At 57.2% G+C, this 57,671-nt stretch carries 50 protein-coding genes, 1 pseudogene and 1 riboswitch (2 of these 52 running past the window's edge); of the genes and pseudogenes, 21 read left to right on the top strand and 30 right to left on the bottom strand.

Annotated elements, in window-relative coordinates:
* Together fruK and fruA are read left to right on the top strand one after the other, a co-directional pair.
* Positions 1-877: the 3' portion of a 1-phosphofructokinase gene (fruK, locus tag EPE01S_RS02005; RefSeq protein ID WP_062742889.1), read on the top strand. 65 nt of this gene lie to the left of the window's left edge; 877 of the gene's 942 nt are visible here — the last part of the coding sequence; the start codon falls outside the window, past its left edge; the stop codon is at positions 875-877.
* A gap of 16 nt (positions 878-893) precedes the next feature.
* Positions 894-2,591 carry a PTS fructose transporter subunit IIBC gene (gene fruA, locus EPE01S_RS02000; RefSeq protein WP_062742888.1) on the top strand — a complete coding sequence of 566 codons (1,698 nt, stop codon included), beginning with the start codon at positions 894-896 and terminating at the stop codon, positions 2,589-2,591.
* 69 nt (positions 2,592-2,660) lie between these two features.
* Here the strand turns inward: fruA and nfo are convergent, their stop codons facing one another.
* Positions 2,661-3,509, bottom strand: a complete 849-nt coding sequence (gene nfo / locus EPE01S_RS01995; RefSeq protein ID WP_062742887.1) for a deoxyribonuclease IV — start codon at positions 3,507-3,509, stop codon at positions 2,661-2,663.
* A 65-nt stretch (positions 3,510-3,574) separates the two neighbouring features.
* Positions 3,575-4,636, bottom strand: coding sequence for a YeiH family putative sulfate export transporter (locus EPE01S_RS01990; protein WP_062742886.1), 1,062 nt, complete (start codon positions 4,634-4,636; stop codon positions 3,575-3,577).
* A 158-nt stretch (positions 4,637-4,794) separates the two neighbouring features.
* On the opposite strand from EPE01S_RS01990, the gene yieE reads away from it, so the two are divergent.
* The 4 genes from yieE to EPE01S_RS01970 all read left to right on the top strand — a co-directional run bounded on the left by yieE (position 4,795) and on the right by EPE01S_RS01970 (position 9,356).
* Positions 4,795-5,661, top strand: coding sequence for a DNA-binding transcriptional regulator YeiE (gene yieE, locus EPE01S_RS01985; protein WP_062742885.1), 867 nt, complete (start codon positions 4,795-4,797; stop codon positions 5,659-5,661).
* A gap of 224 nt (positions 5,662-5,885) precedes the next feature.
* The gene (locus EPE01S_RS01980; protein ID WP_062742884.1) at positions 5,886-7,352 is read left to right on the top strand and encodes an amino acid permease; all 1,467 of its coding nucleotides are present in this window, start codon (positions 5,886-5,888) and stop codon (positions 7,350-7,352) included.
* A 136-nt stretch (positions 7,353-7,488) separates the two neighbouring features.
* Positions 7,489-8,571 (top strand): FecCD family ABC transporter permease, encoded by a 1,083-nt coding sequence (locus tag EPE01S_RS01975; RefSeq protein WP_062742883.1) that lies wholly within the window; start codon positions 7,489-7,491, stop codon positions 8,569-8,571.
* On the top strand, positions 8,571-9,356 hold the full coding sequence (locus EPE01S_RS01970) for an ABC transporter ATP-binding protein (RefSeq protein ID WP_062742882.1): 786 nt from the start codon (positions 8,571-8,573) through the stop codon (positions 9,354-9,356). Before EPE01S_RS01975 ends, EPE01S_RS01970 begins: the two co-directional genes overlap by 1 nt.
* Before the next feature lie 78 nt (positions 9,357-9,434).
* Here the strand turns inward: EPE01S_RS01970 and fghA are convergent, their stop codons facing one another.
* The 3 genes from fghA to ptrR all read right to left on the bottom strand — a co-directional run bounded on the left by fghA (position 9,435) and on the right by ptrR (position 12,356).
* Positions 9,435-10,277, bottom strand: a complete 843-nt coding sequence (gene fghA, locus EPE01S_RS01965) for an S-formylglutathione hydrolase (protein WP_062742881.1) — start codon at positions 10,275-10,277, stop codon at positions 9,435-9,437.
* 11 nt (positions 10,278-10,288) lie between these two features.
* Entirely contained in the window at positions 10,289-11,416 is a 1,128-nt protein-coding gene (locus EPE01S_RS01960; protein ID WP_062742880.1) for an S-(hydroxymethyl)glutathione dehydrogenase/class III alcohol dehydrogenase, read from the bottom strand.
* A gap of 61 nt (positions 11,417-11,477) precedes the next feature.
* Entirely contained in the window at positions 11,478-12,356 is an 879-nt protein-coding gene (ptrR, locus tag EPE01S_RS01955) for a putrescine utilization regulator PtrR (protein WP_062742879.1), read from the bottom strand.
* A gap of 100 nt (positions 12,357-12,456) precedes the next feature.
* Here ptrR and EPE01S_RS01950 point away from each other — a divergent pair, with 100 nt between their 5' ends.
* The 7 genes from EPE01S_RS01950 to mglC all read left to right on the top strand — a co-directional run bounded on the left by EPE01S_RS01950 (position 12,457) and on the right by mglC (position 20,813).
* Complete coding sequence (locus EPE01S_RS01950) at positions 12,457-13,590, top strand: YbfB/YjiJ family MFS transporter (protein ID WP_062742878.1); 1,134 nt, start codon at positions 12,457-12,459, stop codon at positions 13,588-13,590.
* A gap of 127 nt (positions 13,591-13,717) precedes the next feature.
* Complete coding sequence (gene folE, locus EPE01S_RS01945) at positions 13,718-14,383, top strand: GTP cyclohydrolase I FolE (RefSeq protein WP_062742877.1); 666 nt, start codon at positions 13,718-13,720, stop codon at positions 14,381-14,383.
* 117 nt (positions 14,384-14,500) lie between these two features.
* Entirely contained in the window at positions 14,501-15,679 is a 1,179-nt protein-coding gene (gene yeiB, locus EPE01S_RS01940; protein ID WP_062742876.1) for a DUF418 domain-containing protein YeiB, read from the top strand.
* Positions 15,680-15,814: 135 nt separating this feature from the next.
* Positions 15,815-16,855, top strand: coding sequence for an HTH-type transcriptional regulator GalS (galS, locus tag EPE01S_RS01935; RefSeq protein WP_062743100.1), 1,041 nt, complete (start codon positions 15,815-15,817; stop codon positions 16,853-16,855).
* Between the two features lie 319 nt (positions 16,856-17,174).
* Entirely contained in the window at positions 17,175-18,170 is a 996-nt protein-coding gene (gene mglB / locus EPE01S_RS01930; protein ID WP_062742875.1) for a galactose/glucose ABC transporter substrate-binding protein MglB, read from the top strand.
* A 92-nt stretch (positions 18,171-18,262) separates the two neighbouring features.
* On the top strand, positions 18,263-19,783 hold the full coding sequence (gene mglA / locus EPE01S_RS01925; RefSeq protein ID WP_062742874.1) for a galactose/methyl galactoside ABC transporter ATP-binding protein MglA: 1,521 nt from the start codon (positions 18,263-18,265) through the stop codon (positions 19,781-19,783).
* A gap of 19 nt (positions 19,784-19,802) precedes the next feature.
* Entirely contained in the window at positions 19,803-20,813 is a 1,011-nt protein-coding gene (gene mglC, locus EPE01S_RS01920; protein WP_062742873.1) for a galactose/methyl galactoside ABC transporter permease MglC, read from the top strand.
* A 268-nt stretch (positions 20,814-21,081) separates the two neighbouring features.
* Here mglC and sanA read toward each other — a convergent pair whose 3' ends face one another.
* The 6 genes and pseudogenes from sanA to metG all read right to left on the bottom strand — a co-directional run.
* Complete coding sequence (gene sanA, locus EPE01S_RS01915) at positions 21,082-21,795, bottom strand: outer membrane permeability protein SanA (protein WP_062742872.1); 714 nt, start codon at positions 21,793-21,795, stop codon at positions 21,082-21,084.
* A 144-nt stretch (positions 21,796-21,939) separates the two neighbouring features.
* Entirely contained in the window at positions 21,940-23,637 is a 1,698-nt protein-coding gene (locus tag EPE01S_RS01910) for an NAD-dependent malic enzyme (RefSeq protein WP_062742871.1), read from the bottom strand.
* A 127-nt stretch (positions 23,638-23,764) separates the two neighbouring features.
* On the bottom strand, positions 23,765-24,655 hold the full coding sequence (gene cdd / locus EPE01S_RS01905) for a cytidine deaminase (protein ID WP_062742870.1): 891 nt from the start codon (positions 24,653-24,655) through the stop codon (positions 23,765-23,767).
* Positions 24,656-24,781: 126 nt separating this feature from the next.
* Positions 24,782-25,474, bottom strand: coding sequence for a CidB/LrgB family autolysis modulator (locus tag EPE01S_RS01900; protein ID WP_062742869.1), 693 nt, complete (start codon positions 25,472-25,474; stop codon positions 24,782-24,784).
* Positions 25,467-25,862, bottom strand: coding sequence for a CidA/LrgA family protein (locus tag EPE01S_RS01895; protein ID WP_062742868.1), 396 nt, complete (start codon positions 25,860-25,862; stop codon positions 25,467-25,469). Before EPE01S_RS01895 ends, EPE01S_RS01900 begins: the two co-directional genes overlap by 8 nt.
* 114 nt (positions 25,863-25,976) lie before the next feature.
* Positions 25,977-28,016 (bottom strand): annotated as a pseudogene (gene metG / locus EPE01S_RS01890) (methionine--tRNA ligase); the annotation flags it as partial.
* Between the two features lie 168 nt (positions 28,017-28,184).
* On the opposite strand from metG, the gene apbC reads away from it, so the two are divergent.
* Entirely contained in the window at positions 28,185-29,297 is a 1,113-nt protein-coding gene (gene apbC, locus EPE01S_RS01885) for an iron-sulfur cluster carrier protein ApbC (RefSeq protein WP_062742866.1), read from the top strand.
* A 42-nt stretch (positions 29,298-29,339) separates the two neighbouring features.
* Here the strand turns inward: apbC and EPE01S_RS01880 are convergent, their stop codons facing one another.
* The 5 genes from EPE01S_RS01880 to EPE01S_RS01860 all read right to left on the bottom strand — a co-directional run bounded on the left by EPE01S_RS01880 (position 29,340) and on the right by EPE01S_RS01860 (position 32,468).
* A complete protein-coding gene (locus tag EPE01S_RS01880) occupies positions 29,340-29,588 on the bottom strand; it encodes a hypothetical protein (protein ID WP_194716001.1) in 249 nt (82 codons plus the stop codon).
* A 32-nt stretch (positions 29,589-29,620) separates the two neighbouring features.
* Entirely contained in the window at positions 29,621-30,238 is a 618-nt protein-coding gene (locus EPE01S_RS01875) for a trimeric intracellular cation channel family protein (protein ID WP_062742865.1), read from the bottom strand.
* Positions 30,239-30,344: 106 nt separating this feature from the next.
* On the bottom strand, positions 30,345-30,767 hold the full coding sequence (locus EPE01S_RS01870) for a GNAT family N-acetyltransferase (RefSeq protein WP_062742864.1): 423 nt from the start codon (positions 30,765-30,767) through the stop codon (positions 30,345-30,347).
* Positions 30,768-30,872: 105 nt separating this feature from the next.
* Positions 30,873-31,469 carry an NAD(P)H:quinone oxidoreductase gene (wrbA, locus tag EPE01S_RS01865; protein WP_062742863.1) on the bottom strand — a complete coding sequence of 199 codons (597 nt, stop codon included), beginning with the start codon at positions 31,467-31,469 and terminating at the stop codon, positions 30,873-30,875.
* A 114-nt stretch (positions 31,470-31,583) separates the two neighbouring features.
* The gene (locus EPE01S_RS01860) at positions 31,584-32,468 is read right to left on the bottom strand and encodes a pirin family protein (protein ID WP_062742862.1); all 885 of its coding nucleotides are present in this window, start codon (positions 32,466-32,468) and stop codon (positions 31,584-31,586) included.
* Positions 32,469-32,612: 144 nt separating this feature from the next.
* Here EPE01S_RS01860 and EPE01S_RS01855 point away from each other — a divergent pair, with 144 nt between their 5' ends.
* Positions 32,613-33,539 carry a LysR family transcriptional regulator gene (locus tag EPE01S_RS01855; protein WP_062742861.1) on the top strand — a complete coding sequence of 309 codons (927 nt, stop codon included), beginning with the start codon at positions 32,613-32,615 and terminating at the stop codon, positions 33,537-33,539.
* Here EPE01S_RS01855 and EPE01S_RS01850 read toward each other — a convergent pair.
* Entirely contained in the window at positions 33,536-33,859 is a 324-nt protein-coding gene (locus EPE01S_RS01850) for an AzlD domain-containing protein (protein WP_062742860.1), read from the bottom strand. The genes EPE01S_RS01855 and EPE01S_RS01850 overlap by 4 nt on opposite strands.
* Positions 33,859-34,518, bottom strand: a complete 660-nt coding sequence (locus tag EPE01S_RS01845; protein WP_062743098.1) for an AzlC family ABC transporter permease — start codon at positions 34,516-34,518, stop codon at positions 33,859-33,861. The genes EPE01S_RS01850 and EPE01S_RS01845 overlap by 1 nt, the downstream gene beginning before the upstream one ends.
* 105 nt (positions 34,519-34,623) lie before the next feature.
* Between EPE01S_RS01845 and EPE01S_RS01840 the strand changes: the two genes are divergently transcribed.
* Positions 34,624-35,172, top strand: a complete 549-nt coding sequence (locus EPE01S_RS01840) for a helix-turn-helix domain-containing protein (protein WP_062742859.1) — start codon at positions 34,624-34,626, stop codon at positions 35,170-35,172.
* Positions 35,173-35,377: 205 nt separating this feature from the next.
* Here the strand turns inward: EPE01S_RS01840 and EPE01S_RS01835 are convergent, their stop codons facing one another.
* Complete coding sequence (locus EPE01S_RS01835) at positions 35,378-36,256, bottom strand: aldo/keto reductase family oxidoreductase (protein ID WP_062742858.1); 879 nt, start codon at positions 36,254-36,256, stop codon at positions 35,378-35,380.
* A gap of 122 nt (positions 36,257-36,378) precedes the next feature.
* Between EPE01S_RS01835 and EPE01S_RS01830 the strand changes: the two genes are divergently transcribed.
* The 5 genes from EPE01S_RS01830 to fbaB all read left to right on the top strand — a co-directional run bounded on the left by EPE01S_RS01830 (position 36,379) and on the right by fbaB (position 42,124).
* The gene (locus EPE01S_RS01830) at positions 36,379-37,311 is read left to right on the top strand and encodes an AraC family transcriptional regulator (RefSeq protein ID WP_062742857.1); all 933 of its coding nucleotides are present in this window, start codon (positions 36,379-36,381) and stop codon (positions 37,309-37,311) included.
* A gap of 92 nt (positions 37,312-37,403) precedes the next feature.
* Positions 37,404-37,500: riboswitch (TPP riboswitch) on the top strand.
* 35 nt (positions 37,501-37,535) lie between these two features.
* Positions 37,536-38,324 (top strand): hydroxyethylthiazole kinase, encoded by a 789-nt coding sequence (gene thiM / locus EPE01S_RS01825; RefSeq protein WP_062742856.1) that lies wholly within the window; start codon positions 37,536-37,538, stop codon positions 38,322-38,324.
* Positions 38,324-39,124 carry a bifunctional hydroxymethylpyrimidine kinase/phosphomethylpyrimidine kinase gene (gene thiD, locus EPE01S_RS01820; protein WP_062742855.1) on the top strand — a complete coding sequence of 267 codons (801 nt, stop codon included), beginning with the start codon at positions 38,324-38,326 and terminating at the stop codon, positions 39,122-39,124. The genes thiM and thiD overlap by 1 nt, the downstream gene beginning before the upstream one ends.
* A 326-nt stretch (positions 39,125-39,450) precedes the next feature.
* Positions 39,451-40,866 carry a hypothetical protein gene (locus EPE01S_RS01815; RefSeq protein ID WP_062742854.1) on the top strand — a complete coding sequence of 472 codons (1,416 nt, stop codon included), beginning with the start codon at positions 39,451-39,453 and terminating at the stop codon, positions 40,864-40,866.
* A gap of 205 nt (positions 40,867-41,071) precedes the next feature.
* A complete protein-coding gene (fbaB, locus tag EPE01S_RS01810) occupies positions 41,072-42,124 on the top strand; it encodes a class I fructose-bisphosphate aldolase (RefSeq protein WP_062742853.1) in 1,053 nt (350 codons plus the stop codon).
* 132 nt (positions 42,125-42,256) lie between these two features.
* Here the strand turns inward: fbaB and EPE01S_RS01805 are convergent, their stop codons facing one another.
* From EPE01S_RS01805 to mdtC, 11 genes are all read right to left on the bottom strand, one after another.
* Positions 42,257-42,943, bottom strand: coding sequence for a GntR family transcriptional regulator (locus EPE01S_RS01805; RefSeq protein ID WP_062742852.1), 687 nt, complete (start codon positions 42,941-42,943; stop codon positions 42,257-42,259).
* 92 nt (positions 42,944-43,035) lie between these two features.
* The gene (locus tag EPE01S_RS01800; RefSeq protein ID WP_062742851.1) at positions 43,036-44,499 is read right to left on the bottom strand and encodes a mannitol dehydrogenase family protein; all 1,464 of its coding nucleotides are present in this window, start codon (positions 44,497-44,499) and stop codon (positions 43,036-43,038) included.
* 48 nt (positions 44,500-44,547) lie between these two features.
* Positions 44,548-45,831, bottom strand: a complete 1,284-nt coding sequence (locus tag EPE01S_RS01795) for an MFS transporter (RefSeq protein ID WP_062742850.1) — start codon at positions 45,829-45,831, stop codon at positions 44,548-44,550.
* A gap of 92 nt (positions 45,832-45,923) precedes the next feature.
* Entirely contained in the window at positions 45,924-46,934 is a 1,011-nt protein-coding gene (locus tag EPE01S_RS01790) for a Zn-dependent oxidoreductase (protein WP_062742849.1), read from the bottom strand.
* A gap of 10 nt (positions 46,935-46,944) precedes the next feature.
* Positions 46,945-48,159 carry a D-mannonate dehydratase ManD gene (gene manD, locus EPE01S_RS01785; protein WP_062742848.1) on the bottom strand — a complete coding sequence of 405 codons (1,215 nt, stop codon included), beginning with the start codon at positions 48,157-48,159 and terminating at the stop codon, positions 46,945-46,947.
* Positions 48,160-48,335: 176 nt separating this feature from the next.
* Positions 48,336-49,235: a lipid kinase YegS gene (yegS, locus tag EPE01S_RS01780; protein WP_062742847.1), complete on the bottom strand. Its 900-nt coding sequence runs from the start codon at positions 49,233-49,235 to the stop codon at positions 48,336-48,338.
* Between the two features lie 299 nt (positions 49,236-49,534).
* Entirely contained in the window at positions 49,535-50,917 is a 1,383-nt protein-coding gene (gene trhP, locus EPE01S_RS01775; RefSeq protein WP_062742846.1) for a prephenate-dependent tRNA uridine(34) hydroxylase TrhP, read from the bottom strand.
* A 224-nt stretch (positions 50,918-51,141) separates the two neighbouring features.
* A complete protein-coding gene (gene baeR, locus EPE01S_RS01770) occupies positions 51,142-51,855 on the bottom strand; it encodes an envelope stress response regulator BaeR (protein WP_373279657.1) in 714 nt (237 codons plus the stop codon).
* Between the two features lie 15 nt (positions 51,856-51,870).
* On the bottom strand, positions 51,871-53,256 hold the full coding sequence (gene baeS / locus EPE01S_RS01765; RefSeq protein WP_062742845.1) for an envelope stress sensor histidine kinase BaeS: 1,386 nt from the start codon (positions 53,254-53,256) through the stop codon (positions 51,871-51,873).
* The gene (gene mdtD, locus EPE01S_RS01760) at positions 53,256-54,662 is read right to left on the bottom strand and encodes a multidrug transporter subunit MdtD (RefSeq protein ID WP_062742844.1); all 1,407 of its coding nucleotides are present in this window, start codon (positions 54,660-54,662) and stop codon (positions 53,256-53,258) included. Before mdtD ends, baeS begins: the two co-directional genes overlap by 1 nt.
* A gap of 4 nt (positions 54,663-54,666) precedes the next feature.
* A protein-coding gene (gene mdtC, locus EPE01S_RS01755) for a multidrug efflux RND transporter permease subunit MdtC (protein WP_062742843.1) crosses the window boundary here: on the bottom strand, positions 54,667-57,671 show its 3' portion. 70 nt of this gene lie beyond the right edge of the window; 3,005 of the gene's 3,075 nt are visible here — the last part of the coding sequence; the start codon falls outside the window, past its right edge; its stop codon occupies positions 54,667-54,669.

The following is a 57,671-nucleotide window of genomic DNA, read 5'->3' as shown; positions in this document are numbered from 1 at the left end:
AATTGAACACGGCGAAGTTAACCTGGTGAAAACCACCGGGCTGCACGCGGCGGGAAAAGGCATCAACGTTGCCAAGGTACTGAAAGACCTGGGCATTGATGTCACCGTCGGTGGCTTCCTTGGCAAAGAGAACCAGGACGGCTTCCAGCACCTGTTCAGCGAACTGGGCATTGCTAACCGCTTCCAGGTCGTTGAGGGACGTACCCGTATCAACGTTAAACTCACCGAGAAAGACGGCGATGTGACCGATCTTAACTTCTCTGGTTTTGACGTGACCGCGCAGGACTGGGACCGCTTTACCGCCGACTCGCTGACCTGGCTGGGCCAGTTTGATATGGTCTGCGTCAGCGGCAGTCTGCCGGCGGGCGTGGATCCGGATGCCTTCACCGAGTGGATGACGCAGCTGCGTACCCACTGTCCGTGCATTATTTTCGACAGCAGCCGTGAGGCGCTGGTCGCGGGCCTGAAGGCCGCGCCGTGGCTGGTGAAACCTAACCGCCGTGAGCTGGAAATCTGGGCGGGCCGCAAATTACCGACATTACAAGATGTGATTGAAGCAGCACATGCGCTGCGTGAGCAGGGTATCGCTCACGTGGTGATCTCTCTTGGTGCCGAAGGGGCGCTGTGGGTGAATGCTTCAGGCGAATGGATTGCAAAACCACCTGCCTGTGAAGTTGTAAGCACCGTGGGTGCTGGCGATTCGATGGTCGGCGGGCTGATTTACGGCCTGCTGATGCGTGAATCCAGCGAGCACACGCTGCGCCTTGCAACTGCTGTTGCGGCCATGGCCGTCAGCCAGAGCAATGTGGGTGTTACCGATCGTACCCAGTTGGCCGCAATGATGGCGCGTGTCGACCTACAACCTTTCATTAACTAACAGCAGGAGACGCATAATGAAAACGCTGCTGATAATCGATTCCTCTCTTGGGCTGGCAACGGGCTACCTGGCTAAAAATATAACCACTGCGGCTGCGGCAAGCGCAGGACTGACGCTGACCGATAATCCGGCAGAAGCGGATCAGGTTATTGTCGCGGGCAAGAACATTCCGGCTGACAGCAACCTGAACGGCAAGGCCATTTACCTGGCGGATATTGAGCAGTTACTGCGTCAGCCGGCAGAGGTGCTGGCAAAAGCGCAAACGGAGGCCCGTCCTTATCAGGCACCGGCAGCCGCCGCCCAGCCGGCAGTCGCGGCACCGGCAGCCGCAACCGGACCTAAACGCGTTGTGGCCATTACCGCCTGTCCAACCGGCGTGGCGCATACCTTTATGGCTGCTGAGGCCATCGATACCGAAGCGAAAAAACGCGGCTGGTGGGTGAAGGTGGAAACCCGGGGTTCAGTGGGTGCAGGCAATGCCATCACCCCTGAAGAAGTTGCGGCGGCCGATCTGGTGATTGTGGCCGCAGACATTGAAGTCGATCTGGCGAAATTTGCCGGCAAGCCGATGTACCGCACCTCGACCGGACTGGCGCTGAAGAAAACGGCTCAGGAACTGGATAAAGCCGTGGCAGAAGCCCGGGTTTACCAGCCTCAGGGCGGTCAGTCTTCCGCCCCGGATGAGAAAAAAGAGAAAGCAGGCGCTTATCGTCACCTGTTGACCGGCGTGTCTTACATGCTGCCGATGGTGGTGGCCGGTGGTCTGAGTATCGCACTCTCCTTCGCCTTTGGTATTACCGCGTTTAAAGAGCAGGGTACGCTGGCCGCTGCGCTGATGCAGATTGGTGGCAGCAGTGCGTTTGCACTGATGGTACCGGTGCTGGCAGGCTTTATTGCCTTCTCCATTGCCGACCGTCCAGGTCTGACCCCGGGGCTGATTGGCGGTATGCTGGCAACCAGTATCAATGCCGGTTTCCTTGGCGGTATTATCGCTGGTTTTATTGCCGGTTATGCGGCGAAATTCCTCAGTTCGAAGGTTAAACTGCCGACCAGTATGGAGGCGCTGAAGCCGATTCTGATCATTCCGCTGGTGGCGAGCCTGATTACCGGTCTGCTGATGATCTATGTGGTCGGTAAGCCGGTCGCGGGTATCATGTCGGGTCTGACGGCCTGGCTGGCAAACATGGGTACGGCTAACGCGGTGGTGCTGGGCGCGATCCTCGGTGGCATGATGTGTACCGACATGGGTGGCCCGGTGAACAAAGTGGCCTATGCGTTCGGTGTGGGGCTGCTCAGTTCGCAAACCTATGCCCCGATGGCAGCGATTATGGCGGCCGGCATGGTGCCACCGCTGGCAATGGGTCTGGCAACGCTGGTTGCCCGTCGGAAATTTAACAAAGGTCAGCAGGAAGGCGGCAAAGCGGCGCTGGTACTGGGCCTGTGCTTTATCTCCGAAGGGGCTATCCCGTTTGCGGCCCGCGATCCGATGCGTGTTCTGCCTTGCTGCATTATCGGCGGCGCAGTGACCGGTGCGATGTCGATGGCGATTGGTGCCAAACTGATGGCCCCTCACGGCGGTCTGTTTGTTCTGCTGATCCCTGGCGCAATCACCCCAGTCGTGGGTTACCTGGCGGCGATTATTATCGGTACGCTGGTGGCGGGTCTGTCTTACGCGGTGTTGAAACGCCCGGAAGCGGAAGCGCTTAAGGTCTAATCCTGGCAACGGGATAACAAAAAAGGGGCTGACCTTCTTCTCTGGTCAGCCCCTTTTTCATTTCTTCATTCAGGCAGATTGTTGCTCTGACTTCAGCCAGGCAATCTCATCTTTCCAGATATCCGGATTGACCGTCTCCAGAATCATCGGGATACCGTCAAAACGCGCATCCTTCATCAGCCAGCTGAACACGGTTTTACCGATATTGCCCTCACCCAGGCTGTGGTGACGATCGACCCGGCTGTTAAACTCGCTTTTCGCATCGTTCAGATGCATGCCGCGCAGGTACTGAAAGCCAACAATACGCTCAAATTCAGCGAAGGTCTTCACGCACTCTTCATCGGTACGCAGATCGTAACCACCGGCAAAGGCGTGGCAGGTATCAATGCAAACCCCAACGCGGGATTTATCTTCCACGCCATCGATAATGGCCGCCAGATGTTCAAAGCGGAACCCGAGGTTGCTGCCCTGGCCGGCGGTATTTTCAATTACCGCCGTCACGCCTTCGGTTTTATCCAGCACGATATTGATCGACTCAGCGATGCGCTGCAGACACGCTTCTTCACTGATCTGATGCAGATGGCTGCCAGGGTGGAAGTTAAGCAGAGTCAGCCCCAGCTGCATGCAGCGCGTCACCTCATCATGGAAAGCTTCCCGTGACTTCTCCAGCGCTTCCGAAACCGGATGACCCAGGTTAATCAGATAGCTGTCGTGAGGCAGGATCTGCTCCGGTTTGAAGTGATGTTTTTCACAGGCGGTACGAAAGGCCGAAATCACTTCATCAGTCAGCGGGGCCGCGCGCCACTGGCGCTGGTTTTTGGTAAAGAGCGCGAAGGCCGTGGCTTCCAGCTCTACAGCGCGTAGTACCGCCTGATCCACACCGCCAGCCGCGCTGACGTGGGCACCGATATATTTCATGCCGTTCTCCTGTTGATGATCTGCTCAATGGCAGGCGGATCATCATAACCGGAAACGGACGGAAATCATGCCATCAAATGCGCAACCAGCAGGTTGATCGCACCGCCACCGACAATCAGCCAGATAAACAGAATCAGTCCCAGCAGGATTGGACGCAGGCCCGCGCGCTTCAACTGGCTGAAATGGGTGGTCAGGCCAAGCGCTGCCATTGCCATCGCCAGTAGGAGGTTATCCAGTTGATTAATCATGTTGACCGCGTGCGCAGGCAGCAGATGCAGGGAATTAAACAGTGCCACGATAATGAAAAGCAGGGCAAACCATGGGAACGAAAGGGCGCTTTTCGTCTGCCCGTCTGCCAGTGGCTGGCGGCGTTTTACCCACCAGCCGAGGGTCACCAGAAACGGAGCCAGCATCATTACGCGCAGCATTTTTGCAATGACCGCTGCATTCTCAGCCTCCGGGCTGATGGCATGCCCGGCGGCCACCACCTGGGCAACTTCATGCATGGTTGAACCGGTGTAGACACCATAATTTTCCGCCGTCACCCACGGGAACCAGTGAACAGCCAGCGGGTAGAGCAGGGGATAGAGAAATATTGCCAGGGTACCAAAGATCACCACGGTGGCAATCGCCACGGCTACCTTCGAGGCTTCTGCCTTGAGTACCGGCTCGGTCGCCAGCACGGCGGCAGCACCACAGATACTGCTGCCCGCGCCAATCAGCCAGGCGGTATCACGATCCAGCCCGAATAGTTTGCGACCAAGCCAGCAGGCCAGCATAAACGTTGAGCAGAGCGTCAGGGCATCGATAATGACCCCACTCACTCCCACATCGGCAATCTGCTGAAAAGTTAAACGGAAGCCATAAAGAATAATGCCCAGCCTTAGCAGCTTCTGTTTAGCAAAGATAATGCCCTCATCGCAATACTGATAGATTCGTGGATACAGCGTATTGCCCACTATGATGCCTGCCACGATGGCCAGGGTGAGCGCCCCCAGCCCCAGTGACGCAATCTCAGGGATGCCCCCCGCCCAGATAGCCAGTGCAGCAATCCCTGCGGCCAGCGCGACCCCCGGAATGAAATGCGTGAGCGGATGATGATGTTTATTGAGCACGATGTCAGCCATATCTCTCCCTCCATAAATGACAGGGATATGATGAAAGCAGTTTGCTTAAAAGTGAAATTGATTATATTTTTATAATTAACAACTATAAGTGTTAAGGGAAGGCCGCTGCGTAGCATCATGACGGGCCACATGAAGAATGTTCAGGTTGAGGAAGGATCATGCATATAACGTTGCGACAGCTGGAAGTGTTTACAGAGGTGCTAAAGAGCGGTTCAACCACTCAGGCATCTCAGGTACTGTCGTTATCACAGTCAGCGGTCAGCGCGGCACTGGCCGATCTGGAAGGTCAGCTTGGCGTGCAGTTATTTGACCGGGTAGGCAAGCGTCTGGTGATCAATGAGCACGGGCGACTGCTGTATCCGCGGGCCGTCGGGCTGCTTGAGCAGGCGCTGGAAATTGAACAACTGTTCCGTGAGGACAACGGCGCGCTGCGCATCTCTGCCAGCAGCACCATCGGCAATTACCTGCTGCCGGGCATGATTGCCCGTTATCGCCGTGATTACCCGCAGTTGCCGCTGGAACTGAGTGTGGGTAACAGTCAGGATGTCATCACGGCGGTGGCCGACTTTCGCGTCGACATCGGCCTGATTGAAGGTCCCTGCCACAGGGCCGATCTGGTCACCGAGCCCTGGCTGGAAGATGAACTGGTGGTGTTCGCCGCCCCGGGGGCAGAGATCCTCAGCAAACCGGTGTCGTTACAGAGCCTGGCGGGCGCGCCCTGGATCCTGCGTGAGCATGGTTCGGGCACCCGTGAAATCGTCGATTATCTGCTGATCTCACATCTGCCGCAGTTCGATCTGGCGCTGGAACTCGGGAATTCAGAGGCGATTAAAAACGCGGTACGACACGGTATGGGGATCAGCTGTCTGTCCCGCCGAGTGATTGCCGAACAGCTGGAAATGGGCACGCTGGTCGAAGTGGCGATCCCTCTCCCTGCGCTGAAGCGCACACTGTACCGGATTCACCACCGCCAGAAGCACCTCTCTAAGGCGTTAAGTCGCTTCCTCAGTTACTGCACGGAATAAAGAGGCAGGATCGCCAGGCAGGGATAAATCCGGGGCCGCACGGGCGAGCCTTTTTCCGAATGTCCCGGGCGACTGGGGGGCTCCAGCTTCGTCAGCCTCACCACGCCGCGCTAATAATTCCCCGCCAGTTATGAAGCTAACTTATAACGTGGTGTTATCGCTATACGACCCCGGGCAGGTTGCTATAATCGCGCCTTATTTTTTGCAAGGCGCAGCGTTTAAACATGGATCATGACACAAAAACAACACAACCCCCTGGGTTAAGACGGGCTCTGAAAGCACGTCACCTGACGATGATCGCCATAGGCGGATCGATTGGTACCGGCTTATTTGTCGCTTCTGGTGCCACCATTTCACAGGCCGGCCCCGGCGGAGCACTGCTCTCGTACATGCTGATCGGCCTGATGGTGTACTTCCTGATGACCAGCCTCGGTGAACTGGCGGCATTTATGCCTGTTTCAGGCTCATTCTCTACCTACGGCGCGAAATACGTCGAAGAAGGCTTTGGTTTCGCCCTGGGCTGGAACTACTGGTACAACTGGGCGGTGACCATCGCCGTTGACCTGGTGGCGTCCCAGTTGGTGATGACCTGGTGGTTCCCGGATACCCCGGGCTGGATCTGGAGCGCGCTGTTCCTCTGCCTGATCTTCCTGCTCAACTACATCTCGGTAAAAGGCTTTGGTGAGGCAGAATACTGGTTCTCCCTGATCAAAGTCGCGACCGTGATCATCTTTATTATCGTCGGCGTCGCGATGATCGCCGGCATTATGCGCGGTGCAGAAAGTGCGGGCTGGCATAACTGGGAAATCGGCGATGCCCCCTTCTCCGGAGGCTTTGCGGCAATGATTGGCGTGGCGATGATCGTCGGCTTCTCGTTCCAGGGCACCGAACTGATTGGTATTGCGGCCGGTGAGTCCGAAGATCCGGCGAAAAATATTCCGCGTGCGGTGCGTCAGGTATTCTGGCGTATCCTGCTGTTCTATGTGTTTGCCATCCTGGTGATCAGTCTGATCATCCCATATACCGACCCCAGCCTGCTGCGCAACGATGTCAAAGACATCAGCGTCAGCCCGTTCACGCTGGTATTCCAGCATGCCGGTCTGCTGTCGGCGGCGGCAGTGATGAATGCCGTGATCCTGACAGCAGTGCTGTCAGCGGGGAACTCCGGTATGTACGCCTCAACCCGTATGCTTTATACCCTGGCATCGGAAGGGAAAGCGCCGCGCATCTTCGCCAGACTGTCGAAGGGCGGAGTGCCGCGTAACGCGTTGTATGCCACCACGGTAGTGGCCGGGCTGTGCTTCCTGACCTCGATGTTCGGCAATCAGACCGTGTATCTTTGGCTGCTGAATACCTCCGGGATGACCGGCTTTATCGCCTGGCTGGGCATTGCCATCAGCCATTACCGCTTCCGTAAAGGTTATATGGCACAGGGACGCGACCTGGCAGACCTGCCGTACCGTTCAGGTTTCTTCCCGCTGGGGCCGATTTTTGCCTTCGTGCTCTGCCTGATCATCACGCTGGGCCAGAACTATCAGGCATTCCTGTCGGATACCATTGACTGGGGCGGCGTGGCGGCGACCTACATCGGTATTCCGCTGTTCCTGCTCATCTGGTTTGGCTTTAAACTGACGCGTAAAACGCGCTTTGTGAAGTACAGCGAAATGGAGTTCCCGACGTTCGATAAGTAACGTTCAACGGGGTAAAAGAGAGGCGCGTATCCCGCGCCTTTTTTTATGTTACGAAAACAGACTCAAAATATTACTGATAAGTATTATCATTTGCTTTATTTTAAGCGGCATTAATGACAATGAACAGGTATTGAGTATGAGCTTAACCCAGGAACCCGTGCAGCATACGGGTAAGACAGCGCCTGAGGGCGTGATGGGCCGTTATCACCAGCTACTGCGCCATCGTCTGTTGATTATGGCCGTACTGGTGGTAGCGATTATTGCCTCGCTGGTGCTGGACTTTACCCTCGGTCCGTCAGGGCTGTCGTTACCGGTGCTGTGGCAAACCCTGCTGTCGCCGGAGTCGGTGGATGCTGGCACACGGGTTATTGTCTGGGACATCCGGCTACCCTATGCGCTGATGGCGGTGATTGTCGGCCTGGGGCTGGGGCTGGCCGGCGCTGAGATGCAGACCATCCTCAATAACCCCCTTGCCAGTCCGTTTACGCTGGGTGTTTCCTCTGCGGCCGCCTTTGGCGCGGCGCTGGCGATCGTGCTGGGTATCGGTATTCCCGGCATTCCCGACCAGTGGTTTATCTCGGCCAACGCCTTTGTTTTTGCGCTGATTGCCGCTCTGATGCTGGATGCGGTCACGCGCTGGACCCAGGTGTCCACCTCCGGGGTGGTGCTGTTTGGTATCGCGCTGGTCTTCACCTTCAATGCGCTGGTTTCCATGATGCAGTTTATTGCCAGTGAAGATACCCTGCAGGGCCTGGTGTTCTGGACGATGGGCAGCCTGGCGCGCGCCTCGTGGGAAAAACTCGGCGTGCTGTGCGTTGCCCTGCTGGTTCTGGTGCCGTTCTCCATGTTAAGCGCGTGGAAGCTTACCGCGCTGCGTCTGGGCGAAGATCGTGCGGTCAGCTTTGGGATTGACGTGCGTCGTCTGCGTCTGATGACCCTGCTGCGCATCAGCGTGATCTCTGCGCTGGCGGTAGCTTTTGTCGGCCCGATAGGCTTTATCGGCCTGGTTGCACCGCATATTGCGCGAATGATTTTTGGTGAAGATCACCGCTTCTACCTGCCGGCCAGCGCACTGACCGGGGCGCTGGTGCTGTCGATGGCGTCAGTGGTGTCGAAGAATCTGATCCCGGGCGTGATCATTCCCGTCGGCATTGTCACCTCGCTGGTGGGCGTGCCGTTCTTCCTGAGTATTATTCTGCGCCATCGGGGGAGTGTCTGATGCAGGGGCTGAAAATAAGCGGCTTTCATGCCGGGTATCCAAAACGTCAGGTCATCAGCAATCTCAATGTACCGCTGCTGCCGCAGGGAAAAATCACTGTCCTGCTGGGGCCTAATGGCTGCGGGAAGTCGACGCTGCTGCGTTCGATGGCCGGGCTTAACCGTGCCAGCGGCGAGCTGTGGCTGAACGGAGAAGACCTGATGGCGCTGCCGTTCGCCCGGCGCGCGTCACGCGTGGTGTATCTGCCACAGTCGCTGCCTGCGGGGGTGCACCTGCACGTGCTGGAGTCGATCATCGTGGCACAGCGGGCCAGCGGCGGGCGCAGCAATGCCAGCAGCGAAGCCGAAGTGATGGCCCTGCTCGAACAGTTGGGTATTGCGCATCTGGCCCTGAGCTATCTTGATCGGCTCTCCGGCGGGCAGAAGCAGCTGGTCGGTCTGGCACAGTCGCTGATCCGCCGCCCGGAGCTGTTACTGCTGGATGAACCGTTAAGCGCCCTGGATCTGAATTACCAGTTCCACGTGATGGATTTAGTGCGCCGCGAGACCCGCCTGCGCAACATCGTCACGGTAGTCGTCGTGCATGATATCAATATCGCGCTGCGCCACAGTGAACATGTCCTGATGCTGCAAAACGGGGAGCTGGTTGCTGACGGTCTGCCGGAAGCGGTGATTACGCCGGACAGTCTGGCGCGGGTCTACGGGGTGAAAGGGCGGATTGAGCGCTGTTCGCAGGGCGTACCGCAGGTACTGATTGACGGCCTGGTGGAAGCACCGGCATTTTGATAGAGGAGCGACCGAAACAGAAGGTCGCTCCTGCAGATAGCCGGATGTAAGGGCCGACCTTTTTGGGTCGGCCTTTTTTTACACCAGCAGGTGCTGCGCGTGGAAGCGCAGATGATCTTCCACAAAGCTGGCGATAAAGAAGTAGCTGTGGTCGTAACCGGGCTGAATACGCACGGTTAACGGGTAATTCAGCTCTGCCGCGAGGGTTTCCAGCCGTTCCGGACGTAACTGATCGGCCAGGAACTGATCGCTGTCACCCTGATCGACCAGCATCGGCAGCACCGCGCCGCCGTTACGCATCAGCCAGCAGCTGTCATACTGCTTCCACGTGCTGACATCCTCTCCCAGATAGGCGCGGAAAGCTTTCTGTCCCCAGGCCACTTCCAGCGGGTTAACGATCGGCGCGAATGCCGAGGCGGAACTGAATTTTCCCGGGTTGCGCAGGGCAATCATCAGTGCCCCGTGGCCGCCCATGGAGTGTCCCATGATTGCCTGACGATCGCTGACGTTGAAATTACCGGCGATCAGCGCGGGCAGTTCGCTGTTGATGTAATCATACATGCGAAAATGGTCTGCCCACGGCGCTTCGGTGGCATTGAGGTAGAATCCGGCTCCCTGACCCAGGTCATAGCCGTCATCGTTTGCCACGTCATCGCCGCGCGGGCTGGTGTCCGGCATCACCAGCACCAGCCCCAGTTCGGCAGCGACGCGCTGCGCACCGGATTTGACGCTGAAATTTTCGTCACTACAGGTCAGGCCTGCCAGGAAGTACACCACCGGAGGGGGCATGCTGCCCTTAGGCCCGGGTAAAAAAATACTGAAGGTCATCGCGCAGTTGAGGCTGGCAGACTGATGGCGATAGCGCTGCTGCCAGCCGCCAAACAGCCGATGTTCTTCAAGCAGTTCCAGAGTTGATGGCATCCTTTCCTCTCTTATTTTTTTGCGAAATGCACCACGGAACGGATCGACTTCCCTTCGTGCATCAGGTCGAACGCCTCGTTAATCTCTTCCAGCGGCATGGTGTGGGTAATAAAGTCATTAAGCTGGAACTCACCGTTCATATAGCGATCGACAATACCCGGCAGCTGTGAGCGGCCTTTTACGCCACCGAAGGCGGAACCCCGCCATACGCGGCCGGTGACCAGCTGGAACGGACGGGTGGCAATCTCTTCACCGGCACCGGCCACGCCAATAATCACGGATTCGCCCCAGCCTTTATGGCAGCATTCCAGCGCGGAACGCATCACGTTCACGTTACCGATGCACTCGAAGGAGAAGTCCACGCCGCCGTCGGTCATCTCTACGATCACATCCTGAATCGGCTTATCATAATCTTTCGGGTTGATCAGGTCGGTCGCGCCCAGCTTACGGGCCAGGTCGTATTTGCTGGTATTGATATCAATCCCGATGATACGGCCCGCTTTCGCCAGTTTTGCCCCAATGATCGCCGACAGCCCAATACCGCCCAGGCCGAAGATCGCCACGGTATCGCCTTCTTTTACTTTCGCCGTATTGGTCACTGCCCCCATGCCGGTGGTAACACCGCAGCCCAGCAGGCAGACTTCTTCCAGCGGCGCTTCTTTGCTGATTTTTGCCAGCGAAATTTCCGGGATCACGGTGTATTCAGAGAACGTTGATGTGCCCATATAGTGGAAAATCGGCTGGCCGTCTTTGAAGAAACGGGTGGTGCCGTCCGGCATCAGGCCTTTTCCCTGGGTAGAACGAATGGCCTGGCACAGGTTTGTTTTGCCGGACAGACAGAATTTACACTGGCCGCATTCCGGGGTGTACAGCGGGATCACATGGTCTCCGACGGCGACGCTGGTGACGCCTTCGCCCACGGCTTCTACTACACCACCGCCTTCATGGCCCAGTACCGCCGGGAACACACCTTCGGGGTCTTTACCTGAAAGGGTATAAGCATCGGTGTGGCAAACGCCGGTGGCCACGATACGGACCAGCACTTCTCCCTTCTGCGGAGGCATCAGGTCCAGCTCTTCAATTTTTAGGGGTTCACCGGCGGCCCAGGCGACGGCGGCACGGGTTTTAATCATCTGCATGTGTTGCTCCTGTCATTTTGAATAGTGTAATAAGCGTAACCAGGCTTGACGAAAACAGCTGTTAATCGCTGGACTTCTCATCAAATTGTTCAATAATCAGGTACTTCAGCGCCTCGACATTCGGTGTGAAGGCATCGCGACGCCACACCAGTCGGGTCTCGGTATCGCGCAGGTCGGGCGGCAGGGGATGCTGACGCACGCGAACATGGCCGGGCATCTGCGCCAGCAGCGCCGCCGGCAGTAAGGCCACTCCGCCCCCGCTGGCGACGCAGGCCAGCATGGCGTGGTAAGACTGGATTTCCATCACGTTACCCGGCTGGACGCCCGCAGCACGGAACCAGTTCTCAAAACGCAGGCGGTAGGAGCAGCCGGGACGAAAGGCAAACAGCGTACAGCCTGCGGCATCGCCTGGCGTCACAATCGGCGGATGCTCCAGGCTGGAGATCAGTATCATCTCTTCCCGAAACGCCACGCAGCTGTTCAGTTCGTCGCCGTTAACCGGGCCATCAGCGAGCGCAGCGGCCAGGGTGCCGATGCGCACTCTTTCCATCAATTCGGCGGAGGTGCCGGTGCTGAGTGCCAGGTTCACGGCAGGGTAGCGCTGGTGAAACTCCGCCAGCAGAGACGGCAGCCGTGTTGCAGCGGTGCTCTCCATTGAGCCCAGCGCAAAGTTGCCTGCGGGTTTCCCCCCGTGCGCCATATTCATTGCCTCTTCACTCAGCGTAAGAATGCGCTGGGCATAGCAGAGAAAATTATGGCCCATCGGTGACAGCCGCAGACGCTGCTTCTCGCGGATAAACAGATCGGTACCCAGCTCTTCTTCGAGCTGACGCAGGCGCGTTGTGAGGTTTGACGGCACCCGGTGCAGCTGCTCGGCAGCCCGCACCAGCGAACCGCTGTCGGCAACGGCGCAGAACATTTTTAGCTGAGTCAGATCCATTTATTCTCTTATCGTAAGCAACTTAGTTAATATTATTCACTTTTCGTGATTCTAACCATCACGCATGCTGATGGCAACTAAAATGGGGCAGGAGTTAAAAATGGCGGTTCGTGTTGCTTTGTGCGCTTTTCTGACGCTGGTCGTGGCCATGGGAATAGGGCGCTTTGCCTTTACGCCGCAGGTGCCGTTAATGATAGCTGAACATCAGCTGTCGCTGACCAGCGCTGCCGTAGTGGCCGCATTCAACTACCTCGGCTACCTGTGCGGATCCTTTGATGCGATGCGGGCGACGCGGCGGGTGGAGTGGCGTCTGCAGGCGGGCGTCTGGGGGGCGGTGATACTGACGCTGATGTCTGCGTGGGCCTCCGGCCCGTGGCAGCACGGGCTGGTTCGCTTTCTGGTGGGCTGGGCCAGCGGCTGGGCGATGGTGCTGATTGCGGCGTGGAGTAACGAACAGCTGCATCGCTACCAGCGCCCCGGATTGAGTGCCGCGGTGTTTGCCGGCCCGGGTACCGGGATTTTCATCAGCGGGATGCTGGCGGTGGGGCTGCACAGCCATCAGGTCAGCGCCGCCTGGGCCTGGCTCGCCTATGGCGTTCTGGCACTGGTGCTGGTGGTGCTGATAGCGCGAACACTGCCGCGTACCGGTCAGCTGCATCGCCCGGAAACCGCCCCGGAACCGCTGCGTCTGACCCCCGGCCTCCGGCGGCTGGTGTGGAGCTACAGCCTGGCCGGGTTTGGCTATATCCTGCCCGCGACGTTCCTGGCGCAAATGGCGACCACGCGCTTTCCCGGGCTGATTAGCCAGTTTGTCTGGCCGGTGTTTGGCGGGGCAGCGGTGGTGGGCATCGTCATCGGTATCCTGACCCGCCACCTCGGCAGCAGCCACCGTCGTCTGGCGCTAGTGCTGTGGGTGCAGGCGGTCGGGGTATTTGCCTCTGATATGATCCCCGGACTGGGTGGGCTGGCACTGGGATCGGCACTGGTCGGCGGCGGGTTCCTCTGCGTGGTGCAGCTTTCCCTGCAGTACGCCCGCGAACTGGCCCCGCTGCATACGCGCTATCTGGCCGGATTACTGACCACTGGCTATGCGGTAGGGCAACTGGTGGGGCCGCTGCTGTCGGCGCTGTCCACTCTGCTGACGCACCGGCTGGAACCGGCGCTGTATGTGGCGGGGGCCGCCCTGCTGGTCGCGGGTGCGCTGGTGTGGCGACGTGAGCCTGCGGCCGAGTGACAGGGTTTCAGTGACAAATACGCTGATTCACTGGATCGGACACCAAATGTGTACCAAAATAGCGCCTCAGAAATTCCACCGGGTTGCGTTAACCTGGTCAGTCACACCAGCCGGAGAAGAGAAAAACATGGCGACGTTAAGTCAGGAAGCCACACAGGTTCATGAGGCACTGGTTGCCCGTGGCCTGGAAACCCCGCTGCGCGCACCCGCACGTGAAATGGACGATGACACTCGCAGGCAGCTGATCGCGGGTCATATGACCGAAATTATGCAGCTGCTCAATCTTGATCTGGAAGACGACAGCCTGGCGGAAACGCCGCAGCGTATTGCTAAAATGTATGTGAATGAGGTCTTTTCCGGACTGGATTATGCCAACTTCCCGAAAATCACGCTGATTGAAAATAAAATGAAAGTGGACGAGATGGTCACCGTGCGGGATATCACGCTGACCAGTACCTGCGAACACCATTTTGTGATTATCGACGGCCGGGCGACCGTGGCCTATATTCCGAAAGATAAAGTCATTGGCCTGTCGAAAATTAACCGTATCGTGCAGTTCTTCTCTTCGCGCCCGCAGGTGCAGGAGCGTCTCACTCAGCAGATCCTGCTGGCGTTGCAGACCCTGCTCGGCACCAATAACGTCGCGGTTTCCATCGATGCCGTTCACTACTGCGTGAAGGCCCGCGGTATTCGTGATGCGACCAGCGCCACCACCACAACGTCGCTCGGCGGGCTGTTTAAGTCCAGCCAGAATACGCGCCAGGAATTTCTGCGCTCGGTTCGCCATCGTTAACAGGGCCTGACGCGGGCGGGTCCCTCGGGGGCGGCCTGCGCCAGCCTTTATCCCCTGTCGGGGCGGATTCTTTTTCGGTCCGCCTTCTTGCCACAGCGTCGTTGTGGGGAACCTTTTATGTCCCGTATTCTTCCTCTGGATTTTATTCGCGGGCTGGCCATTCTCGGCATTCTGCTGCTGAACATTACCGCCTTTGGTCTGCCGAAAGCGGCCTATCTTAATCCTGCCTGGCAGGGGTTGCCCTCGCTGTCTGATTTCGTCGTATGGGCGGCAATGGATCTCTTCGCTCAGGCAAAATTCCTGACGCTGTTTGCCATTCTTTTTGGCGGCGGGCTGCAACTGCTGCTGCCGCGCGGCAAGCGCTGGATACAGTCACGCCTCTCCTGGCTGGTGATCCTGGGCTTTTTGCACGCGCTGCTGCTCTGGGAGGGGGATATTCTGCTGGCGTACGGCCTGACCGGACTGATTGCCTGGCGCATGATCCGCGACGTGCCCGGCACGCGGCAGCTGTTTAATACCGGCGTGATGCTCTATCTGATTGGCAGTGGGGTGCTGGTGGTGCTGGGCATGGCCTCCGGACACACGCCCAACAACTCGTGGCTGCCGGGAGCCGCCGACGTTCAGTATGAAACGTTCTGGCGCACGCACGGCGGCTGGGAGGCGGTGGCTAATCGTCTGGATATGCTGGGTTCATCGCTGATGGCACTGGCAGCGCAGTATGGCTGGCAGCTGGCCGGACTGATGATGCTGGGGGCGGCATTAATGCGTTCGGGCTGGCTGCGCGGCAGCTGGAGTCTGCAACACTACCGCCGTACCGGGGCACGGTTGGTGATCTTCGGGATGCTGATTGAGGCCGCGTCAATTGCGTTACAGTGGTACGTCAAATGGGACTTCCGCTGGGCCGGGTTCTTCCTGCAGGTGCCGCGAGAAATCAGTGCTCCCCTGCAGTCGCTGGGCTATGCCGCGCTCTGCTTTGGCTGGTGGCCACAGCTGCAGCGCTGGCGTCTGACGCTGATGGTCAGTGCCGTCGGCCGAATGGCGCTGAGCAATTATCTGTTACAGACGCTGATCTGCACCACGCTGTTTAACCACTTTGCCTTGTTTAACCACTTCAACCGCCTGCAGTTATTGCTGATCGTGCCGCTGGTGTGGGGCGTTAACCTGTTGTTTTCCCACTACTGGTTACGGACTTTCCGGCAGGGGCCGGTGGAGTGGCTATGGCGGCGTCTGACCGCTGCCGGACTCTCTGCGGAACAGAAACCCCCGGCGGAAGATGATATGCATCACAAAGGTTAAAAAATTGTATGTAACCGTTTTCAAGCCTGTGACGGAATTCACGTAGCATGGGGCTCCCGCCTGACAGAATAGACGCCAGAATGCGTTTGGGTCAGGAAGAGCTATGCAAAAAATATGCTTCTGTGGTGATTGCTTATGATTACCATACGTGATGTCGCCCGTGAAGCGGGTGTTTCGGTTGCCACCGTCTCCCGGGTGCTGAATAACAGTGCGGCGGTCACCGGCGACACCCGTGAAACGGTGCTGAAAACGGTTGCACGCCTTGGTTACCGCCCCAATGCCAATGCTCAGGCACTGGCCACTCAGGTCAGCGATACCATCGGCGTGGTAGTCATGGACGTGTCCGATCCCTTCTTTGGCGCACTGGTGAAAGCGGTAGACACCGTGGCCCAGCGCCTGCAAAAACATGTGTTAATCAATAACTCCTATCATCAGGCTGAAAAAGAGCGTCACGCCATTGAGGTGCTGATACGTCAACGCTGTAATGCCCTGATTGTGCATGCAAAAGCCCTGGGCGATCAGGAGCTTGCCTCGCTGATGCAGCAGGTACCCGGCATGGTGCTGGTCAACCGTATTATCCCCGGTTTCGCCCACCGTTGCGTCTGTCTTGACAACGTGAGCGGGGCGCTGATGGCGATGCGTATGCTGCAGCAGCACGGGCATCAGCGTATCGGCTATCTTGGCTCGGTTCACCCCATCGAAGATAACGACCAGCGGCGCGATGGCTGGTCACAGGCGTTGAGCGAGCAGGGCGTCACCCCCGTGGAGAGCTGGTGTGCGTCAGGCGAGCCGGATCTGCAGGGCGGTGAGGCGGCCATGGTCGAGCTGTTAGGCCGTAACCTGCATCTGACGGCGGTGTTTGCCTATAACGACAGTATGGCTGCAGGCGCGCTGGCCGCGTTGAAAGATAACGGTATTGCCGTGCCACAGCAGCTTTCGGTGGTGGGCTTCGACGATATACCGATCTCGCGTTATACCGACCCGCAGCTGAGCACAGTCCGCTACCCGATTGTTTCTATGGCAAAACTGGCCACCGAACTGGCGCTGAAAGGGGCTGCGGGAGAGCTGGACAGCAGTGCCCGACACTGCTTTATGCCGACCCTGGTGCGGCGGCATTCGGTAGCAACCCGGCAAAATGTGGTGGCCGTCACTAACTCAGGCGAATCTGAGATGTAACCGTTTCCAATCTGTGAGTAAATTCACAGTTAATTAACAACGTCTTCTCTATGATGACAGCGTCCTGCAGGGTTTGAAACATTATGTAACGGCAACCAGGCCCCATCTGATGGTGACGTTGCCCCCCTGTGAAACAGTTTTACACACAGCATTCAGGAAGCATTCCGTACAGGGAAGTCGGGCTTAACGTGAGCCATTGTCGGTGAGGCAGATCGTAAAATTAACATTTACGCCTCGCGGTCACCTAACTGATCGCCCCGTACCCGGTCATCTGCCGGTACGCGGCGTTGAGTACTACCCTATAAAAACCGGAGATACCATGAATAAGAAGGTTTTCACTCTCAGCGCCCTGGTTGCCACCATGCTGTTTGGCGCAACTGCTCAGGCAGCAGATACCCGTATCGGCGTCACCATTTATAAATACGACGACAACTTTATGTCGGTTGTGCGCAAGGATATTGAGAAAGAAGCCAAGAATAACCCGGGCGTGCAGTTGCTGATGAATGACTCGCAGAACAGCCAGTCTACTCAGAACGACCAGGTTGACGTACTGGTCGCGAAAGGTGTGAAAGCCCTGGCTATTAACCTGGTTGACCCGGCAGCGGCAGCCGTCGTTATCAGCAAAGCCAAAGCGAACGATATCCCGGTAGTGTTCTTCAACAAAGAGCCAACGGCAAAAGCCCTGGCCAGCTACGACAAAGCTTACTATGTCGGCACCGACTCGAAAGAGTCTGGCGTGAAGCAGGGTGAGCTGATTGAGAAACACTGGAAAGCTAATGCCGCGTGGGATCTGAACAAAGATGGTCAGATTCAGTTCGTGCTGCTGAAAGGCGAGCCAGGACACCCGGATGCAGAAGCCCGTACCAAATACGTGATCGACACGCTGAACAAAGACGGTATCAAAACGCAGCAGCTGCATCTGGATACCGCGATGTGGGACACCGCACAGGCTAAAGATAAGATGGACGCCTGGCTGTCGGGTCCAAACGGTAACAAAATTGAAGTCGTTATCGCCAACAACGATGCGATGGCGATGGGCGCTGTCGAAGCCCTGAAAGCCCACAACAAATCCTCGGTACCGGTATTTGGTGTTGATGCCCTGCCAGAAGCGCTGGCGATGGTGAAATCTGGCGCGATGGCCGGCACCGTGCTGAATGATGCGAAAAATCAGGCCAAAGCCACGCTGGACATGGCGATTAACCTGGCGGCGGGCAAACCTGCCACCGAAGGCACCGACTATAAACTGGACGGTAAAGTTGTCCGTGTTGCCTATGTACCGGTAGATAAAGACAATCTGGCAGACCTGCCTAAATAAGTACAACCTGATACGGGTGCTGACTGTCAGCACCCTTTTTCAGGTGTTGAGTCAGGGTGACCTGACTCCACACCACTCAGCCGGGTAGAGATATGGGCAGCGATAACGTGCAAACACAGCGCGAATTTTTACTGGAGATGACCGACGTCAGTAAGTCATTCCCCGGGGTTAAAGCGCTCGATAATGTTAATTTAAAAGTTCGTCCACATTCAATTCACGCCCTGATGGGGGAGAATGGTGCTGGAAAATCAACACTCTTAAAGTGCCTTTTTGGCATTTACAGTAAAGATACGGGGAGCATTCTTTTTCAGGGCGAGGAAGTTAATTACAAGAGTTCTAAAGAGGCGCTGGAAAATGGCGTGTCGATGGTGCATCAGGAATTAAACCTGGTTCTGCAACGTACCGTAATGGATAACATGTGGCTTGGTCGTTATCCGAAGAAAGGCTTTTTCGTCGATCAGGAGAAAATGTATCGCGATACCAAAGCGATCTTCGACGAGCTGGATATTGATATTGATCCACGAGATAAAGTGATTTCACTGTCTGTTTCTCAAATGCAGATGATTGAAATTGCCAAAGCGTTTTCTTATAACGCAAAAATCGTGATTATGGATGAGCCGACTTCCTCCCTGACAGAAAAAGAAGTCAACCATCTGTTTACGATTATTCGTAAGCTGAAGGATCGCGGCTGCGGGATTATTTATATTTCGCATAAAATGGAAGAGATTTTCCAGCTGTGTGATGAAATTACTATCCTGCGCGACGGTCAGTGGATTGCCACTCAGCCCCTGGAAGGGCTGGATATGGACAAGATCATTGCCATGATGGTAGGGCGTTCGCTGAACCAGCGCTTCCCGGATAAGAGCAACGTGCCGGGCGAGACGATCCTGGAAGTGCGTAATCTCACCTCCCTGCGTCAGCCTTCTATCCGCGATATTTCCTTCGATCTTCGCAAGGGTGAAATTCTCGGGATTGCAGGCCTGGTCGGTGCCAAGCGTACTGATATTGTGGAAACCTTATTTGGTATTCGCGAAAAGTCAGGCGGCACCATTAAGCTGCACGGCAAGGCGATTAATAACCACAGCGCTAATGAAGCAATAAACCACGGTTTTGCGCTGGTGACGGAAGAGCGTCGTTCCACCGGGATTTATGCCTACCTGGATATTGGTTTCAATTCACTGATTTCCAATATCAGTAAATATAAGAACAGCATTGGCCTGCTGGATAACAGCCGGATGAAGAGTGATACCCAGTGGGTAATTGACTCTATGCGGGTTAAAACGCCGGGACATCATACGTCGATTGGTTCCTTATCCGGCGGTAACCAGCAGAAGGTGATTATCGGTCGCTGGTTATTAACTCAGCCAGAAATATTGATGCTCGACGAACCGACGCGCGGTATTGACGTTGGGGCGAAATTTGAAATCTATCAGTTGATTTCAGAACTGGCGAAGAAGGGTAAGGGCATTATTATTATCTCTTCTGAAATGCCAGAGTTATTGGGCGTTACCGATCGTATTCTGGTAATGAGTAATGGCCTGGTAGCAGGCATTGTCGAAACGAAGACAACCACGCAAAACGAAATATTGCGTTTGGCATCGTTGCACCTTTAATGATGTAAGGGCTGTTACTATGAAAGCAGTGAATAAGAAAAGTGCACTCACCTGGCTGAAAGAGGGTGGGATTTATGTGGTGCTGATGGTATTACTGGCCATCATTATTATCCAGGATCCGACGTTCTTAAGTTTAATGAACCTGAGTAACATCCTGACGCAATCCTCGGTGCGTGTGATTATCGCCCTGGGCGTTGCCGGTCTGATTGTCACCCAGGGAACCGACCTGTCAGCCGGACGTCAGGTTGGTCTGGCTGCGGTGGTCGCCGCGACGCTGTTGCAGGCGATGGATAATGCTAACAAGGTGTTCCCACACCTGGAAACGCTGCCCATTGCGGTGGTTATCGGCATTGTCTGCGCCATCGGTGCGCTGATTGGCTTGATCAACGGTGTGATTATTGCCTACCTGAAGGTGACGCCGTTTATCACCACGCTGGGCACCATGATCATCGTTTACGGCGTTAACTCACTGTATTACGACTTCGTTGGGGCTTCCCCGGTGGCAGGCTTCGATGAGAAGTTTTCTACCTTTGCTCAGGGCTTCCTGCGTCTGGGTGATTTCAAACTGTCGTACATTACTTTTTACGCGATTATCGCCATCTTTGTGGTGTGGATCCTGTGGAATAAAACCCGCTTCGGTAAGAACATTTTTGCCATCGGCGGCAACCCGGAAGCCGCGCGCGTGTCTGGCGTTAACGTGCCGTGGAACCTGATTCTGGTCTATGCCCTGTCCGGCGTGTTCTACGCCTTCGGCGGCATGCTGGAAGCCGGACGCATCGGTTCTGCTACCAACAACCTTGGCTTTATGTATGAGCTGGATGCGATTGCGGCCTGTGTCGTCGGCGGTGTGTCGTTCGCCGGTGGGGTTGGTACGGTGGCAGGCGTGGTGACCGGGGTGATTATCTTCACCGTCATCAACTACGGTCTGACCTATATCGGCGTGAACCCTTACTGGCAGTACATTATCAAGGGCGGCATCATCATCTTCGCCGTGGCGCTGGACTCCCTGAAGTACGCGCGTAAGAAGTAATTTTGCTAACCTGCCGGGTTGACCGAAAAAGAAGGTCAACCCCGGGAAGGGTGCAGAAGATCATGTTGGGGCCGACCGCTTTTTGGGTCGGCCCTTTTTATTGCTTTAAACTCACCGCAACGGTAATGCTGAAGGGCGAACGGGGATATCAGGATAAGCGGACCGTCGAGCACAGGGATGTGCGAGCACGAGCCTACAGGGAAGTATTTACGGCGAGTCCGCGTTACGGATATCCCTGAAAGCCATATACCGACCTGAAGCCACAATTTTATTTCTTCTGCTGGATCTCCAGCAGCTGCTCTGGCGTCACGGCCGGGTAACTCTGTGCATCTTCAGGCACTTCATATCGGGCCGGAATAGGCACCAGCGGGCCGAGAAAACGGGGTTCCCGTTTCATGATATACAGATCGGCCAGCGCACCCAGCCGGGCACCCACCTCACGCATCCGTACGCTCCACATATTTTTGGGCGAAGGCACCGCGTAACACTGGGCCTGGATGCCCATATGCAGAGCAATAAACAGCGCGCGTTCACAGTGGAAGCGTTGGGTGATAATAATGAAATCATTGGTATCAAATACCTTGCGGGTGCGCACTATCGAGTCGAGGGTACGGAACCCGGCATAATCGAGCACGATATCCGACGGGTCGACCCCGGCGGCGATCAGGTCGCGGCGCATAGTCATCGGTTCGTTATAGCTTTGTTGGGCGTTATCGCCAGACAGCAGCAGATAATTGACCTTACCGCTGTTGTAAGCGTTAATCGCACCCTGCATCCGGTAGAGGTAATACTGGTTAATCACACCGGTACGGTAATACTTAGCCGTACCCAGCACTACGCCAACCTGACGGTGGGGCAGCGCCTTCATATCATCGTAAATATAGGGGGCCGTTTTCCAGCTGATCCAGCGGTCAAGCCCAAGCGCGGTCAGAACCACCAGGGTGATGATGATAATCAGACCATAAGTCAGGCGTTTCAACATGCTGAACGGTGCTCGGGTTGCCAGGGAGAAGTGGTTTCAAGGCTACTTGAGCCGGAGGAGTGAAGCAAGTAACAGTGTGTTGAATGGGCTTTTTTCACCCAAAACCTGCCCGACGCCCAGTGATGGGCGCCGGGAGGCCAGCCGTCAGATGGAAGTGCGACGGTAGTTACGATACTGCGGCAGCCAGAAGTTAGCGGCGATGGCTTTAGAGAGCACATCTTCGGACGTGACGACCGCGACGCCAGCCAGCTGGGCCGCCTTACCAACCGCCATGGCGATCAGTTTTGACACGCCCTGAATATCTTTCACTTCAGGCAGTACCGGGCCGGTACCGTCATTGGCCAGTGGTGAGCAGTCTGCCAGCGCACGACTGGCGGCCATCAGCATACTGTCCGTCACGCGGGTTGCGCCGGAGGCAATAACCCCAAGGCCAATGCCCGGGAAGATATAGGAGTTGTTGCACTGGGCAATTGGATAGATTTTGTCTTTCCAGCTGACCGGAGAGAACGGGCTGCCCGTGGCGACCAGTGCATTACCATCGGTCCACGCCATGATGTCCTGTGGGGTCGCTTCCACACGGGAGGTTGGGTTTGACAGCGGCATGATGATCGGGCGCGCACAGTGCTTATGCATTTCACGGACGATCTCTTCGCTGAACAGGCCCGGCTGCCCCGATACGCCGATCATGATGTTTGGCTGCACATTGCGCACCACATCGAGCAGCGAGAGGGAATCACTGCTGCTGTCCCAACCGGCCAGGCTTTCGCTTTTCTGCACCAGTCGGCTCTGGAAATTCAGCAGGTTGGGCAGCTTGTCCGTCAGCAGGCCGAAACGGTCAACCATGAAGACGCGCGCACGGGCTTCTTCGTCGCTCAGGCCTTCTGATTTCATCTGGGCGATGATTTGTTCGGCAATTCCACACCCGGCAGAACCCGCCCCGAGGAAGACCACTTTCTGCTCGCACAGCTTGCTGCCGGCAGCGCGGCTGGCGGCAATCAGCGTACCCAGCGTCACCGCCGCCGTACCCTGAATATCGTCGTTAAAGCAGCAGACTTCATCACGGTAGCGCTCAAGCAGCGGCATCGCGTTTTTCTGGGCGAAGTCTTCGAACTGCAGCAGCACGTTAGGCCAGCGGCTCTTCACGGCGTGGATAAAGTCATTGACGAAGCTGTCGTACTCTTCGCCAGTGATACGCGGATGACGCCAGCCCATATACAGCGGGTCATTCAGCAACTGCTGGTTATTGGTGCCCACGTCCAGCACCACCGGCAGGGTGTATGCCGGGCTGATGCCGCCACAGGCGGTGTAAAGAGACAGTTTACCGATGGGGATACCCATACCGCCGATCCCCTGGTCTCCCAGACCGAGGATGCGCTCACCGTCGGTGACCACAATCACCTTCACATTCTGTTTGGTGGCGTTCTGCAGCATGTCTTCAATGTTGGCGCGGTTCGGATAAGAGATAAACAGGCCGCGCGCGCGACGATAAATTTCTGAGAAGTGCTCACAGGCGGCACCCACCGTTGGGGTGTAGATGATCGGCATCATCTCTTCCAGATGATTGTCGAGCAGGCGGTAAAACAGCGTTTCGTTGGTGTCCTGGATGTTGCGCAGGTAAACGTGCTTGTCGTTATTGTTTTTGAAGTCCTGGAACTGACGCCACGCCCGCTCTGCCTGCTCCTCAATGCTCTCGACGGTTTCCGGCAGCAGACCATTCAGGTTGAAGTCGTTACGCTCTTCAATGGAGAACGCGCTGCCTTTATTCAGAAGGGGAAATTCCAGCAAGATGGGCCCAGCATAAGGGATGTATAGCGGTCGTTTACTTTCGTATTCGAGTTCCATGCAATTCATACTCTATTAGGATCGGGATGGTGTGGGGCCAATCCTAAAATAATTCATCTGAAAGTACAGCTTTTGTTAACACGCAATAACAAAAGCTGCGATCTTTCTCGAATTACAACGGCTTTTCTTACGACTTCACCAGGGGAAGGGTGCTGAATTGCGTGCATCCCAGCGCGGCCAGCGTGGCAGCGGTGGCGCTTTGCTGACTCAGTAAGGCATCCGGCGCTTCGGCCAGAACGGCACGCTGAATAGTGCTTAATGGGCGGCCGCTAAGATTAAGCAGGTTCAGCGCCCCCTGCAACGGCGGCAGGCTCGGGTTGAAGGCGGCATTTTCTGCATAGCTCCCGGCAAAGAGGGCCCCGTCAGTGGTTTGCAGCGCCACACCGCTCCACGCTTTACTGTAGGGCGCGTGGCTACGGCTGGCAGCAGCCACAGCAGCCTGATCGACGGCATCACCGCTGGCGACAAAGCCGTGGTCAATCTTATCCATCAGCAGGGTGGTGATCGCCAGGTCGCGCGGTCCGAAGGAGTCAGGCAGATAGTGACCTAACGTGGCCGCTGCGCGGCCGGGCAGTTCAATGGTCAGCCCGGTGCCGCTGTTCAGCTCATTCATAAACTGACGGCAGTGGCCGCATGGCGTGTAGTTAACGGTAATACTTTCCAGCGCGCTTTCCCCCCTGAGCCAGGCGTGCGTCACGGCGCTCTGCTCGGCGTGCACGGTCTGCTGCATGGTCGCCCCGGCAAACTCCATGTTGGCACCAAACCACAGCGTGCCACTTTTGCCGCGTGCTATCGCGCCCACTTTAAAGTCGGATAGCGTCGCTACCGCACAGGCGGCCGCCAGCGGTAGCAGGGCGAAGGCCAGTTCGCTGTCGCTGTAATTGCAGTGGTTTTTCAGCGCCTGTGCCTGGCTGGCGGTGATAAATCCGGCAAAATCGTCTGCGGATAAAACCGGCTGCAACGCGCTCTGTAACAGGGTAGGTAGGGTGGCAAATGCCTGCTGATAACGTGGGTGCATAGTGGGGCCTCTTTCGCTGGATGCAGCCCATGGTAGCGGGCCGGCAGCCAGTTATATGTGATCTGTGTCTCTCTATCAATGTAATAAATGAAATTGATCAGCAAAATGCGAGACTTATCGCAAGTTTTAGCCCCAGAGCGCCATCAGCAACGGAAAAATGAACGGTGCCAGCAGTGAGGTAATGATGCCGCACAGCACCAGCGCCAGCGAGCTGAATGCTCCCTCCTGATAGTCGATTTCAGCAGCGCGCGCGGTGCCCAGCGCATGAGAGGCATTACCGATGGCCAGGCCGCGTGCCGATTTACTGCGCACCCGTAACAGGTTGAGCAGCATATGGCCAAACACCGCACCCAGCACGCCCGCCAGCAGCACGCAAATGGCGCTGATGGCCGGAATCCCCCCCAGCGTGCCTGAGACCGCCATGGCAATCGGCGTGGTCACCGACTTGGGCAGCAGGGTGGCGGCAATCTGCGGCGTGGCACCCAGCCACAGCGCAATGGCCGTACCCGACACCATCGCCGTTATGCTGCCAACGAAGCAGACGCTGATAATGGACCGCCAGCGTGAACGGATCTGATGCATCTGCTCGTACAGCGGCAACGCCAGCGCCACCACCGCCGGTTGCAGCAGATCGTTCAGCAGGGCGCTGCCCTGGAAATAGCGGGTGTAGGGCATCTGTAACAGCAGCAGAAGCGGAATGATCACCGCCATGGCAATCAGCAGTGGGTTAACAATCGACATTTTTACCCTGGCCGCCAGTTTACGCGCGCCCAGAAACACCAGTACGGTCAGCGGCAGCGACCACCAGATATCACTCATCCTGTGCTCCTGTACGCCGCTGGTGGCGGTCGTTAAGATGCTGCGACATCAGCCCGATGGTCACCAGTACGATCAGCGTGCTGACGACGCAGGAGATAACAATCGGGCCAAACTGGGCGGTGAGAATATCCATGTCGTTCATCACGCCAACGCTAATCGGCACGAACAGCAGCGCCATATAGCGGATCAGCAGGTGACAACCGGGCTTGACCCAGTGAACCGGCAGCAGCTGCGAGGCCAGGAGAGCAAACAACATCAGCATGCCGAGAATACTGCCGGGGATGGCCACCGGTAGCAGGGCAGAAAGTCCGCGCCCGGCATACAGGCACAGATAGATAATGAGAAAAGCGCGGAGATAGTGCCATAGCGTAACGAGGGCGGTATGCATTCAGTGTCCTGAACAGTAGGGGGCGACCCTTTTACCGGCCGCCCCGTGCAGATGACTGACATCTTAACAACGGGTTGACCGGTACAGAAGGTCAACCCCTACACAGCATGAGGGTTACTTCACTTGCTGGCCCGGCTGGGCGCCGCTGTCAGGGCTGAGCAGGAAGATATCTGTTCCGCCGGGACCGGCTGCCATGACCATACCTTCGGAGAGGCCAAAGCGCATTTTACGCGGAGCCAGGTTGGCGACCATCACCGTCAGGCGGCCCACCAGCACGGCCGGATCCGGATAGGCAGCCCGGATGCCGGAGAAGACATTGCGCTTTTCTCCCCCCAGATCCAGTGAGAGGCGCAGCAGCTTGTCAGATCCTTCAACATATTCTGCGTTCTCAATCAGCGCAATACGCATGTCGACTTTAGCAAAATCGTCAAAGCTGATGGTGTCCTGAATCGGATCGTCCGCCAGCGGGCCGCTGGCCGGGGCTTTCGCCGCCGCAGCATCTTCTTTTGACGCTTCGATCAGTCCGTTCACTTTATCCATCTCAATGCGGCCATACAGGGCTTTGAACGGCGCAATGCTGTGGTTCAGCAACGGCTGCTGGATGCCGTCCCAGGTCAGCTCCTGATTGAGGAACGCTTCGGTACGCGCAGTAAGCGAAGGCAGCACCGGCTTCAGCCAGGTCATCAGCACGCGGAACAGGTTGATGCCCATGGAGCAGATCGCCTGCAGGTCGGCATCCCGGCCTTCCTGCTTCGCGACGACCCACGGAGCCTGCTCGTCAACATAGCGGTTGGCGACGTCGGCCAGTGCCATAATTTCACGCACCGCGCGGCTGAACTCACGGCTGGCCCAGGCTTCCCCGATGCTGGCAGACGCATCGGTAAAGGTCTTGTACAGCGCAGGATCGGCCAGTTCAGCGGAGAGCTGTCCGTTGAAACGCTTGGTGATAAAGCCGGCATTGCGCGATGCCAGGTTAACCACTTTGTTGACGATGTCAGCGTTTACGCGCTGCACGAAATCTTCCAGATTCAGGTCGATGTCATCAATGCGCGAGGAGAGCTTCGCCGCGTAGTAGTAGCGCAGGCTGTCGGCATCCAGGTGCTGCAGCCAGGTGCTGGCTTTAATGAACGTGCCGCGCGATTTAGACATTTTCGCGCCGTTCACCGTGACATAACCATGCACAAACAGGTTGGTCGGTTTACGGAAATTGCTGCCTTCCAGCATCGCCGGCCAGAACAGGCTGTGGAAATAAACGATGTCTTTACCAATAAAGTGATAGAGATCGGCATCAGAATCTTTCTGCCAGAAGGCATCAAAGTCGATATCGCCACGCTTGTCGCACAGGTTTTTGAACGAGCCCATGTAGCCGATCGGCGCATCCAGCCAGACGTAGAAATATTTGCCCGGGGCGTCAGGGATCTCAAAGCCGAAGTACGGGGCATCGCGGGAGATATCCCACTGCTGCAGGCCGGATTCGAACCATTCCTGCATTTTGTTTGCCACCTGCTCCTGCAACGCTCCGGAGCGGGTCCAGGCTTGCAGCATGGCGCTGAACTCTGGCAGATCGAAGAAGAAGTGCTCAGAGTCACGCATCACGGGGGTCGCCCCGGATACCACGGACTTAGGATCGATCAGTTCGGTCGGGCTGTAGGTGGCCGAACAGACTTCACAGTTATCACCGTACTGATCCGGCGCCTTACATTTCGGGCAGGTGCCTTTGACAAAACGGTCGGGCAGAAACATGCCTTTTTCCGGATCGTAGAGCTGAGAAATGGTGCGGTTCTTGATAAAACCGTTCTCTTTCAGTCGGGTATAGATCAGTGCAGACAGCTCACGGTTCTCTTCGCTGTGCGTTGAGTGATAATTGTCGTAGCTGATATCAAAACCGGCAAAGTCGGTCTGATGTTCCTGACTCATATCGGCAATCATCTGCTCAGGCGCAATGCCCATCTGCTGGGCTTTCAGCATGATCGGCGTCCCGTGTGCGTCATCGGCACAGATGAAGTAAACCTGGTTGCCGCGCATTCGCTGGTAACGGACCCAAATATCTGCCTGGATATGCTCGAGCATGTGGCCGAGATGAATGGAGCCATTAGCGTACGGCAGTGCGCACGTTACCAAAATTTTTTTCGCGACTTGAGTCATAGTAAGACTTAGCTCATACCTGTTGAAAAAGGGGGTTTAGATGGTAACCGATTGCCTGTCCCTGCGTAAACAAGGGGTTCAACTCCCTGCGGTTTTTTCCCGGGCGATAAGTTACCCCCGAACAGATCTGATATGCTTAAAGGCATAAATACAGAGTCGCCATATCAAGGAACCCAGATGACTTCACAATCCCAGGGGCATCACTCCCCCGAAGCGCTGCGCGCTATCGTGACGGGCGTGCTGACCACGTTTGAACATCCTACATTGCACCATAACCTCACCGTCCTGAAGGCGCTGCACCACTGTGCGCTGATGGACAATACGCTGCATATTGAACTCAGTATGCCGTTTGTCTGGCAAAGTCCGTTCGAGACACTGAAAGCCACGGTTAGCGCAGATCTGTTGCGCCTGACCGGGGCGGCGGCCATCGCCTGGCGATTAACGCTGAACGTGGCCACGCTTCAGCGCGTGAAAAACCGTCCAGGCGTGAACGGGGTGAAAAACATTATCGCCATCAGCTCCGGCAAGGGCGGGGTGGGGAAATCCACGACGGCGGTGAACCTGGCGCTGGCGCTGGCCGCAGAAGGGGCGAAAGTGGGCCTGCTGGATGCTGACATTTATGGACCGTCAATCCCGGATATGCTGGGGGTTCAGGATCAGCGCCCGACCTCTCCGGACGGCACCCATATGGCCCCCATTATGGCGCACGGCCTGGCGACGAACTCTATTGGCTATCTGGTCACGGAGGATAATGCGATGGTCTGGCGCGGCCCGATGGCCAGCAAGGCGCTGATGCAGTTGCTGAACGAGACGCTGTGGCCGGAGCTGGATTATCTGGTGCTGGATATGCCACCGGGGACCGGCGATATTCAGCTCACGCTGGCGCAGAACGTGCCGGTGACCGGTGCCGTTGTGGTCACTACCCCGCAGGATATTGCGCTGATCGATGCGCGTAAAGGCATCGTGATGTTTGAAAAAGTGAATGTGCCGGTGCTGGGGGTGGTCGAGAACATGAGTATGCATATCTGCAGCCAGTGCGGACACCACGAGCCGATCTTCGGCACGGGAGGGGCGGCAAAACTGGCGGAACAGTACCACACGCACCTGCTGAGTCAGCTGCCGCTGCACATCAGCCTGCGGGAAGATCTGGATAACGGGGAGCCCACCGTTATCCGCCGGCCCGGGAGTGAGTTTACCGGGCTGTATCGCCAGCTGGCGACCCAGGTTGCCTCCCGGCTTTACTGGCAGGGCGAGGTCATCCCGGAGGATATCGCCTTCCGCGCGGTGTAATGCTGGCGGGCCGGCCCGCGACGGGGCCGGCCGTGATTAGCCTCATGTCAACCGGACATGCCTTTGCTGAAAACCCTCCACCATCGAATAATCAAAATCAATTTTACCGGCATCAAACAACTGGAGGATCAGGGTAAAGTCATTATCGGGTGTGACGTTACAGCGGTGGTTAAGCAGCGTGTCCAGAATCGTGAACGCCCGATCGCCACGGGCGATGCGGTTCAGGTACTGCAGCATCTCGTAGGCACGGGCGCTGACGCCAGCTTGTTCATGTGGGGATCTGCTTATCATCGGGAAAGGCCATTCTCTGTGCTAAAACGTTATTATAATCCGTTGTGTTTAATCAACGGCAAGCCGATTTTATATTTTAGTGCCATCAGGCGCAGCAACGTGCAGACCGTAATGGCCAGCCAGGCACTCCACATCTGCGGAATAACCTCGGCCGATCCGGTCAGTTCAATGGCTGCCCCCACCAGCGCTGCACTGGCATAAATATCCTTGCTGAAGATGGCCGGGGGCCTGCCGGTTAACAGGTCGCGCAGACAGCCACCCCCCACCGCACTGATGCATCCCAGCAGTATCGCCAGCTCAATACTGTGGGTGTGCTGCCAGGTTTTATTGGCCCCAAACGCGGCAAAAAAGCCCAGCCCCAGCGCATCAAAAAACAGCGTGGCTTTCTCGAAAGAGAGGAGCAGACGCTGGAAGAAGGCGACGCACAGGACGGCCACCAGAATGATGACCAGATAGGCCAGGCTGACCAGCCCCGCCGGGGGCAGGCTGGCAATACATATATCGCGGATAATGCCGCCCCCCACCGCCGTTGTGGCAGCCAGCACAAACACGCCGAAGACATCGAAATCCTCCCGCACCCCGGCCGTGGCACCGCTGAGGGCAAAGGCCAGCGTGCCGGCGAGGTCAACCAGATGAAATACATTCCACATGCCACAGTCCCTGGTGAGCGTGAAAAGGATTTTTCAGCGCACGTCAACGGCTACAGATAGCCCGTCCCGGGCACACGCGTCGTGAGCAGATAATGCGCGGAAAGCGTTACAGCACGTAGTGCATCAGCAGGTATTCCCCCTGATCGCTGTCACCTTCAGCCACTACGCGCCAGCCGTGCTTTTTGTAAAAACGCTGCGCCTGCACATTTTCCGCCAGGCACTTCAGCGCCCCGGTTGAGGTGAAGCTTTTCTGCACCGCCTGTAGTAAGGCACTGCCGGCACCGCTGCCCTGGCAGGCCGGGTCGATAAACAGACTGTGCAGGAAGTTATCGTTATCCAGTACGGCGGCAAAACCGACACGATGACCGTCTTCCTCGGCAACAAGTACCCGCTCGCCCAGCGTGATCCTGTCGAAATCTTCCAGCTGCCACTGGCTGTCATCCAGCCAGGTCCAGTTTGCCTTACGGGAGGCAAGAAACAGCGTGCGTAAAAACGGCCGGTCGGCTTCGGTAAAGGGACGGATTGTCATCGTTAAACTCCTGCTACAGATACGCCGGGTGGCTATGGCGCAGAGTGTAGCGCAAAAAAAAAGAGATGAAGGCATCATCTCTTTTTTCTCATAGCGTCAGGCCTGTTACTGCATTTTGCGAGCGATCTCCGCTACGTATTTACCCTGATGTCTGGCAATAGCCCGCTCACGTTCGTCCGGCTGACGTGAGCCGTCGCCGCCTGCCAGCGTTGACGCACCGTAGGGTGTTCCCCCACTGACCTGAGAGATATCGAACAGCTCGGGGGTGCTGTAGCCGATAGGGACAATGATCATCCCGTGGTGAGCCAGCGTGGTCCAGGTAGAGGTAATGGTCATCTCCTGACCGCCGCCGGTCCCGGTAGAGGTAAAGACGCTGGCAATTTTGCCGACGAGTGCGCCTTTCGCCCACAGGCCGCCGGTTTGATCAAGGAAGTTACGCATCTGGCCCGACATATTACCAAAGCGGGTCGGTGTGCCAATAATAATGGCATCATAGTCCGCCAGCTCGGCCGGGCTGGCAATGGCGGCTTTCTGATCGGTTTTACCGCCATAGGTTTTGAACGCTTCGCTATCCATCGTTTCAGGCACGCGTTTGACCGTCACTTCTGCACCCTCAACGCTGGCGGCGCCTTCAGCAACGTTTTGGGCCAGCGTTTCAATATGACCGTACATTGAATGATAAAGCACTAAAATCTTTGGCATTTTATTTTCCTTTTCGGGATGAATGGCATTCTCTTTTGGTGTAAAAAAGCGTGTAAAAAGACGACGTAACACAGTCACAGAACAGAACTCCGCTGAGGGCCAGAATAAGCCACGTTATTGATAAACCGGCAGGGAGCCGGACTGAGGCTTGCCCCGCATTTCTTCGCGCAGCCGGTGACCGATCTCTTTAATTTTAGCTTCGCCTGCGCGTAATGCTGCTTCACTGGTGTGAACGGAGTAGTTACCCAGCGAAAGCGGCCAGGGATGATCAACGGCCGAGCCGATGACAAACCGTGTTTCTTCCTCTCCGGCCTGCAGTGTCACGGGCTCTGTGCCGGCGCTGAAAATAACCATCTCACCTTTGGCTACCGCATCAGGCGTATGCAGCGTTCCCTGACTGAGACTCAGCCACAGGCAGGTATGATTTTCAGGAGGGATATAGTGCCAGACGGTGCGGGCGGGAAGCGTCACCAGCAGATAGTTGATCCCCTCGGGGGAACGAACCGGACTTTTGACGCCGTTATATTCGCCAAGGATGACCCGGGCCGGGCCGGTTTGCGGCACCGACGGCGCCTCAAGATACTGGCTGTCGACAGGGCCATTTTCCAGCGCCGGGGGCAGGGCCAGCCAGAGCTGAAACCCTTCCACGCGGGCAGAGTCCCCTGCCGACATCTCTTTACCGTGCCAGACGCCGCCGCCGGCACGCATCCATTCGACGCCGCCGTAGCCAATGGTGCCCTGTCCCGCGTCCGGGTCGTCAAAGCGCAGATCGCCGGCGGTGAGCACGGTGACCGTGGCGATACCGGAGTGAGGGTGCAGGGGCATATGTTCGATCATCGTGCTGTCGCCGCTGAAACGATCGAGAAAAACGAACGGTTTGACGAGAGCGCCATAGTCAGAGGGACTCATCAGGCGAATGATTGGCCCTGTTCCCCGGCCGCTTGTCCGGTAGGCAATCTGGCGTGCAGCTGCATGTTCATCGGCAGATAACGAAGACATCTCACTTCCTCATAATGTGGGGAACACAGGCAACGACGGATCATTCCCGGGCTGCCTGTCACAGTGGAATATCTTAATCCTCCGGACACGGCATGATTAGGGGGTGTAATATCATTGCACTCATCCATTTTTGGACGTAATAACATGCTCGATCTCAATGACGTTGCGATCTTTGTCCATATCGTTGAAACGGGGAGTTTTGCCGGGGCCGCGCGGCGGCTGGGGATGCCAGCGAATACCCTGAGCCGGCGAATCAAACTGCTGGAGGCAAGCCTCTCCGTGCGGTTATTCCATCGCTCAACCCGCAAGCTGACGCTGACCGGAGCCGGGGAGCAGCTGTATGCGCACAGCGCGCAAAAAATCAGTGAACTGAACGCCATCAGCACGCAGCTGGCCGGCGAAAATCAGGCCCCGGCAGGGCGTATAAAAGTGGCGGCACCGGCTGACTTTTTTGATCTGTTTTTAATGGAGTGGGTGGCAGAATTTCTCGCGTTATATCCCGGTGTGCATCTGGATTTTGTCCTCAGCGACACGCATGCGGATATGATTGGCGAGGGGATTGATGTGGCCTTTCGTGGCGGGGAGCTGAAGGATTCCAGCCTGGTGGCGCGCAAAATCAGCACCGGCCGCCGCCTGCTGGCAGCCAGTCAGGCTTACCTCGATGCCGCTGGCATGCCTGACGATATCCTCGCGCTGCAGCATCACACCTGTATTACTCACTGTCATGCTGCCGCGCGCACGGTCTGGCATCTGAGGGGGCCAGAGGGCGAGGTTCAGGTTGACGTTAGCGGACGTTTTTCAGCCAATACCGCACAGGCGCAGCTGAAAGCGGCGCAAAACGGGCTGGGGATCTGTTTTTTACCGGAGTCGCTGTTATATGACAGCATAACGCGTCAGCAGTTGATTGCGGTCCTGCCGGATTACGGGCAGATGAATAACGATCTGTCGATTGTCTACCCCAGCCGTCACCATATCCCGCTGGCCGTGGCGACCTTTGTGGAGCATACCGCTGCACTGTTGAAAAAAACGATCCTGCAAAAACACGGCCAGCCCGCCGCCGGCAAAGACTAGGGGATACCGATAAAACGCAGCAGGGCCGTCACCGCTGCCGCCGCAAGGATCACCACAATCAGCGGCATTTTACGCCAGGCCAGTATGACGGCCACCGCGACGCCGGTGACGCGGGCGATCCCGGAAAAATGGGTGCCTTCGTAGAAGGTACTGGCCAGCGCAACCGCAAACAGCAGGGTTGTGGCCGCGTCAGACAGCAGCCTGCGGGCATCCTCCGACAGCGCCATCCTGTTGCCCAGTTGAGCGCCCGCAAAGCGCATCAGCCATGTGCCCAGCGCCAGAACGGCGATACCGCCAATTAACAGAGTGTTATCTGCCATTATTTTTTCCTCGCCAGCAGGCCGATCATAGAGAGCAGTACAGGCAGCCCGGTCGGGGTAAAGGGTACTGCCAGCAGAGAGATTGCCGCCCCGCTGGAGGCGCGCAGCAGCGTCGTGCGTGATTTCAGCGCAGGAATGACCAGCGCCAGTAAGATCGCCGGAAAGACGGCATCCAGACCAATCATCTGCGTATCAGGCAGCAGCCTGCCAACCACGCTGCCCAGCACTGTCCCCAGCGGCCAGACCAGTGCCACGCCCAGGCCACATAGCCAGAAGGCGGCTTTACGCTGCGCGTGTGTGGTCTGCGACAACCCAAACACCACGCTTTCATCGTTCATGATATGGCAACCCAGAACGGCAGAGAGGCGCGAACCCACGAGGTCGCGCACGGCAATGCCAAAGGGAAAGTGGCGCGCATTGACCAGCAGGCCGGCGACGGCTGCCGCCAGGGGATTACCGCCTCCCGCGACAATAGCAATAAACATAAACTCCGAGGCGCCGGCCAGCACAAACAGGCTGGAGAACAGTGGAACCCAGAGCGGGAAACCATAGGCGGTGGCCAGCGAGCCATACGAAATACCCACCACCCCGACCGCCAGGCAGATCAGATAGATGCCTTTACGTGTGTCCGGGCTGAGTGAAGAAAAATGACGGGTCATCATAAAATTTTACCATAACGAACGAAGTATCCATTATAATGAACGCAGTGCAGAAAGAGATCAACCCGAACGTAACGTTCGATTTAGCGAACGATAAGGCAAAAAATGACCCAGCCCATTGCAGTAATTGCAGAAAGTTTGATCCGGGAGCGTACGCTGACCGGGCTGTCCCTGGCGGAAGTCGCCAGACGGGCAGGGATTGCAAAATCAACGCTGTCCCAGTTAGAGGCGGGGAACGGTAATCCCAGCATTGAAACGCTCTGGGCGCTGTGCGTGGCGCTGAATATCCCTTTTGCCAGACTGCTGGAGCCTGAGCTGCCTAAAACCCAGGTGATCCGGCGCGGTGAAGGACCGAAAGTCGTCGCCGGGGAAGCGAACTATCAGGCGATCCTGCTGGCCAGCTGCCCGCCGGGTGCGCGGCGTGATATCTACCTGCTGATGGCCCAGCCCGGCGCTGACCGCCTTTCACAGCCGCATCCGCCAGGTTCGGTGGAGCATATTATTGTCACGCAGGGACGGGCGCTGGTGGGGCTGAAGGAGGAAGCTGAAGAACTGGCTCCAGGAGATTACATCTGCTATCCGGCCGATCGCGAGCATATCTTCAGGGCGCTGGAGCCCGACACGCTGGCGCTGCTGGTGGCCGAGCAGGGATAGTGGCCTTTTTATGCAGCGGTAATACTTATTATTTCCATGTCCCGAGACAGCGCGTCCCTCCCGCCTTCTGCGTGTTGAGGGGAAATAACGAATGACAGCGCTACGTCCGCTGTTCACTCGCTACTGAGCGTGAGTCCTGCCTCCTTTGCCTGCCCTCACTGTCTGTCCTGTTCCTGATCAGGCCGCCCCGAAAGAGGGTGAGGCTTTATAATGTATTGCTTCCGGTAATGCCGTTCAGTGCATTCAGGGCGTCATCCGGCAGGTGGAGTGACGCCGCTGCCAGGTTTTCCTGCAGGTGGGCAACGGATGATGTGCCCGGGATCAGCAGGATGTTAGGTGAACGGTGAAGAAGCCAGGCCAGGGCGATCTGCATGGGGGTGGCGTTGAGCTGTTCGGCAACGCGGGTCAGCGTAGCAGACTGAAGCGGATTAAAACCGTTAAGCGGGAAGAACGGCACATAGGCAATCCCTTCCCGGGCCAGCGCATCAATCAGCGCATCATCCGTGCGGTGTGCCAGGTTGTAATGATTCTGAACGCAGACGATTTCGCAGATTGCGCGTGCTTCGGCAATCTGCGCCGGGGTGACGTTGCTCAGACCAATATGCTTAATCAGCCCCTGCTGCTGCAGGGCGGCCAGCGCCGTCAGCGGTGCTTCAATGGAACCTTCCTGTGGCTGGGCGGCATTAAACATGATCCTGAGGTTCACCACATCCAGCTGTGCCAGCCCCAGGTTTCGCAGGTTGTCATGGACGGCATTGACCAGCTCCCCGGGGGACATGGCCGGGATCCAGCCGCCTTTTTTATCTCTCAGCGCCCCAATTTTGGTCACCAGCGTGAGGTCGTCAGGATAGGGCGAGAGTGCCTCGTGGATCAGTTTGTTGGTGATATGCGGGCCGTAGAAATCACTGGTATCAATATGATTGACGCCGGCCGCCACTGCCGCTCTGAGAACCGCCAGGGCGCGGTCAGGATCGTTGGGCGGGCCAAAAACGCCGGGGCCTGCCAGCTGCATGGCACCATAGCCCAGTCGTTTTACCTGACGCGAACCCAGAGAGAAGAGGCTGGATGTACGGATGTTGTGCATAGTCATTTCCTGAAGGAGAGGTGGGATAACACGGAACAGCGAGGTTTTATCTTAAGCCCGCGCATCACGTCCTATCCATGCTATAAAGTCCGTATTATCTTTTTAATCGTCCAAAATTAATCATGGATCCTCTTTCTGATATTCTCGCGTTGCTCAAGCCACAGCAGTATGTTTCCGGCGCCCTCGACGTGGGCGGTGACTGGGCGGTGCGTTTTCCACCTAACGTGGGCATCAAATGTTATTCGATGGTGTCGGGCGGCTGCTGGCTGTCCGTCGAAGGGGAGACTGACCCGGTACGATTGTCGGCGGGGGACTGCTTCCTGCTTCCTACCGGACGACCCTTTGTTATGGCCAGCGACCTGTCACACCCGGCGACAGACTGGGCGGTGGTGTTTGCCGCCCCGCGCGCCGGCGGGGTGATCCGTCACAACGGCGGGGGAGACTGCCTGATGACCGGCAGCCGCTTCTTCCTGGACGACCCCCACGCCACGATTCTGCTGACCATGCTGCCTGCGGTGATCCATCTGCGGGCGGAAAATGACCAGGCGACCCTGCGCTGGCTGGTTGCGCAGATGATGGCCGAGCTGGATGAACAGCGTCCGGGACATGCCCTGATCGCTGAACATCTGGCGCATATGATACTGATTCAGGCGCTGCGGCAGCATATGGAGTCGGGTGGTAAAGGGGACGCCGTGGGCTGGCTGTATGCCCTGGCCGATCACCAGCTGGGTGCGGCGCTGCAGGCCATGCACGCCGATCCGGCTTATCGCTGGACGTTACCATCGCTGGCACAGCGTGCCGGTATGTCCCGCTCGGCCTTTGCGCTGAAGTTTAAAACTAAGGTCGGGTCGTCAACGATGGATTATCTGACCCGCTGGCGCATGCTGCTGGCCGGAGACAAACTGCTGAACACCGACCTGCCCATTTCTGCGCTTGCGCCCTCGCTGGGCTATGAGTCCGAAAGTGCCTTCAGTACCGCCTTTAAACGCACGATGGGCTGTTCGCCGCGTGACTATGTGCGGCGTCATTCCCCGCCGGGGGGCCGATCGCGCTGAAGATACCCTGATGACCGACGGCAGGGCAGCACGGCCCGGGGCTTGCCAATACTCTGCCACTTCCTTATGCTGGCACCGACTGTAAAAAAATCATCACTGACTCGGGGTGCCCTTCTGCGTGAAGGCTGAGAAATACCCGTATAACCTGATCTGGATAATGCCAGCGTAGGGAAGTCAGATGCCCGACCGGCATCGCCTTCTTGATCGCCGGTTGGGAGCGAAGAATGATCCAACCTCAAGACCTCAGCCATGCCGATATGGCGCATTCCCTGCGGCTGTATCGTCAGCATTCCCCTCTGACCCACTGTATGACCAATGATGTGGTACAGGCCTTTACGGCTAACGTGCTGCTGGCGCTGGGGGCTTCCCCGGCAATGGTGATCGATCCGCAGGAGGCGGCACAGTTCAGCCCTGTTGCCGATGCCCTGCTGGTGAATGTCGGTACGCTGACCCGCAGCCGCAGCGAAGCGATGCTGGCGGCCATTAATGCCGCCAGGCAGGCCGGGCGTCCCTGGACGTTAGATCCGGTAGCCGTTGGCGCACTGGACTTCCGCACGGCCTTCTGCCAGCAGACGCTGGGACTGAAACCGGCCGCTGTCCGGGGTAACGCTTCCGAAATCATGGCGCTGGCCAGGCAGAGCGTCAGCGGCCGGGGCGTCGACAGCCGGCACGCCTCCACGGCGGCGCTGCAGGCGGCTGTTTCGCTGGCGCAGGAGACAGGCGCGATTGTGGCCGTCACCGGTGAAACCGATTTTATTACCGACGGCCTCCGTACCCTGAGCGTGGGCGGCGGCGACCCGCTGATGACGCGGGTGGTAGGGACCGGCTGTGCGCTGTCGGCGGTCGTGGCCGGCTTTGCCGCACTGCCGGGCGACCGCCTCACACATGTGGCCAGCGCCTGCCGCGTGGTGTCGCTGGCCGGCGAGCGTGCGGCTACAGCGGTGGACGGGCCAGGCAGTTTCATTCCGGCCTTTCTTGATGCCCTGTACCGGCTGAACCCGGAGGTGCAGTGATGAAAAGGATTAACGCGCTGACAATTGCCGGTACCGACCCCAGCGGTGGGGCAGGGATCCAGGCTGATCTGAAAGCATTCTCCGCGCTGGGTGCGTATGGCACCAGCGTGATCACCGCGCTGGTGGCGCAGAACACCACCGGCGTGCAGTCGATCTGCCGCGTTGAGCCGGCGTTTGTTGCCGCGCAGCTGGATTCCGTTTTGTCCGACGTGCGCATCGACACGATTAAAATTGGCATGCTGTCAGAAAGTGCCATCGTTGAGGTGGTGTCCGGGCGGCTGAAACAGACCCGCGTTCCCTGGGTGGTGCTGGATACGGTGATGCTGGCCAAAAGCGGCGATCCGCTGCTGTCGGCCGAGGCGGTGAGTACGCTACGGGATCGACTGCTGCCGCAGGTTTCACTGATTACACCTAACCTGCCGGAGGCCGCCGCACTGCTGGGATGTGCGCAGGCGCGCAACGAGGAGGAGATGCGCGAGCAGGGACGGGCGCTGCTGGCCCTCGGCTGCCAGGCTGTGCTGATGAAAGGCGGTCATCTCAGCGAGTCGGAAAGCCCGGACTGGCTGTTCACCCGTGAGGGAGAACAGCGCTTTACTGCGCCACGGGTGAACACCCGTAACACGCATGGCACCGGCTGTTCACTCTCGGCGGCGCTGGCCGCGCTGCGCCCGCGCCATGATGACTGGCCCACGACCGTTCAGGCGGCCCGGCACTGGCTGCAGGGCGCACTGGAGCAGGCAGACTCGCTGGAAGTGGGACACGGACAGGGGCCGGTACATCATTTTCATCAGTGGTGGTAAGCGGTAAAACCCGGGTTCCAGGGGAAGATTTGTTGAAAACAGATCTTTCCCCTTCATCGGTTGGCGAAGGCAGGGCAGTTTTCAGTCCACTGCGGGTATGAGGACCGTGATGACGAGGCCTGCGCGAGGCCTCTTTGGCCGGTCTGGTTTGCTCAGACGTGACCGATGAAAAAACTGATAATTCATCCGAGGGCTTGCTTCCTCTTCGGCTACTAATACCATCGCCAGAGGAAGGGGGAGAAAAGCCCTTTACATTCGCCATTCAGCCGCGAGCATTGTGATAGATTTGGCAAACGCATAATCAGTTCTTACCGCAGAGGTGTGCTTTGCATCCTGAATCCGTGTTCCTTAGCCAGTTTAAAGCGATCTCACAGCAACTGATGATCGATCCTCGTGAGAAAATTAATCAACTGGCTCTTCTTTTATCAGAGAATAGTATATTTCTGGATGAAAGTAGCGAAACGATTGATATGATTAACGCCATTTCTCATTCGATTGAGAGTGACTTCACAATAGCTTCTTTACAGGCGATTGAAAAAAGTAACTTCTGTTTCTGGCAAAAGCTATTACTCAATAAGAAGATGGATATTTTCTTTTTCGGTGATGAACGTCATGCTGCTTTCTTTTTTGACATTCTTGATAAAGAAAAGGTCGGCAACCTTTTTTATATCAACGTGACTGCCGGAGGGGAGATGGATACCGAAGCCTTCCTGTCCCCGTTACAAGAAAGCTGTCATCCGGTAATCATTTATGACCATGGGGCTGATGCGGTAAAGAGTCTCCCTGAAACCCAGGGGGTAATGTTGATGGCTGATTTTCAGCAGGTGATGGTATTAAAGGCACTGCCTTTCTCTGTTGAGCATGATCCCTTCATCGCTTTTCTGCAGCATAAACATAATATGATGCTGGCAAAGAAGCCGCCTACGCTCGTGTTGGGGAACTCTTATGGCTATTATGCTTTACCAGCAAACTGTCTGAACAAGGCGGTTAACCTGTCAATGCATAGTCTGGATCTTCGACAAGCACACACCATGATTCAACATTATTCTGAAAGTAAAAAAATCAAATCAATCGTGCTGGTCTGTGGTTATTTCGATCTTTTTTACGAGTTATATAAAACGCGTGAGAAAGAAAACGTGCGCGTGGTACATATCATGAGTCATTATAATCATAAAAATAATATTATCCCTGATAATGATATTTCAACCAAATACCTGCATCATTCTGATGAAAGTCTGCTGGCTCATTTTTTACCCGTGCTGAAGTCCAGCGATCGCCTGACGGAATTTAATTACGCACTGGATGATGCAGTCAGTCTCGCCAGCACCAGTGAGAACCTCGAAAAGCAGATTAATCAGGCATCTTCTATTGCCTGTGAATTGTATGAAACCACGTCTGAAACTCGTGCGGCCTTGCACAGTAAGCTTTATAAATACAAGGAAAGTAAAAATATTAATTCAAGATTGATCGCAGAGATGCGTGATCTGGCGAAAGATAAAGGTATTCGCATTCACTATGTTATTCCTCCTTTTCCAGAAAAGTACGTTGAATCTGTTCAACCCGCGATGATCGCTGAAACCCGGGCTTTCCTGAAAAGTATGGAAACTTATCATTTCAGCTATCATGATTTTAATGAGGATAAAAGCTTTATCCGCACGGATTTTCGTGATGGCGATCACCTTAATTATCATGGGGCGGTTAAATTTGTAAAAGCGCTGAAGAAGAAAGGGCTGGTGTTGTAAACCTCACGACGTTAGCTCAACGATGTCCCGGACAGCTTACCCCGATGCACGCTCATGACACCCGCGCTTTTTTGTGCGGATCGTTCTGAAAAATGGAGTCAGCAATTTGCCTTAGTGCCGGTTTTGGGTTCACCCTGTTGAGGTCAGAAAAACTGACCCGCGGGCCGTGGCAGCATGGCCCCGACACCACTTAACAGGAGTTATCATGACGGACATCGTTCAGTTATTGGGCAAAGAAGCGGATTCTCTTTTGCAACATCGCTGCATGACTATTCCAGCGGACAACCTCTACCTGCCGGGAGCGGATTATGTCGATCGGGTGATGGTCGATAACAATCGTCCCCCGGCCGTACTGCGCAATATGCAAACCCTGTACAACACCGGACGTTTAGCCGGGACAGGTTACCTCTCTATCCTTCCGGTCGATCAGGGTGTTGAGCATTCCGCCGGCGCCTCCTTTGCGGCGAATCCGCTCTACTTTGATCCGAAAAACATCGTCGAACTGGCCATTGAGGCAGGCTGTAACTGTGTTGCGTCGACTTATGGCGTGCTGGCCTCAGTGTCGCGGCGCTACGCACATCGCATTCCTTTTATGGTCAAACTCAACCATAACGAAACCCTCAGCTATCCGACCCAGTATGACCAGACACTGTATACCAGCGTGGAGCAGGCCTTTAATCTGGGAGCGGTCGCCGTCGGGGCCACCATCTATTTTGGCTCTGAGCAGTCGCGCCGGCAGATCGAAGAGATCTCGGCAGCGTTTGAACGGGCGCATGAACTGGGGATGGTCACGGTGCTGTGGGCCTATCTGCGTAACGATGCCTTTAAAAAAGAGGGCGTGGACTATCATGCCAGTGCGGATCTCACCGGGCAGGCCAACCACCTCGCTGCGACCATTGGTGCGGATATCGTTAAACAGAAGATGGCTGAAAATAATGGCGGCTATCAGGCGCTGAAATTTGGCCATACCGATGCGCGGGTGTACAGCACGCTGACCAGTGAAAATCCGATCGATCTGGTGCGTTACCAGCTGGCGAACTGTTATATGGGCCGTGCGGGGCTAATTAACTCCGGCGGAGCAGCAGCGGGCGAGACCGATACGGCAGAATCAGTGCGGACGGCGGTGATCAATAAACGGGCCGGCGGCATGGGGTTGATCCTCGGGCGCAAGGCGTTTAAAAAATCGATGAAGGACGGGGTGGCGCTGATCAATTCAGTGCAGGATGTCTATCTGGCGAAAAACGTCACCATCGCCTGACGGTAAAAAGGGCTGACCCAAAAAAGAAGGTCAGCCCGTGCATGATACGGTTAAGCATGCATTGTCGCGGTGAAACGGGAATCCATGTTCTGTTCTCTCGGGGCGGCCTTTTTCCGGTCGCCCCGCTATCGTTTAAAGCGTTTCAAACCATTCGCTGTTCTGCTCGGCAATCGGGGTAATGGAAAAAATCATCTCCTGCAGATGACGTTGCAGCGCCAGCCCGGCGGCATCGGCATCTTTTGCGCACAGCGCCTGATAAATCTGCTGGTGCTGCTCAATCAGGCTCTCCGGGGGAGAAACCTTACTCAGCGTCAGAAAGCGCACGCGGTCCATCGTCGCCTTGATATTCTCCACGGTCTGCCACGCCAGCTCGCAGTCAATACTCTGCGCAATCAGCCGGTGAAATTCATCGTCCAGCAGCAGGAACGCCTGGCTGTCGTGGCGGTCGGCAGCCAGCCTCTGTAACTGCAGATTATGTTCCAGAGCCGCCAGCCCTTCAGGCGTGGCCTCTGTCGCCGCCCGACGCACCACGGCAGCCTCCACGGCTTCCCGAATAAACCGACCGTCAGCCACCCGCCGGGCAGAAATTTTACGCACAAAGGTGCCACGCTGAGGCAGGATCTGCACCAGGCCCGCCTCTGCCAGCTTGATAAAGGCTTCACGTACCGGCTGGCGGGAAACATCAAAGCGCGTGGAAACCTCTTTCTCGGAAAGAAACGCGCCAGGGGGGATGACACAGGTGACGATATCCTGGCGCAGAAAACGGTAAATCTGCTGGTTGACCGGCTCACTGGCGGTAATGGTATAGACAGTCGACATTCGGCAACTTCCCTTTAGCGGCGGGGTGACAGCCCGCCCGCACGTGGCGTGAAAGCCTTCAGTCTAATCAGGCTGGCGCATCAGCGCCAGAGTTAAACGCGGGCAACCAGTTGATGCACGGTTTGTTTTGCGCCCCGGGTTAACAGCAGCTGGTAATAATGGTTCACCTGGCGCACAAAGGTGTCGTTGCCGGGCAGGTCGTCGCCGAAGATATTCTTTAACCCAAGCAGCGCCGCCACGCGCGGTTCTCCCTCTTCTGTCTCCGCTACGCGCTTCGCCAGCTCGTCACGGAGGGGATCGTTGATGGTAACCGGCTGCCCCTGCTCGTCGCAGCCGCTGACGTAGCGGATCCAGCCTGCCACTCCCAGCGCCAGCAGATCGAAGCGGCTGCCGTGGGCCAGATGCCAGCGAATACTGTCCAGCCAGCGCTGCGGCAACTTCTGGCTGCCGTCATTGGCGATCTGCGCGGTGCGGTGCTTAATGGCGCGGTTGTCGTAGCGGGCAATCAGTGAATCCGCATAGGCCGTCAGATCAACGCCGGTGGCACGCAGAGTGGGGGCCTGCTGATCGAGCATCAGCTGACGCGCTGCGTTTTTAAAGTGCGCATCGGCCATACAGTCGCTGATGTGCTCATAGCCAGCCAGGCTACCCAGATAGGCGAGGAACGAGTGGCTGCCGTTCAGCATGCGCAGCTTCATCTCTTCAAATGGCAGCACGTCGTCCACCAGCTCCGCCCCGGCTTTTTCCCAGGCCGGGCGACCGCTGACAAAGTTATCCTCGATCACCCACTGGAAGAAGGGTTCGCAGGCGACAGCAACCGGATCGTCACAGCCCAGCTTTTCAGTCAGTGCCCGATGAGTCTCACTGGTCATCGCCGGAACAATGCGGTCAACCATGGTCGACGGGAAGGTCACGTGCTGACCGATCCATTCCGCCAGCTCAGGGGCCTGCTGGCGAGCCAGCCCGGTGACCACGTTGCGGGTGACATGGCCGTTTTCCGGCATATTATCGCAGGACATCACGCTGAACGGTGGCAGTCCCCGTTCTCTGCGGCGAAGAATGGCGGCCAGAATAATGCCCGGCAGGGACTGCGGCGCCGCCGGATGGGCCAGATCGTGGCGGATAGCAGGGTGCTGGAGATTTAATTCACCGCTGGCCGGATGGTGGCAGTAGCCTTTCTCCGTCACCGTCATGGAAACAATCGCCACGTCCGGCTGACACAGCGCCTCCAGCACCGCTTCAATACCGTCGCTCTGGCCGTGCAGCGCGTCGGTGACAACCCCGATAACGCGCAGATTGAGCTGGTCATCGGCCATTTCGGCCACGGTGTAGCACAGCTGCTGCTGACGCAGGGCGGTAATAAGCTCCCCGCTGTTCAGGTTGATTTCGCAGTAGCCCCAGTCACTGCCCTGTTCTGCGGCGAGTCGATCGCTGCAGACGGCCTGATGGGCGCGGTGGAAGGCGCCAAAACCAATATGAACCATGCGGGTGCGCAGTGCCTGGCGGTTGTACAGCGGGCGCTGCACGTCGGGGGGGAGTGAATTGGTAGATAACATAACCCATCCTCGGGAAAAAGCGGGCAGGGCGGACCCCACCCGCAATGATCAGACGGACACCGGAGTATCCAGTTTTTTCGGCGGCTTGATCACGAACAGCACCAGGAAGGCCCCCAGCGCGGCGACGACGCCGGCCAGGATAAAGGCACTGTCGAACTTGCCGGTATGCTGAACGATATAGCCGGTCACAATCGGGCCGATAATCCCCGAAAGGCTGCCGACCAGATGGATAAATCCGCTGATGCTGCCGACCCGACTCTTGTGAACCACATCCTGAATAATCGCCCAGTAAATCGCCCCGGTGATATACAGGAAGAAGATAGAGATCGACATCAGACCCACGGCCGAAGTGACTTCTTTTACCGTACCGGCAAAGGCGACACAAACCGCCGCCGCCATTAACGAGACCACCAGCACAATTTTGCGCGACAGCAGCAGCTTACCGGTTATTTTAAAGATTTTATCTGAGATGAATCCACCCAGTGCCAGGCCCACGAAGCCGACAATCCACGGGATCATGGTGGTGATACTCATCGCCTTAATATCCAGCCCGTGCGCCTGTACCAGGTAGGCCGGGAACCAGCTCAGGAAGAAGAACAGAATGTAGTTGTAGCAGAAGAAGGCGAAGGCGGTGACCAGAATAATCGGCTGGCGCAGGTAGTAGCCCAGGCCATGCTGCGACTGTGACAGCTCCTCTTCCGGGCTGAGCTGCTCGTCTTTCAACTGGGCAATCAGGGCGCGTTCACGTTCACTAATTAACTTACTTTTCAGCGGGTTGTCGGCGGCAATAAAGAACCAGATCACCATCCAGACAATACCAATCGAACAGATAATGGCGAACGCCGGACGCCAGCCGAAGGCGAGGGCCAGATAACCAATAATCGGACCGGCTACCGCGCCGCCGAGCGGTGACCCGGCGCTCAACAGCCCCATTGCCGTGGCCGCCTGCTTTTTAGGGAACCAGCCGTTAATGGCTTTGTTCGCCGAGGCGCAGATTGGCCCCTCTGCCATCCCGAACAGCACGCGCAGGATGAGCATCGACCAGAAGCCGGTGGCCAGCGCGGTAAAGCCGCAGAAAATCGACCACATGCCGACGGCAACGCCCAGGGTGATCGTCGGGCCGAATCTGTCGGTGGCGAGTCCGCCGACAAAGTTGAAGATCGCATAGCCAAAGAAGAAGCTGCCGAAGATCAGGCCAAACTCTTCTGCGTTCAGCATCAGGTCTTTTTCGATCATCGGCACGGTCAGGGACAGCGCTACCCGGTCAAGGTAGTTAATCATGTAAACAAGGAACAGAAGCAGGACGATCGTCCAGCGCAGGTTTTTAAACATGGGAGTGACTCCTTCCCCTTATAGCGGGGATTATAGGTAGAGGTATTAGGGTTGACCGCAGGGCAGGGTCATTCCCCTGCGGCGTTCTGGTGTCAGTTAACCTGTAAAATCACTTTGCAGCAGCTGCGCGGATCCTTCTCAAACAGCGTCATTGCCTGTTCAATCTGCGCCAGCGGCAGCGTATGGGTCACCAGCTTTTCTGGCTGAATCAGGCCCTGTTCCATCCAGTCGATCACCTGCGGGAAGCGGTGGCTGTTCAGGCGCGAGGTAAACAGCGACAGCTCTTTACTGGTCAGGCTCTGCTGCGTCACGGTGCAGGGCTCGCTGGAGAAGCCCAGCAGACCGATACGTCCGGCCGGGGAGGCCAGCGCCGCGGCTTCTGACAGAATCGCCGGGTGGCAGGCTGCATCAATAATCAGTGTCGGCTGTACGCCATTAAGCTGTTCAGCCAGCGGCGTGGTGCTGTTGTTCAGCGCCTGGTCCGCTCCGTTGGCCAGCGCCATGGTCAGGCGCTCTTCCAGGCGGTCAGCCACGATCACCGTTTTCACCTTATAGACCCCTTTCAGCACCTGAATGGCCGTCAGACCCATCGGCCCGGCACCATAAATCAGGGCGATATCCTCAGGCTGTGGCCTGAGAAATGCGCTGATATTGGCCGCGATGGTAAATGGCTCCACCAGGCTGGCCAGGCTGTCCGGGATCGCCTCCGGCAGGAGATAGGCATTGGCAGCAGGGGCCAGCGTGTATTCACTGAAACCGCCATCAAGATGAACGCCTATCACCTGCAGGGTGCTACAGACGTTGGGGCGACCCACAGAGCAGGGGTAACAGTGGCCGCAGCTGACGACCGGGTCTACGGCAACGCGCTCACCAACCCGCCGGCTGTCCACGCCGCTGCCCACCGCATCGATCAGGCCAAAAAACTCATGGCCGATCACGCGTGGATAGCGCGCAAAGGGGTTGTGCCCATGCCAGATATGCACGTCAGATCCGCAGATACTGGCGTATTTCACTTTGATCCTGACTTCGCCGGCCGCCGGCTCAGGCAAAGGACGCTGCTGTAAAAACAGCTCACCCGGACGTTCAATCACCACGCTTTTCATGTTGTGCTCCTCACCAGTTCCACAGGGTGCCGTCTTCCAGACGGGCGACCGGAAGATAAGCCGGTTCATAGGGGTATTTCGCCGCCAGCTTTTCATCGAACTCAATGCCCAGACCGGGTTTATCGCCCGGGTGCATATAGCCATTATCGAAGCGCCAGCTGTTCGGGAACACTTCCAGCATCTGCTCGGAATAGCCCATATATTCCTGCACACCGAAGTTCGGTACCCACAGGTCAAAGTGCAGCGCGGCCGCCATACAGATCGGTGACAGGTCTGACGGACCGTGGGATCCGGTACGTACCTGGTACAGCGAGGCGAAGTCCGCGATGCGGCGCATGCCGGTGATGCCGCCGGCGTGGGTGATGGTGGTGCGGATATAGTCGATGAGCTGTTCTTCGATCAGCTGCTTACAGTCCCAGATGCTGTTAAACACTTCTCCTACCGCAATCGGTGTCACGGTGTGCTGGCGGATCAGGCGGAAACTCTCCTGGTTTTCTGCTGGTGTCGGATCTTCCATCCAGAACAGGCGGTAATCTTCCACGCTTTTCCCGAAGCGGGCGGCTTCAATCGGCGTCAGGCGATGATGCATATCGTGCAGCAGATGCTCGTTAAAGCCGAACTTATCGCGAATGGCGGCAAACAGCGTCGGGGTGAAATCGAGGTATTTTTCGGTTGACCACAGCTGCTCTTCCGGACGGGCACCTTTGGTCGCCGGCTCGTAGGCTTCGCCTTTGCCTTTGGCCATCCCGTAGGTGGTTTTCATGCCCGGCACGCCGCACTGCGCGCGGATAGCTTTGAAGCCCAGCTCTTTGTGCTTTGCGTAGTCGTCCATCACTTCGTCAATACTGTGGCCGGTGGTGTGGCAGTAGACCATCACGCCCGTGCGTGAAGCGCCGCCCAGCAGCTGGTAGACCGGCATATTCGCCGCTTTGCCCTTAATGTCCCACAGCGCCTGATCCACGGCGGAAATGGCTGACATGGTGACCGGGCCGCGACGCCAGTAGGCACCTTTGTAGAAGAACTGCCAGATATCTTCAATCTGATGGGCATCGCGCCCGATAAGCTGCGGACAGACATGATCTTTCAGATAAGACGCCACTGGCAGTTCGCGCCCGTTGAGCGTGGCGTCGCCCACGCCGGTCAGGCCCTGATCGGTGGTGATTTTTACCGTGACAAAGTTTCTTCCGGGGCAGGTCACGAATACTTCTGCTTTTACAATTTTCATTCTGAATCGCCTTGTGCGCCAACAATGATGAAAAAATACGCTGATAACGTACTACCATACAAGTTGCATGTGCAGGATTCGCGAGAGGGATCACATTAGTATGGGCAGAGGCGGGACGGGATGAAGACGAATCCTGACGTTCGATGGCCAGGATTCATGGGGCTGTGATCGACGGATTACGCCAGCAGTTCACAGGAGGGCGGCAGACGGCACTCCAGTGCAGAGGGCATCACTTCAATACGAAATTCGGTGCCCGTTAACGGTTCGCCGTCAAGGTTGAACGTCATTTCATTGGGTGCCCGGATTGTCAGCCACGGCAGGGAGGCGGTGATCAGATTCGGGTTCTCTTCGTCACTGGTGAGTTTATGCACCAGCGTCTGGAGCAGCTCCTGTGAGGTGGCGATACTGAGTTCCAGCTTGCCGTCATTAATCAGCGCGGTCGGGCAGAGGCGTTGTCCGCCGCCCGCCTGGCGGCCATTGCCGATGCCGATCACCAGCGCATCACCCTGCCAGTGAAAATCCGGGCCTTCCAGCGTGCAGCTGTCGGCCTTCAGCGTATCCATCCTCATCAGGCCGTGGATAAAGTAGGAGACGCCACCCAGTGCTGACTTCAGTTTTTCCGGCGTTTCGGTGGTAATTCGCGTGCCAAAGCCGCCGGTAGCCATATTGATAAAGTAACGGTCGTTATTCACCCGCGCGAGGTCAATGGCGCTGGCTTTGCCCTGAATAGCCAGACGCAATGCGTTGTCCATCTCCAGCGGGATGCCCGCGCTGGTGGCAAAATCATTGGCGGTACCGAGTGGCACAATGCCCAGTACCGGCCGACGTTCGGGAGATAACCGCGCCAGAGCAGTCGCCACTTCGTTGATGGTACCGTCACCGCCGGCGGCAATCACCGTTTGCGCCTGCAGTTCAACCGCCTCCCGCACATAGCGCTCGCCGTCACCGTATTCCCAGGTAACGCGGATTTCCAGCGGGAAACCTTCCTCGCGTAGCGCCGCAACAGCTTCACGCAGCGCCTCATTGCCGGCGCTTTTACCATTCAAAATGGCCAGCGTAAGTGAATGTTTTTCCATTTTTAATCCCTGAAAGCCTGTGTGATTTGCATCAAGATATAGCATACCCTGGGTAAGAAGGTGAGCCACGGGTGAAAAAGCGGAAAGTTTTCTGAAAAGCGCCCGGAAGGGAACCGATAAAAAAAGAAATGGCCCGCACGGGGGAGCCGTGAGAGCCAAATGAGGTGATACAGATCATTCATCATTCAGGCAGAAAGTTGAATGGATCATAACGCTATTTGGATTTATTCGTTAGGAGCGCGGGCATCATAGCGAGGAATCCCACACGGTAATGTGATCGCATTCTAAAATCAGTTACATCAAGTAACTTCTTTTGCCCGGACCGCTGCATGAGGATCCCGCGTGGTGGTACCCGGCAGGTTGCGCATCAACAGGGCATACTGCACATCCATTTCTTCCGGCAGGGGGAGCCAGACCAGATGGCCGTTGCCGGGCGCAACGTCAACCGGTTGCGCTTTGCCATTTTCCATCTGCGTCAGGGTAAAGTTGATATTGCCGGAAGGGGACATCAGTTCCAGGCTGTCCCCGACGCTGAATTTGTTCTTCACATCCACCTGCGCCAGCGATCCCCGCCGTTTACCGGTAAACTCGCCCACAAACTGCTGGCGGTCGGAGACCGAGTAGCCGGCATCATAGCTCTGATAACTGTCGTGCGTATGGCGGCGCAGAAAACCTTCGGTATAGCCCCGATGCGCCAGCCCTTCCAGCGTTTCCAGCAGCGCGGGATCGAAAGGCTTGCCGGCGGCGGCATCGTCAATCGCCCGGCGATAGACCTGGGCGGTACGGGCGCAATAGTAAAATGACTTCGTACGCCCTTCGATTTTCAGGGAGTGGATACCCATCTGCGTCAGGCGTTCAACGTGGGCCACGGCCCGCAGATCCTTCGAGTTCATAATGTAGGTGCCGTGCTCATCCTCAAAGGCGGTCATATACTCGCCGGGGCGCATCGCTTCCTCAATCATAAACACTTTGTCCGTCGGCTGTCCTTCACCCAGCGTGGGTTCCACATTCTGCACGGCAATCGGGGCCTGGCGGTGCACAATATTGCCGACCGCGTCCTCTTTGCCTTCCTGCACGTTATATTCCCAGCGGCAGGCGTTGGTACAGGTTCCCTGATTGGGGTCACGCTTATTGATGTAACCGGACAGGAGACAGCGCCCGGAATAGGCCATGCACAGCGCACCGTGAACAAAAATCTCCAGCTCCATCTCCGGCACCTGCTGGCGTATTTCACCGATCTCTTCCAGCGACAGCTCGCGTGACAGGATCACCCGCGTCAGGCCCATCTGCTGCCAGAATTTCACCGTCGCCCAGTTCACGGCATTGGCCTGCACCGACAGGTGAATATCCATCTGTGGGAAGGCCTCACGCACCAGCATAATCAGCCCGGGGTCGGACATGATCAGCGCATCCGGCTGCATATCCACCACGGGTTTCAGGTCGCGAATAAAGGTTTTCAGTTTGGCGTTATGCGGGGCGATATTGACCACAACATAGAATTTTTTACCGAGCGCATGGGCTTCATTGATGCCCGTCGCCAGATTATCATGGTTAAATTCATTATTGCGAACGCGCAGGCTGTAACGAGGCTGACCGGCATACACAGCGTCTGCGCCATACGCAAAAGCGTAACGCATATTTTTCAGTGTCCCGGCCGGAGAAAGCAGTTCCGGTTTGTTCATGGTGTCTCAGTCTGATGTCAGGTCAGACCCGTCTTATTTCACGCGGCAACTGCATGGGCGGCACTTGTTCACCCTGGTCACAGCGCTCTCTCTGCTTCCAGGGCGATGAGCCTCATCCGGGAGGCTCATCCTGCGGGCCTGCCGCTCGCCTGCAACGTGAATTAATCAGGGTTAATTCGGTTTTGCGGGGGATTGTAAGGCGGCGGCAGGTTGGGGAAATTGATCTAAATCAAACGACAGATATCTGCTTCCCAGCGATAACCCATGCCGTACACGGCGCGGATAAACGGCTGGTCGGCATCCAGTGATTCCAGTTTGCGGCGCAGGTTTTTTATATGGCTGTCGATGGTTCTGTCGGTGACGACCCGGTAGTCGTCATAGAGATGATTCAGCAACTGCTCGCGAGAGAACACCTTGCCCGGTTCCTGCGCCAGGGTTTTCAGCAGGCGAAACTCTGCCGGAGTCAGGTCAAGGGGCTTCTCATCCCAGCTGGCGTGGAAGCGCTTTTCATCCACTTTAAGCAGGGAGATCTGCCGGGCTTCCTCGGGGGTGCGCTGGCAGCGCTTGAGAATAGTTTTTACCCGGGCAACCACTTCGCGCGGACTGAACGGTTTGCAGATGTAATCGTCCGCGCCGATCTCCAGCCCCAGCAGGCGATCAATCTCTTCAATTTTTGCCGTGACCATCACTACCGGCAGATCGGAAAAGCTGCGCAGCTCACGGCAGACGGAGAGTCCGTCCAGCCCGGGCAGCATCAGATCCAGCAGCACCAGGTCCGGGGAGTGCTGTTTCACCCACGGCAGCACTTCATTACCGCGCAGCAGATGATGCGTGCGGAAGTTCGCCGCCTGCAGATAATCGATCATCAGCTGACCCAGCTTGGGTTCATCTTCAACGATTAAAATCAGTGGAGCGGGCGTATCCATATCCAGAGTCATTGTATACAACCATTGTCAGTGAGTCTTATAGGGTAAGTGTACCGTAATTCTCACGCCTCCTGCATCGGAGTGCTCCGCAACGATAGTACCATCGTGGGCTTCAACGATGTTCTGACAGATAGCCAGACCCAGCCCGGATCCCCCACTGGCGCGATTGCGCGAACCCTCCGCCCGATAAAAGCGCTCAAAAATTTGCTGCCGCTGCTCGTTGCTGACGCCAGGTGCACTGTCATCAAAGTGCAGTATGTTCCCGCTGGCAGTGGGGCGCAGGATAATATGCAGGGTGCCGCCAGGGTCGGTATAACGCAGGCTGTTTTCTAACAGATTAGTAAACAGCTGCATCAGGCGGTCAGGGTCGCCAAACTGCGGGGCCTGATCCGGCAAGGTCAGCGTCAGGGATAAGGGATGCTGTTCGAAACGGTGGCGGAAGTTACCGGAAACCAGCTCCAGCAGCGGGACGAGGTCAGTCTGGCTTTTGCGATAGGCCAGCGCGCCCTCGTCGGACAGGGACAGCTGGTGGACGTCATCAACCAGTTTCGTCAGTGTGGTCACTTCCCCCTGCAGGGAGAGGATCGACTCCGGGGTCAGCTTGCGTACGCCGTCCTGTATCGCTTCCAGCTCACCGCGCAGTATCGCCAGCGGCGTGCGCAGCTCATGAGAAATATCGGCCATAAAGGCGCGGCGCATTTTCTCATTTTTTTCCAGCGTGCTGGCCAGGCGGTTAAAATCCTGTGCAAGCCGGCCAAGTTCGTCACGGCTTGAGGCCTGTACCCGACTGGTAAAGTGCCCGGCCGCCAGGTGATGCGTGCCTTCGACCAGTCGCTTAACCGGAGCCAGCAGCCCGCGGGACAGCAGCCAGGTGACCGCAGCGGCCAGCAGCATGGTCAGGCCAACAATCATCCAGCTGGTACGCTTCTGCTGCTGATCAAAATTAATATCGGCGCTGCGCGTGAGCCGCTCAGACGGTGAGCCAATCACCCAACCGACGACTTTGCCGTTACTGGTGGTGATACTGCGTCGGGATCCCTCCTGCGGGACGGGGGCTCGCGGGCCGATCATCACGCGATACTGTTGATCAATAATCCAGAACTGGGTGCGCCAGCCGTGCGGTGGCAGCTGGTTACTGGCATCCGGATTCTGCTCCAGCGAACGCAGGATATTGAACACCAGCTTGTTATTGTTACGCAGGAAATCCCAGTTGCCGTGCTGTTCGTACTGGTCAGCCAGCGCATCCCCCAGCATCATCAGCCGCTGCTCGTTGCCGCGTTTGATGTAGTCAATAAAACCGTGCTCAAAGCTGAGCCGCACCCCCCAGTGCATGGTAATCAGCACCAGCATGCAGGTGGAAAAAATCGCCGCGAACAGCTTGGCGGTGATGCCAATACGTAATTTTGCCAACATTAAGGCTTTCTCCTGCGCGCGGAAAGCGCATTGGGTTGAGTCTCATCGGGGACGCGCCAGAATACGAAGACGGGCAGGGCAATCACCAGCGCCATACACAGCCAGGTATAGATAAAGGCCTCGCTCATTTGCGGGCTGCCGGTCAGCGCCGGGTGGGCGAAGGTACCCAGCAGCAGCCCGGCTACGGTAACGCCGATGCTCATCGACAGCTGCATAACCATCGACAGCAGGCTGTTGCCGCTGCTGGCCAGCTCGTCCGACAGGGTTTTCAGTGTCAGGGTATTCATGGCGGAGAAACGGATAGCATTGACCATTCCCTGCAGGAACAGCACCACTGGCAGCAGAGCAAACCAGCCCATCATCGCCACGGCGGGGAACAGCAGCACCACCAGCGCCAGCGCCAGGGTCGAACCCACCAGCACCTTGCGGTAGCCGAAACGGTTAACGATCTGCACCACAACGCGCTTCATGCCCATATTGCCCAGCACCATCGGGATCATCATCAGTCCGGCATGGAACGGGCTGTAACCCATGCCGATTTGCAGAAAAATAGGAGTCATAAACGGCAGCATCCCGCTGCCGATGCGTCCGGTCAGGCTGCCCACCAGGCCAATGGCGTAAATACGGTTATCGAAAAGCTTCAGGCTGAACAGGGCGCGCTCATTATGCCGGGCGTGCAGCAGATAGAATAACAGGCTGAAGACGCCACAGAGGATCAGCAGACACAGCAGCAGGGGAGACATACCGCTTCCGCGCTGCCCGTCCAGTGCCAGAGTCAGGGTGGCCATGCCGGCGGCCAGCAACAGATAGCCGGTAAAGTCAAAGCGACGGGTTTGCAGGGTAAAATTCGACATCAGGGTCAGGGTGGCGATGGCCCCGACGATCCCGACCGGGATGTTGATCAGGAAAATCCAGTGCCAGCTGGCGTACTCCACCAGCACGCCGCCCAGCGCCGGGCCGAGCAGCGGGCCAATCTGGCCCGGCAGGGTCACAAAGGTCATTGCCGCCATGTATTCTGCCCGCGGCACCAGCTTCATCACCGTTAAGCGGCCCACCGGCACCATCATCGCCCCGCCAATTCCCTGCAATACGCGTGAGAGGATCAACTGGTCCAGCGTGGAGGAGAGTGCACAACAGAGTGATCCGGCGCTGAACAGCACAATGGCGCTGAAAAACACGTTGCGCACCCCGAAGCGGTCTGCCAGCCAGCCGCTGATCGGCAGCATAATGGCGACAGTCAGCACGTAGGAGACGATCACCGAATGCATATTCAGCGGGCTTTGCCCCAGGCTGGCCGCCATTGAGGGCAGGGCCGTATTGACGATGGTGGTGTCCAGCGTCTGCATAAAAAAGCCGAAGGCAACGATCCACAGTTGCCAGCGTACCGAGGCAGGGGAGGCGGTCATGGCATCAGCGTTCCTCTGTGGCGACCGGTAAGCGCGGTTTACGCCGCAGTTTATCCATATACAGATAGACCACCGGGGTGGTGTACAGCGTCAGCAGCTGGCTCATCACCAGACCGCCAACGATGGTGATCCCCAGCGGCTGGCGCAGCTCCGCCCCGTCACCGCTGGTCAGCACCAGCGGCAGTGCGCCAAACAGTGCGGCGAGCGTGGTCATCATAATCGGGCGGAAACGCAGCAGGCTGGCCTGGAATATGGCGTCGCGCGCCGTCATCCCCCCGTTACGCTGGGCATCGAGTGCGAAGTCGACCATCATAATGGCGTTTTTCTTCACGATGCCGATCAGCAGCATAATGCCTATCAGGGCGATCAGGCTGAACGGCGCACTGAACAGCTCCAGCGCCAGCAGCGCGCCTACCCCGGCGGAAGGCAGGGTCGAGAGAATGGTCAGCGGATGAACATAACTTTCATAGAGGATCCCCAGGACGATATACACCGTAGCGATGGCGGCGACGATCAGCCACAGCTGGCTGCTCTGCGTCTGCTCAAACACAGCGGCGGTTCCGGAGAAACTGCCGCGTACGCTGGACGGCACGCCCAGCGACGTGATGCTGCGATCAATGGCGGCCGAGGCCTGCGACAGCGACACCCCTTCCGGCAGGTTAAACGAGACGGTAGAGGCCGCAGACAGGCCCTGATGGTTCACCGACAGCGGTGAGTTCGCCGGCTGCCAGCGGGCAAACGACGACAGCGGAATGGACTTACCCTCGCTGTTGATCACGAACATCTGCTTCAGGGCGCTGATATCCTGGGTGTAGCGCGGGTTCACCTCCATTACCACTTTGTACTGGTTCAGCGGCTGATAGATGGTGGAAATCTGGCGCTGGCCGAAGGCGTTATTCAGCAGATTATTGGCATCGGCAACGTCAATTCCCAGCCGTGACATGGTGGCGCGATCGTAGGTCAGCGCCATCTCCGCCCCCTTATCTTCCTGGTCAGAGTTGACATCCGCCAGCTCCGGCAGGGCGGCAAAGGCGCGACGGATTTTCGGCTCCCATTCGCGCAGATCGTCAAGACTGTCTGACAGCAGCGTGTACTGATAGCCGGCATTGGATTCGCGTCCGCCGACGCGGATGTCCTGTACCGCCATCAGGAACAGGTTCGCGCCTGGTTCTTTCGCCAGTTTACCGCGCAGACGGGCAATCACCTGCTGGGCCGTATCGCTACGCTGGTTCAGCGGTTTGAGCGAGATAAACATCGAGCCGCTGTTAGTGCGCGACCCGCCGGTAAAACCGACCACGCTGTCGACCGCCGGGTCAGCATGGACAATGCGCATAAAGTCTTCCAGCTTACCGCGCATGGACTGGAACGAGATGCTCTGGTCGGCCTGGATAAAGCCCATCAGTCGCCCGGTGTCCTGTTCCGGCATAAAGGTTTTAGGAATGGAAATATAGAGGTAAACGGTCAGACCGATGGTGGCCAGGAACACCAGCAGCGTCCAGCGCGCATGCTCCATCACCCGGTGCAGCGTGCTGCCATATCCCTGCTGAACGGCCAGCAGTACCCGGCCAAACCCGCGAATACGCGGCTGGGTGTGTTTGGGCTTATTGCGCAGCAGCAGCGCGCACATCATGGGCGTGAGAGTAATGGAGATCACCAGCGAAATAGCGATCGCCACCGACAGCGTGACGGCAAACTCCTTGAAGAAACGACCGATGATGCCGCCGAGCATCAGCAGGGGGATAAACACCGCGATCAGCGAGACGCTCATCGAGACGACGGTGAAGCCGACTTCGCGTACCCCCTGCAGTGCGGCCTGCAGCGGCTTCATCCCGGCTTCGACATGACGCGAAATATTTTCCAGTACGACGATGGCATCATCGACCACAAAGCCGGTCGCCACGGTCAGTGCCATCAGCGACAGGTTGTTCAGACTGAAACCACACAGGTACATCGCGGCAAAGGTGCCGATCAGCGACACCGGCACAGCCACTGCCGGGATCAGCGTGGCACGGCCGGAGCGCAGGAAGACGAACACCACCAGGATCACCAGACCGACGGAGATAGCCAGCGACTGTTCCACCTCATGCAGCGAGGCGCGAATGGTCGGTGAGCGATCCTGGGCGACCTCCAGGTGAATCGACGCGGGGATAATGTTGCTCAGTTCAGGCAGCTCACCCCGGATGCGATCAACCGTATCAATGATGTTGGCTTCGGGTGCTTTGCGGATCAGCAGCAGGATCGCCGGGCGGGCGTTGGACATCCCGGCATTCCGCACGTCCTGCACCGAGTCGGTCACGCTCGCCACATCCTGCAGGCGCACCGCCGCGCCATTATGGTAATGCACGATCAGGGGCTGATATTCAGCGGCGGTCTTCAGTTCATCGTTGGTCTTCAGCCACCAGCGCTGGTGGCGATCTTCAATGGCCCCCTGCGGCTTACGCACGTTGGCGCTCGCGATGGCGGTACGTACCGCATCCAGCGACACCCCCTGATTAAACAGGGCCTGCGGATTGAGCGCCACGCGCACCGCCGGCAGTGAGCTGCCGCCGATGCTGACGTCCCCGACGCCCTCAATCTGCGACAGTTTCTGCGCCAGCTGCGTTGAGGCATAGTCATACAGCTGGCCCGGCGAGTAGGTGTCTGATGTCAGCGTCATGATCATAATCGGCGCATCTGACGGGTTCGCTTTACGGTAGGTGGGGCGGCTGGGCATCCCGGTGGGGAGCAGGCTCTGTGCGGCGTTAATGGCCCCCTGTACATCGCGCGCGGCACCGTTAATATCACGCTCAAAATCAAACACGAGGATGATGCGTGTGCTGCCGAGCGAGCTGGTCGAGGTCATTTCGGTGATCCCGGCGACGCGGCCCAGCGCACGCTCCAGCGGTGTCGCCACCGAGGAGGCCATGGTCTCTGGTGAGGCACCCGGCAGCGAGGCACTGACCATGATCACCGGGAAATCGACCTGCGGCAGTGGGGCAACCGGCAGGAGCCGGAAGCCCAGAATACCGG

It is taken from the genome of Erwinia persicina NBRC 102418 (assembly GCF_001571305.1).
Taxonomy (GTDB): Bacteria; Pseudomonadota; Gammaproteobacteria; order Enterobacterales; family Enterobacteriaceae; genus Erwinia; species Erwinia persicina.
The sequence above is the reverse complement of the archived record's forward strand: the minus strand, read 5'-3'. Positions and strand labels throughout refer to the sequence as shown.

Excerpts from the sequence above, each read along its gene's own strand:
- fruA (WP_062742888.1), top strand. The coding sequence starts at position 894 with ATGAAAACGCTGCTGATAATCGATTCCTCTCTTGGGCTGGCAACGGGC.
- nfo (WP_062742887.1), bottom strand. The coding sequence starts at position 3,509 with ATGAAATATATCGGTGCCCACGTCAGCGCGGCTGGCGGTGTGGATCAG.
- EPE01S_RS01990 (WP_062742886.1), bottom strand. The coding sequence starts at position 4,636 with ATGGCTGACATCGTGCTCAATAAACATCATCATCCGCTCACGCATTTC.
- yieE (WP_062742885.1), top strand. The coding sequence starts at position 4,795 with ATGCATATAACGTTGCGACAGCTGGAAGTGTTTACAGAGGTGCTAAAG.
- EPE01S_RS01980 (WP_062742884.1), top strand. The coding sequence starts at position 5,886 with ATGGATCATGACACAAAAACAACACAACCCCCTGGGTTAAGACGGGCT.
- EPE01S_RS01975 (WP_062742883.1), top strand. The coding sequence starts at position 7,489 with ATGAGCTTAACCCAGGAACCCGTGCAGCATACGGGTAAGACAGCGCCT.
- EPE01S_RS01970 (WP_062742882.1), top strand. The coding sequence starts at position 8,571 with ATGCAGGGGCTGAAAATAAGCGGCTTTCATGCCGGGTATCCAAAACGT.
- fghA (WP_062742881.1), bottom strand. The coding sequence starts at position 10,277 with ATGCCATCAACTCTGGAACTGCTTGAAGAACATCGGCTGTTTGGCGGC.
- EPE01S_RS01960 (WP_062742880.1), bottom strand. The coding sequence starts at position 11,416 with ATGCAGATGATTAAAACCCGTGCCGCCGTCGCCTGGGCCGCCGGTGAA.
- ptrR (WP_062742879.1), bottom strand. The coding sequence starts at position 12,356 with ATGGATCTGACTCAGCTAAAAATGTTCTGCGCCGTTGCCGACAGCGGT.
- EPE01S_RS01950 (WP_062742878.1), top strand. The coding sequence starts at position 12,457 with ATGGCGGTTCGTGTTGCTTTGTGCGCTTTTCTGACGCTGGTCGTGGCC.
- folE (WP_062742877.1), top strand. The coding sequence starts at position 13,718 with ATGGCGACGTTAAGTCAGGAAGCCACACAGGTTCATGAGGCACTGGTT.
- yeiB (WP_062742876.1), top strand. The coding sequence starts at position 14,501 with ATGTCCCGTATTCTTCCTCTGGATTTTATTCGCGGGCTGGCCATTCTC.
- galS (WP_062743100.1), top strand. The coding sequence starts at position 15,815 with ATGATTACCATACGTGATGTCGCCCGTGAAGCGGGTGTTTCGGTTGCC.
- mglB (WP_062742875.1), top strand. The coding sequence starts at position 17,175 with ATGAATAAGAAGGTTTTCACTCTCAGCGCCCTGGTTGCCACCATGCTG.
- mglA (WP_062742874.1), top strand. The coding sequence starts at position 18,263 with ATGGGCAGCGATAACGTGCAAACACAGCGCGAATTTTTACTGGAGATG.
- mglC (WP_062742873.1), top strand. The coding sequence starts at position 19,803 with ATGAAAGCAGTGAATAAGAAAAGTGCACTCACCTGGCTGAAAGAGGGT.
- sanA (WP_062742872.1), bottom strand. The coding sequence starts at position 21,795 with ATGTTGAAACGCCTGACTTATGGTCTGATTATCATCATCACCCTGGTG.
- EPE01S_RS01910 (WP_062742871.1), bottom strand. The coding sequence starts at position 23,637 with ATGGAACTCGAATACGAAAGTAAACGACCGCTATACATCCCTTATGCT.
- cdd (WP_062742870.1), bottom strand. The coding sequence starts at position 24,655 with ATGCACCCACGTTATCAGCAGGCATTTGCCACCCTACCTACCCTGTTA.
- EPE01S_RS01900 (WP_062742869.1), bottom strand. The coding sequence starts at position 25,474 with ATGAGTGATATCTGGTGGTCGCTGCCGCTGACCGTACTGGTGTTTCTG.
- EPE01S_RS01895 (WP_062742868.1), bottom strand. The coding sequence starts at position 25,862 with ATGCATACCGCCCTCGTTACGCTATGGCACTATCTCCGCGCTTTTCTC.
- apbC (WP_062742866.1), top strand. The coding sequence starts at position 28,185 with ATGACTTCACAATCCCAGGGGCATCACTCCCCCGAAGCGCTGCGCGCT.
- EPE01S_RS01880 (WP_194716001.1), bottom strand. The coding sequence starts at position 29,588 with ATGATAAGCAGATCCCCACATGAACAAGCTGGCGTCAGCGCCCGTGCC.
- EPE01S_RS01875 (WP_062742865.1), bottom strand. The coding sequence starts at position 30,238 with ATGTGGAATGTATTTCATCTGGTTGACCTCGCCGGCACGCTGGCCTTT.
- EPE01S_RS01870 (WP_062742864.1), bottom strand. The coding sequence starts at position 30,767 with ATGACAATCCGTCCCTTTACCGAAGCCGACCGGCCGTTTTTACGCACG.
- wrbA (WP_062742863.1), bottom strand. The coding sequence starts at position 31,469 with ATGCCAAAGATTTTAGTGCTTTATCATTCAATGTACGGTCATATTGAA.
- EPE01S_RS01860 (WP_062742862.1), bottom strand. The coding sequence starts at position 32,468 with ATGTCTTCGTTATCTGCCGATGAACATGCAGCTGCACGCCAGATTGCC.
- EPE01S_RS01855 (WP_062742861.1), top strand. The coding sequence starts at position 32,613 with ATGCTCGATCTCAATGACGTTGCGATCTTTGTCCATATCGTTGAAACG.
- EPE01S_RS01850 (WP_062742860.1), bottom strand. The coding sequence starts at position 33,859 with ATGGCAGATAACACTCTGTTAATTGGCGGTATCGCCGTTCTGGCGCTG.
- EPE01S_RS01845 (WP_062743098.1), bottom strand. The coding sequence starts at position 34,518 with ATGACCCGTCATTTTTCTTCACTCAGCCCGGACACACGTAAAGGCATC.
- EPE01S_RS01840 (WP_062742859.1), top strand. The coding sequence starts at position 34,624 with ATGACCCAGCCCATTGCAGTAATTGCAGAAAGTTTGATCCGGGAGCGT.
- EPE01S_RS01835 (WP_062742858.1), bottom strand. The coding sequence starts at position 36,256 with ATGCACAACATCCGTACATCCAGCCTCTTCTCTCTGGGTTCGCGTCAG.
- EPE01S_RS01830 (WP_062742857.1), top strand. The coding sequence starts at position 36,379 with ATGGATCCTCTTTCTGATATTCTCGCGTTGCTCAAGCCACAGCAGTAT.
- thiM (WP_062742856.1), top strand. The coding sequence starts at position 37,536 with ATGATCCAACCTCAAGACCTCAGCCATGCCGATATGGCGCATTCCCTG.
- thiD (WP_062742855.1), top strand. The coding sequence starts at position 38,324 with ATGAAAAGGATTAACGCGCTGACAATTGCCGGTACCGACCCCAGCGGT.
- fbaB (WP_062742853.1), top strand. The coding sequence starts at position 41,072 with ATGACGGACATCGTTCAGTTATTGGGCAAAGAAGCGGATTCTCTTTTG.
- EPE01S_RS01805 (WP_062742852.1), bottom strand. The coding sequence starts at position 42,943 with ATGTCGACTGTCTATACCATTACCGCCAGTGAGCCGGTCAACCAGCAG.
- EPE01S_RS01800 (WP_062742851.1), bottom strand. The coding sequence starts at position 44,499 with ATGTTATCTACCAATTCACTCCCCCCCGACGTGCAGCGCCCGCTGTAC.
- EPE01S_RS01795 (WP_062742850.1), bottom strand. The coding sequence starts at position 45,831 with ATGTTTAAAAACCTGCGCTGGACGATCGTCCTGCTTCTGTTCCTTGTT.
- EPE01S_RS01790 (WP_062742849.1), bottom strand. The coding sequence starts at position 46,934 with ATGAAAAGCGTGGTGATTGAACGTCCGGGTGAGCTGTTTTTACAGCAG.
- manD (WP_062742848.1), bottom strand. The coding sequence starts at position 48,159 with ATGAAAATTGTAAAAGCAGAAGTATTCGTGACCTGCCCCGGAAGAAAC.
- yegS (WP_062742847.1), bottom strand. The coding sequence starts at position 49,235 with ATGGAAAAACATTCACTTACGCTGGCCATTTTGAATGGTAAAAGCGCC.
- trhP (WP_062742846.1), bottom strand. The coding sequence starts at position 50,917 with ATGAACAAACCGGAACTGCTTTCTCCGGCCGGGACACTGAAAAATATG.
- baeR (WP_373279657.1), bottom strand. The coding sequence starts at position 51,855 with ATGACTCTGGATATGGATACGCCCGCTCCACTGATTTTAATCGTTGAA.
- baeS (WP_062742845.1), bottom strand. The coding sequence starts at position 53,256 with ATGTTGGCAAAATTACGTATTGGCATCACCGCCAAGCTGTTCGCGGCG.
- mdtD (WP_062742844.1), bottom strand. The coding sequence starts at position 54,662 with ATGACCGCCTCCCCTGCCTCGGTACGCTGGCAACTGTGGATCGTTGCC.